Origin of the sequence: Bradyrhizobium stylosanthis (assembly GCF_001641335.1) — a bacterium.
GTDB lineage: Bacteria > Pseudomonadota > Alphaproteobacteria > Rhizobiales > Xanthobacteraceae > Bradyrhizobium > Bradyrhizobium stylosanthis.
On the sequence record NZ_LVEM01000005.1, the window covers coordinates 1 to 57,162 of the forward strand.

Consider the following 57,162-nt stretch of genomic DNA (forward strand, 5'->3'; position numbering starts at 1 on the left):
CAGTCGATCCGCGTCAACGTGGATACGCTGGAGCACCTGATGACCATGGTCTCCGAGCTGGTGCTGACCCGCAACCAGCTGCTGGAGATCAGCAGGCGCAACGAGGACACCGAGTTCAAGGTGCCGCTGCAGCGCCTCTCCAACGTCACCGCCGAGCTGCAGGAAGGCGTCATGAAGACGCGCATGCAGCCGATCGGCAATGCCTGGCAGAAGCTGCCCCGCATCGTCCGCGATCTCTCCAGCGAACTCGGCAAGCAGATCGAGCTGGAGATGCACGGCGCCGACACCGAGCTCGACCGCCAGGTGCTCGACCTGATCAAGGATCCGCTCACCCACATGGTGCGCAACTCCGCCGACCATGGCCTCGAGACCCCCGCCGAGCGCGTTGCGTCCGGCAAGGGCGAGCAGGGCACCATTCGCCTCTCCGCCTATCACGAGGGCGGCCACATCATCATCTGCATCGCCGACAACGGCCGCGGCCTCAACACCGAGAAGATCAAGGCCAAGGCGATCTCGTCCGGTCTCGTCACCGAGGCCGAGCTCGAGAAGATGAGCGAAGCCCAGATCCACAAGTTCATCTTCGCGCCGGGCTTCTCCACTGCTGCCGCCATCACCTCGGTCTCGGGCCGCGGTGTCGGCATGGACGTGGTGCGCACCAATATCGACCAGATCGGCGGCACCATCGACATCAAGTCGGTGGCCGGTGAAGGCTCTTCCGTCACCATCAAGATCCCGCTGACGCTCGCCATCGTCTCGGCGCTGATCGTTGAGGCCGCCGGTGATCGTTTTGCGATCCCGCAGCTCTCGGTGGTCGAGCTGGTCCGTGCCCGCGCCAACTCAGAGCACCGCATCGAGCGCATCAAGGACACCGCGGTTCTTCGTCTGCGCAACAAGCTGCTGCCGCTGATCCACCTGAAGAAGCTGCTCAAGATCGACGACGGCGCGGCCTCAGATCCCGAGAACGGCTTCATCGTGGTGACGCAGGTCGGCAGCCAGACCTTCGGCATCGTCGTCGACGGCGTCTTCCACACCGAAGAAATCGTGGTGAAGCCGATGTCGACGAAGCTGCGTCACATCGACATGTTCTCCGGCAACACCATTCTGGGCGATGGCGCGGTGATCATGATCATCGACCCCAACGGCATTGCCAAGGCGCTCGGCGCCGCCGGCTCCTCGGCCCACGACATGGGCGACGAGAACGGCGCCCACCACATCGGCTCGGGCGAGCAGACCACCTCGCTGCTGGTGTTCCGCGCCGGCTCGTCGCAGCCCAAGGCGGTCCCGCTCGGGCTCGTCACGCGCCTCGAAGAGCTGCCCGCCGACAAGATCGAGTTCTCCAACGGCCGCTACATGGTGCAGTACCGCGAGCAGCTGATGCCGCTGGTGGCCATGGAGAGCGTCACCATCGCCAGCCAGGGCGCCCAGCCGATCCTGGTGTTCGCCGATGACGGCCGCTCCATGGGCCTCGTCGTCGACGAGATCATCGACATCGTCGAGGAACGCCTCAACATCGAGGTCGGCGGTTCGTCCTCCGGCATCCTGGGCTCGGCCGTGATCAAGGGCCAAGCCACCGAAGTGATCGACGTCGGCCACTTCCTGCCGATGGCGTTCGCCGACTGGTTCACCCGCAAGGAGATGAAGCCGTCGATGCACTCGCAGTCGGTCCTGCTGGTGGACGACAGCGCCTTCTTCCGCAACATGCTGGCCCCGGTGCTGAAGGCGGCGGGCTACCGCGTCCGCACCGCGCCGACCGCGCAGGAGGGCCTGGCGGCGCTGCGCGCGCAGAGCTTCGACGTGATCCTGACCGACATCGAGATGCCGGACATGAACGGGTTCGAGTTCGCCGAGACCATCCGCTCCGACAACAACCTCGCCGCGACGCCGATCATCGGCCTCTCGGCGCTGGTGTCGCCGGCGGCGATCGAGCGCGGCCGGCAGGCCGGCTTCCACGATTATGTCGCCAAGTTCGACCGTCCCGGTCTGATCGCGGCGCTGAAGGAGCAGACCGCGGGCGCCGCCGGCGCCTCCGAGCTGAGCCGGGCAGCGGCGTAAGCAGGACAGGGATCAGGAGACACTGAGATGAGCACCAAGACCCAATCCGCCGAAGGCGCCATGGTCGAGTACGTCACCGCGATGATCGGCGGCCAGCTGTTCGGCCTGCCGATCTCCCGCGTCCAGGACGTGTTCATGCCCGAGCGCGTCACCCGCGTTCCCCTGTCCTCGCGCGAGATCGCGGGCGTGTTGAACCTGCGCGGCCGCATCGTCACCGTGGTCGACATGCGCGCCCGTCTCGGCCTGCCCAAGGCCGAGGACGGCAAGGTACCGATGGCGGTCGGTGTCGATCTGCGCGGTGAATCCTATGGCCTGCTGATCGACCAGATCGGCGAGGTGCTGCGCCTGCCCGAGGCCGGCATGGAAGAGAACCCCGTCAACCTCGATCCCCGCATGGCCAAGCTCGCCGGCGGTGTCCACCGTCTCGACGGCCAGCTCATGGTCGTGCTCGACGTCGACCGCGTGCTCGAGCTGAAGACCGAAGTGCAGATGGCTGCGTGAGCCAACGAAACATCGAAGCCGGAGAACCGAAATGAAAACGTGTTTGGTGGTCGATGATTCCAGCGTCGTGCGCAAGATCGCACGCCGGATCCTGGAAGGACTTGAATTCCAAGTCACCGAAGCCGAGGACGGCTCGAAGGCGCTCGAGATCTGCCAGCGGCAGCTGCCCGACGCGGTGCTGCTCGACTGGAACATGCCGGTCATGGACGGCTTCGAGTTCATGGGCCACATGCGCCGCCTGCCCGGTGGCGACCAGCCCAAGGTGGTGTTCTGCACCACCGAGAACAATGTGGCTCATATCGCTCAGGCGCTCAGCGGCGGCGCCAACGAGTACATCATGAAGCCCTTCGACAAAGACATCATCGCCGACAAGTTCGCTGAAGTTGGTTTGATCCCGGTCGGACAAGCCATGGTCTGAGTGTATCTGGCCCGAGTGCTTGGGCCAGAGTGTTCCAGTACAGCTTCGAAGAGGCCATCCGTGACCCCGACCGAGTACGAGTACCTGCGCAAATTCCTGAAGGACAATTCCGGTCTCGACCTGTCCGCAGACAAGCAATATCTGATCGAAAGCCGCCTGCTGCCGCTCGCCCGCAAGGCCGGGCTCTCGGGCATCACCGACCTCGTGCAGAAGCTGCAGGCCGGCTCGCGCCAGCTGATCGTCGACGTGGTCGAAGCCATGACCACGAACGAGACCTTCTTCTTCCGCGACAAGGTCCCGTTCGATCATTTCCGCGACCACATCATGCCCGAGGTCATCAAGGCGCGCGCCGCGAGGCGCAGCGTGCGGATCTGGTGCGCCGCCGGCTCGACCGGGCAGGAGCCCTATTCGCTGGCGATGTGCCTGAAGGAGATGGGCGCGGCCCTCACCGGCTGGCGCGTCGAGATCATCGCGACCGACCTGTCGCAGGAGGTGCTGGAGAAGGCCAAGTCCGGCATCTACAGCCAGTTCGAGGTGCAGCGCGGCCTGCCGATCCAGATGCTGGTGAAATACTTCAAGCAGACCGGCGAGACCTGGCAGATCAATCCCGAATTGCGGGCGATGATCCAGCACAGGCAGCTCAACCTGCTGCACGATTTCGCCCAGCTCGGCACCTTCGACGTCATCTTCTGCCGCAACGTGCTGATCTATTTCGACCAGGACACCAAGATCAACATCTTCAACCGCCTGGCGCGCCAGATCGAGCCCGACGGCTTCCTGGTGCTCGGCGCGGCGGAAACCGTGGTCGGACTGACCGATACGTTCAGGCCGATCCCGGATCGGCGCGGTCTCTACAAGCCGAACGATCCGCGCGCAGCCGCAGCCAAGCCGCCGGTCGGCGCTGTGCCGCCGCGCATGGCCGTGATGGCAGGGCGATAAGATGGCCGAGGATGGAAAAGGTGCGGAGCGCGTGACGTTCAGTCGCGGCTATGATGTCTGCATCATGGCCATCGACGGGACCTGGCGCCGCGACTGCAAGCTCAACGCCATCTCCGACACCGATGCCATCCTCACGGTCGAAGGCTCGATCCAGGGCTTGAATCTGAAGGAATTCTTCCTGCTGCTGTCGTCCACCGGCCTTGCCTACCGCCGCTGCGAACTGGTGCGCGTCAACGGCGCCGAAATGGACATCCAGTTCCTGCGCGGCAAGAACAGGAAGAAGCGCGGCGCGGCCGGCGGGCACGACGCGGCGGCCTGATCGGCGCGGCGCTTGGTGCGTCTTTCCGCGTTGCTTTACATTTGCTGAAACATCGGAATGAATTTGCCGCAGCGGCTTTACGGGGCCTAAGCGCGCGCCGTGCAACCATTGCCCGTCTCAATCGCAGGATACGGCAATGCCCAGAAGTTCCCTCTCCCCCGTCACCTCGAACCTGCCCGACGTCGCCGAGCGGCGCGCGCTCCAGCTCCTGGTCGTCGACGACGACGCCACGCAGCGCAGCCTGATCACCGTCGCCGCCAAGCAGGCCGGCCATGAGGTCACCGTGGCCCCGTCGGTGGCGGAGGCGATCGAGAAGCTCCGTGCCGCGCGCTTCGACTGCGTGACGCTGGATCTCGTGCTGGAAGACGGCGACGGCATCGACGTGCTGCGCGAGATGGCCGAGGCCAAATTCGCCGGTGCGGTGATCGTCATCAGCGGCATGGACGGCAAGCGCCGCAGTGCCGCCCGCAGCTTCGCCCGTTCGGTCGGGATCGGGCTCCAGAGCCTGCCCAAGCCGCTCGACCTCGCGGCCCTGCGCATCAGCCTCGCCAACCTCGGCAAGACCGCGATGGGCCTGCCGGCGATTCACACCTGGGGTGGTGTGGCGAGCGACGCAATCGTGGAGCGGCACCGCGCCTAGGCCGCGGAGCAGCCATGCCGGGCGCCGCGGCGGACAAGCCGCGTGCGGCGGCTATGCGGGACCCGCTTCCGACAGCTGCTGCAGCGCGTGGTCGAGCTCCGCCCGGCAGGCGTTGAGGGCGGCGCTTGCCGTGGCAAAGCGGGGCGTTACGTCGTCGAGCACGAAGATCTCGCTGGAACCCGCGGTAGCGCTATCGTCCTCCGGCTCGATGTCGTCCGTGGTCATGGCCGCGTCGATCAGACGCATACTGAGGTCGATGCGCGCGATCAGAGAGCGAAGTTCGGCTGTGATCAACTGACGGCTGTCGGCGTCAGCCATCGCAGCGAGCGGGGGTGTGCCTGCGTAATTTAGCATGGATATTCTCCGTCTCCCGCAATTAGGCACCTCGCCGCTACTTGTGCGTTAAGTCCATGTCCCGTACAAATACGGGTGGGCCGAATCCGCGCCGAACGCCATAACGGGAGGCGCGGACGCGAGTCCTTCATGCCAACTGGATGTGGCACATGGCCGAACAAAGCTCTCGCGGTGAAATCTTCGTGGTCGACGACGACCCTGCCGTTCGCGACACCTTGTCGATGGTGTTGAAGGCGGCGGGCTATGAGGTGATCTGTTTTGCGGACGGCGCAGCGCTGCTCTCCGTCGCGCGAAACCGCACGCCGGCTGCGATCCTGCTCGATGTGCACATTCCCGGAAAGTCGGGTCTCGACATTCTGAGGGAGCTGCACGGCGAGGATTATCCTGCGCCGATCTTCATGATCTCCGGCCAGGGCGACATCGCGATGGCGGTCAGCGCCATCAAGAACGGCGCGCTCGATTTCATCGAGAAGCCGTTCCGCGGCAGCGAGATCGTCGGCCGCCTCGACGAGGCGATCGGCGCCTATGCACGCAGGCAGGCAGAGAACGCGTCGCCGAAATTCAGCTCGCTGCATTTCCCCGGCCGCGAGCCGCTGACGCGCAGGGAGCGCGAGGTGCTCGAGCAGTTCGCCTCCGGCGCGTCCAACAAGGAAGCCGGCCGCACCCTCGGCATCAGCCCGCGCACCATCGAGGATCACCGCGCCAACATCATGAAGAAGCTCGGCGCCCGCAATGCCGCCGACCTGATCCGCATCGTGATGACCGCCGCCCAGCGCGCGTCGTAGGGCTGGTTCTCTCTCGTGCCCCGGACGCGGTGCATCATGAAATGATTCGCCGCTGAGCCGGGGCCCATCTCTCCGACTTCACGGCTCAAAGTTCTGGGTCCCGGCTCTGCACAGCAGCGCCATAGCGCGTCGAAGACGCGCGTGAATGCGCTTACGGCGCTGCAGTGCGTCCGGGACAAGAGAGCGCGCCTCACGCGCTCAGCGCCTTGCGGATGATCCGCGCCAGATCCGATTTGCGATAGGGCTTTGCCAGCAGCAGCACGCCGGAATCCAGCCGGCCGTGATGGATGATCGCGTTCTCGGTATAGCCTGAGGTGTAGACCACCCTGAGATCGGGGCGCGTCTTCAACAGCTCGTCGGCGAGCTGCCGCCCGTTCATCTTGCCGGGCATGATGACGTCGGTGAACAGCAGGTCGAACGGCTTTCCGGCGGCGACGATCGCCAGCGCCTCGGCGGCGTTCGCGGCCTGCAAGGTGACGTAGCCGAGCGAATGCAGCTGCGCCAGCACGTAGTCGCGCACCAGCCGGTCGTCCTCGACCACCAGAATGGTCTCGTGTCCGCCCTCGATCGTCGCGGGCGTCACGCCGTCGCCGACCGCGGTCGGCGTCTTGCCGGGCGGCAGATACATCTTGATCGTGGTGCCGTGGCCTTCCTCGCTGTAGATCTTGATGTGTCCGGCGGACTGCTTGATGAAGCCGTAGACCATCGAAAGCCCGAGCCCGGTGCCCTTGCCCGGCCCCTTCGAGGTGAAGAAGGGATCGAACACCCGCGCCAGCATGTTCGCCGGAATGCCGCTGCCGGTGTCGCTCACGGCGATCAGCACGTAGTGGCCGGGCCGGACGTCGTTGACGCTGGCATAGACCTCGTCGAGATAGGCGGCACCCGTCTCCAGGATCAGCTTGCCGCCGCCGGGCATGGCGTCGCGGGCGTTGAGCGCGAGGTTGAGGAGCGCCGTGGTGAGCTGGTTGGGATCGACGATCGCGACGCAGTTCTCGTCCTCGAACACCGATTCGATCAGGATCTGCTCGCCCAGCGTCGGCCGCAGCAGCTTTGCCGTATCGACGATCAGCGAGTTGATGTCGATCTCGCGCGGCTGTAGCGGCTGCTTGCGCGCAAACGCGAGCAAGTGCTGGGTCAGCTCGGCGCCGCGGCCGGCCGCCTCGTCGATCATCCGGGTGATCGCCGCGAGCTCGGGCTCCTTGGCGACCGCGTCGGCGAGGATCTCGATCGTCCCGGTGATCACGGTGAGGATGTTGTTGAAGTCGTGCGCCACGCCGCCGGTGAGCTGGCCGACCGCCTCCATCTTCTCGGCATGGCGGATGCGCTCTTCGGACGCGATCTTGTCGGTGAGGTCGCGGTAGAAGACGTTGAACAGGACGCCCTCGCGGCGCCTCAGCGCCGTGACGCTCAGCTCGGCCTTGAACTCCTTGCCGTCGCGCCGGCAGCACATCAGCTCGCGGCGGCGATTGAGCGTCTGTCCCTCCCTGGATTCGAGGAAGCGCGCGAGGCCGGCCGCGACCCTCTCGCGCTCGCCGGGGGAGACGATGAGGTCGATCGAGCTCCGGCCCAGCACCTCATCGCGGCGCCAGCCGAACAGCTCTTCGGCGCGCGAGCTCCAGTTCAGGATGATGCTGCGCTCGTCGGTCTGGATGAAGGCGTCGAGCGCGGTCTCGACGATGTTGCGGGCCAGCTGCTCGCTGTCGCGCAGGGATTCCTCGGCGAGCCTTGCCTCGGTCATGTCGCGACCGACGAAGAAGTAGCGCTTGGCCTGATCGGACCAGTTGCCGAGCCAGGACAGCCAGACCTCGCGCCCGTCCTTGTGGATGCACCGCGTGTCCGAGAGCTTCGGCTGCTCGCCGCGCCGGAGCGCGCGCATGTCCTCGCGGGATTGCTCGAGATGCGAGGGATGGATGAAATCGACGCCGCTGCGACCGATCATCTCGTCGGGCCGGTAGCCGAGAATGGCTTCGCAGCTCGGGCTGATCTGCACGATATGACCCCGCGAGTTCATGATCATGATCAGATCCTGCGAGGCGTCGAAGAGCTGGCGCCGCTCCTCGAGCTGCTGCTGCAGCGCCCGCTCGGTCCGTCGCGCGTCGGTGAGGCGGCGCGCCGAGCCGGAGGCGCCGATGATCTCGCCCGACGCCCCCCTGATCGGCGAAAGGCTCACCGAGATCTCGACCGGCGTGCCGTCCTTGCGCAGCCGGACGGTTTCGAAATGCTCGATCCGCTCGCCCCCTGCAATGCGCCGGAGATAGTCCTTGCCCTCTTCGCTGCGATCGGGCGGCAGCAGGATCGAGGTGGGCTGTCCCATCGCCTCATCGGCCGAGTAGCCATAGAGGCGCTCGGCCGCTGCATTCCAGCCGATGACGATGCCGTCGAGCGTCTGCATGACGATCGAATCGTCGGAGGATTCCACCGCCGCGCTGAACAGGCGCTCGCGGACGGCGAGTTGGTCGCGCGCGGCCTCGGTGCGACGCCGTTCCTCGACCTCGTGCTCGAGCGCCGACGTCTTCGCCTTGGTCTCCTCGACCATGCGGGCAAAGGCGCGCGCCAGCATTCCGGTCTCGCCCGACGCCTCTATCGGAATCTCCGCGGGCTTGCCACGCCCGATCGCCTCGACCGCCGCGGTGAGCCGCACGATCGGCCGGGTCAGGGACTGAGCCAGCAGCACGGCGAGCACGGCCGCGACCATGACCGCGATCAGGCCGATCGTGAGGGTGGTTTTCTCGATGATGACGGCCGGCGCCATGAAGACGGCATTGGGCACGACGCGGATGATGCCGATCCACTGGCCTTCGGCGAGGATCGCGGGTGCGATCGCCGTCCCGCTCGGCTTGCCGTCGCCGCCCGGCACGACCTGGGTGGCTCCCAGGGTCGAGCCCGTGACATTGGCGAAATAGGGGAAGTCGTCCTGCCAGCGCGTCGGCGTGCCCAGTTGCAGGCCATATTCGCGGGTGCGGTCCGGATGCACGAGATAATCGCCGTTACGGCCGACGACGTAGACCTGCTCGCCGGACCGGCTCGTGATCCGGATGCGGTCGAACACCTGGCGCATGTCGATGTTGACGACGACGATGCCGAACAGCCGGTGATCGGACCCGAACAGCGGTGCCGCGACGCGCAACGTCGGAACATAGGGCATCTGGATCGTGCCATCGTCGACGTTCAGGTCGACCGGAGACACATAGACCTGATCTTCCGAGAGCTTGATCGTGTCCAGGAAGAAGGCGCGCTCGTCCTTGTTCTGCAGGGCATTGTCGGGGACGATACGGACCGTCCCCGTCGGGCCGGACCGGTCGACGCGCAGATATTCGCGGCCGTCGGCGTCGATGATGCGAAATTTTGCGTAGGTCGCGTTGGCCCCGACAACGGCCACGAGCTGCGTCAGCAACCGGTCGCGCCAGCTCTTTTCGGAAAGATGGTCGACCGGATCGACGCCGTCGTTGAAATGCGCGTCGATCACGCCGCGCACGGCGGCACGGGAGCGGAACGTCGCGATCACGGCGTGCGCGCCGTTGGTCTGGGTTTCGAGCTGGGACGCCAGCAGCTTTGATTGGGTCTCGATGCGGTCGAGCACGCGCGGCAGGAAGGCCTGTTCCAGGCTGTAATGGCTCAGCCACCCGACGGCAGCGACCGCAATCGCGACCAGCAGGATCATTGCGATGGCGAGCCGGGTTGCCAGCGTCATGTCGGCCCTGGCGCCGCGTCGCGAGCGGTCCCGAATGTTCTGCTACGCTGCAACATGGATCCTGTCATCGCCCGCCCGAACCGGCATCGGATTGCGGCACTGATGACGCCACCTTCAGGCAGCCGTCGACGGCCGCGAGCAGCGCGTCCGGACGGAACGGCTTCTGAAGGCTCGCCACCGCGCCGAGCTTGGTCGCCATTTTCAGGAAATCCGGTTCCGCATAGGCGTCCGGCGTGGCCGAGCGGCCGGAAATGACGATGATGGGAATGGCCGGGGACAGCGCCCGGATGTGGCGCATTGTCTCCAGCCCGTCCATGCCGGGCATGAATATGTCGAGGAACAGCAGGTCGAACCGGCCAGCCTCGAACAGCGCAAGTCCCTTGCGGCCATCGCCGGCGACGGTGACGTGATGGCCGGCCCTCTCCAGGAGCAGCCGGATCGTGATCTGTACGGCCGGGTCGTCATCCACAATCAGGATGTTGGCCACGTCAAAAATCCTCCGGGGCGGATGGGATGATCCAGCGACCCCAAATCAAAGCAATAAATGCGAAATTGTTGCGCGGATTCCGTCCGGCCCGCAAGCACTTCGCGTTTGCCGGGATCGCCTTTCGCAGCGAGCCGAGGGGGCGAAGGGCTACGCCCTGTACGCACGCTTACGTGCATATGGCGGAAGGTTCCGAACGCCGTAACCCATTTCAGCGACAGGAGATATTCTTCTCGCCGTAGTTGTACGGAACCAGGCCTTCACCATGGATTAAAGGCCGTGGACTACAATCTGCGATAGTTCCCTTATCGGTATTCGCGTATTTCATTTTCGCATTCTGGCATTCGACGAAGCCGGCCGAAAGCGGCCATCAGCACGAGAACCTCCCCCATGTTCAAATCGATCGCGAACACCGGAATTCGCACCCGGCTGCTCGGCGGCTTTGCCTTGATCTGTCTTCTGCTTGCGGCGACCGTGATCTACACCGTCGCCGCCGTCTCCGACATTTCGTCGCGGATCAGGGCGGTCGTGGACCAGCGGGCGCCGGTCGCGATCGCGAGCACGGAACTCGTCGGCAATCTCTATTCCACGCTGTCGACATTGCGCGGCTATCTGCTGACGGGCGATGCGCAGGGCAAGCGCGATCGGGCCGCCGTCTGGGCCGAGCTCGATCGGACGGCCGCCGCCGTCGACCGCATGGCGGAGGGCTTTTCCAGCGCACAGAACAAGACCAATTGGAGCGAGGCCAGGGCGCTGATCGCCGAATTCCGCCAGGCCCAGGACAAGGCCGAACTCGCCGCCTTCACCCCGTCGGCCTATCCGGCGAGCGAGCTGCTGGCGAAGGAGGCCGCGCCGCTGATCGCGACCATGTTCGCCGAGATCACCGCGATGATCGACGAGGAGGAGACGCTGGAGGCGACGCCGCAGCGCAAGCGCCTGCTCAAGACCTTCGCCGACGTGCGCGGCAATCTTGCCGCCGCGGGATCGCAATTGCGCCTGTATGTGGCCTCGGGCGAAGCCGCCGATCGTGACAAGTTCGAAAAGCCGCTGGCGACCTTCAGGGCCGCGCTTGCATCGGTCGGCACCCAGGCGGATCTGCTCACCGAACGGCAGGCGAACGCCTACCGGGCCATTGCCAAGGCGAATGAGGCCTTCACCCCGCTGCCGCAGAAGATCTTCGCGATCCGCCAGACGCCGCAATGGAACGCGCCGGTCTTCATCCTGTCCACCGAGGCTGCGCCGCGCGCTTCTCGCATCCTCGATCTGCTCGACGGCCGCAAGGACGCCGATGGCAAGCGCTCCGGCGGTCTCAAGAGCGATGAGCAGTCGAAGCTCGCCGACGACGCCCGCAGCGTCGCCGATGCGGTCGAGAGATTGCTGCTGCTGCAATGGATCCTGCTCGCCGCGGGGCTCGCGCTCGGGACGGTGATTGCGATCCTGGTTGCGCGCTCCATCACGCGGCCGATCGTGGAGCTGGTGGGCGATTCCGCGCGCCTGTCCGGCGGCGACCCCAGTGTCGAATTCAGGACGGCCGAGCGCGGCGACGAGATCGGCGTGGTCTCGCAGGCGGTCGCCAAATTCCGCGACAACGTGATCGCCCAGCAACAGGCGGCGGCATCTCTGGCGCGCGAGGCTGAGGCGCGCGAGGCGGCCAATCGCAACATGGAGGACGCGGTCGAGGACTTTCGCGGGACCTCGCGCGACCTGCTCGCGCTGGTCGGCGAGAATGCAGGCACCATGCGGCACACCGCGGAGAGTCTCGGCGGCATCGCCAACCATGCGACCAGCCAGGCAGCGTCCGCAGCGACCGCTTCCGAGCAGACCGCGGTCAACGTCCAGACCGTCGCCGCGGCGGCCGAAGAGCTCGCGAGTTCCATCGTCGAGATCGGCCGGCAGATCGAGCTGTCCAACAAGACCGTGCGCTCCGCGGGCGAGGTGACCGCGCGCTCGGAGAGCGAGATCGAGGGGCTCGCGCACGCCGCGCAAAGCATCAGCTCGGTGGTCGATTTGATCCAGGCCATCGCGGCCCAGACCAACCTGCTGGCGCTCAACGCCACCATCGAGGCCGCGCGCGCCGGCGAGGCCGGTCGCGGCTTTGCCGTGGTCGCGTCCGAGGTCAAGGCGCTGGCCGACCAGACCCGCAATGCGACGCAGGACATCGCCCAGCACGTTGCCGCGATCCAGAACTCGACCGGCAGCGCGGTCGCCTCCGTCAAGGAGGTCGCAACCGCCATGCGCCGGATCGACGAGGTGACCGCGGCGATCGCCAGCGCCGTGGAGGAGCAGGGCGCGGCGACGCGAGAGATATCGCAGAACGTCCAGATGGCGGCGTCGGGGACGCAGACGCTGGCAACCAGCATCGGCACCGTCTCCGGAGCCATCGCCGAAACCAACCGCTCGGCCGACGACGTGCTGGGGGCCGCGAACCACGTTTCGGGCGCGGCCGAGCGCCTCGCCACCGAGGTCCAGGCCTTCTTCGTCAGGCTGCGCACCGGTCCGGCGGACGGCCGCACCGCCGCCTGATCAATCCGCCAGATATTCGGGGTGATTGCTCCGGATCTTGTCGAGTTCGCTGAGCGTGCCCGAGAGATGGGTGCGCAGATGCTGCTGCACGGCATCGGCGTCTCCGGCCTCGATCGCGCGCGTGATCAGCTTGTGATGGCGCACGATGTTCTGGGCCTTGCCGGGTGAGGGCAGATGCAGCCGCCGCAGCCGGTCGATATGTCCGCTGCGGCTGCGCACCAGCGCCCAAAGGTCCTCCTTGCCGGCGGCCGTATAGAGCTGCGCATGAAAATCGTTGTCGGCGGCCATGAAGGCCTCGAAGTCGCCGGCCTTCGCGAATTGCTGCTGGAGCGCGATGGCGTGGTCGAGGCGGATGACCAGGGCGTCGTCATGCTGTTCGGCCAGCAGGCGGACGATCTCCAGCTCCAGCGCCTGGCGCAGGAAATGCGCCTGCTGGGCGCGGCCGATGTCGATCCGGCTGACCACGGTCGCGTGCTGCGGAAACACGTCGACCAGGCCCTCTTCCTCGAGCCGCATCAGGGCATCGCGCACCGGCGTCGAGCTGACGCCGAACTGGGCGGCGAGCTCGGCGCGCGACAGCGGTGCGCCGGGCGGCAGCTCCAGGGCGATGATCGCATTGCGCAGCCGCTCGAACACCTGCGGCGCGGCCTGACGGGCGCGGTCGAGCCGGGCGCCGGGGCGTGCGGCCGCGCGCTGCGTGGGGTGAGCTGCTTCCATGTCGGATCCCGCTTGCCTTTGATGCACTAATATATTAGTGCATCAGCAGGGTCAACGCAGCTCGACGCTGGCCGGAGGAAACACACAACAATGATCAAGCATCTTCGCAGCAAGCTTGCGGCGGCCGCCCTGTTGGCCGCAACCGTCCTCGCAGCGCCCGCGGCGCATGCGCAGCAGAAATCCGAGATCGCGCTGTCGCGCCAGCCCGGCATTTTCTACATGCCGAGCCACATCATGGAGAAGCTGAAGCTGATCGAGAAGCACGCGGCTTCCCTCGGCGTAGCGGGCGTGACCGCCAAATGGATCACCTTCTCCGGCGGCGGCGCGCAGACCGATGCGCTGCTCGCGGGCGGCGTCGACATCCTCAACACCGGCACCGGCAATCTTCTCCTGCTGTGGGATCGCACCCGCGGCGGCGTGAAGGGCATCGTGGCCACCTCGGCCCAGCCGATGACGCTGATCAGCCGCGACGCCAACATCAAGTCAATCAAGGATTTCGGCCCCTCCGACAAGATCGCGGTGCCGACCGTGAAGGTCTCGACACAGGCGATCGTGCTGCAGATCGCAGCCGCCGAAGCCTTCGGCGCCGACCAATGGTCCAAGCTCGATGCCAACACCGTGCAGCTCGGCCATCCCGACGCCTATGCGGCGCTGTCCAATCCCAAGCACGAAGTGCACACCCATTTCTCGATTCCGCCCTTCACTTTCCTGGAGCTGAAGAACGTGCCGGGCGCGCATGTCGTGCTGAATTCGCCTGATGTGATGGGCGGCCCGCTCAGCCAGGCGCAGTTCTTCACCACGACCAAATTCGCCGACGCCAATCCGAAGATCGTCCAGGCCGTACGCGATGCCACCAAGGAAGCGCAGGACCTGATCCGCAGCGACACCAAACAGGCCGTCGAGATCTACAAGGAGATCACCGGCGACAAGACCTCGGTGGAGGAACTGCTCGATCTCCTGAAAGAACCCGGCATGATGGAGTGGAATCTCCAGCCGCAGGGCACGATGAAGTTCGCCGCGCATCTGTTCAAGACCGGCACGCTGAAGAACCAACCGAAGGCCTGGACGGACTATTATCTCCCCCTCGCGCACGATCTGAAGGGCAACTGATGGCGCTGCTCGACGTCAATGGGGTGACGCTGCGCTACAAGACCTCCAGCGCCGTCGTCACCGCCACGGAAAGGGTCAGCTTCACCGTCGACAAGTCCGATCGCTTCGTGCTGCTCGGGCCGTCCGGCTGCGGCAAGTCGACCCTGCTCAAGGCCGTCGGCGGCTACATGACCCCGAGCGAGGGTCGCATGACCATCAACGATCGCGAGATTCATGGTCCCGGCGCCGACCGCATGATGATCTTCCAGGAGTTCGACCAGCTCCTGCCCTGGAAGAGCGTGCTGGCCAATGTGATGTTCCCGCTGCTGACGGCGCGCAAACTCTCGCGCAAGGACGCCGAGGCGAAGGCGCGGGCCTATATCGAGAAGGTCGGGCTCACCCGCGTGGTCGATGCCTATCCGCACACGCTCTCCGGTGGCATGAAGCAGCGCGTCGCGATCGCGCGCGGCATGGCGATGGAGCCGGATATCCTCTTGATGGACGAGCCTTTCGCAGCGCTCGACGCGCTGACACGGCGCACCTGTCAGGACGAGCTGCTCCAGCTCTGGAGCGAGACCAAGTTCACCGTGCTGTTCGTGACCCATTCGATCGCGGAAGCGATCCGGATCGGCAACCGCATCCTGTTGCTGTCGCCGCATCCCGGCCGGGTCAAGGCCGAGGTGGTCGATGTCGACAAGGCCTCGAACGAAGACGGCAGCGCCGGCCGGCTGGAGAAGGAGATCCACGATCTCCTGTTCGCCGGCGAAGCCACCGCGCATTGAACGGGTCATCGCATATGAAGTGCATACTTTGGGCACCAGTAGCCTCCACGACGTCATGGCCGGGCTCGTCCCGGCCATCCACGCCTTGCAACGCAGTACAAAGAACGTGGATGCCCGGGACAAGCCCGGGCATGACGCCCTCTTGTGAATATTCAAACGCGATTACCCTGGCGCATTGAAGGAGCGTCCGATGGCCGAAGCGAGAATTCTGCTGCGTGACGCACCGGTCGCCGCCGGCGGCGCCGGCGAGGTCGAGCGCAAGCTGACCGTGCTCGAACTGTTGTGGAACGACGGCTTCGTGCGCAAGACCGTCATCATCCTGTTCCTGGCGGCGGTCTGGGAAGCCTACGGCGTCTATCTCGACAATCCCCTGCTGTTTCCGACCCTGCACGATACGATCGCGACGCTGTACGATCGGGTCAAGGACGGCACGATTCCGATGCGAGCCTGGACCTCGCTGAAAGTCCTGTTCATGGGCTATTCGGCCGGCATCGTGCTGGCCGCGATCTTCACGATCCTCGCCATCTCGACCCGGATCGGCACCGATTTCCTCGAGACGGTCACGGCGATGTTCAACCCGCTGCCGGCGATCGCGCTCTTGCCGCTCGCGCTGATCTGGTTCGGGCTCGGCAATGGCAGCCTCGTCTTCGTGCTGATCCATTCGGTGCTGTGGCCGGTCGCGCTCAACACCCATTCCGGCTTCAAGAGCGTGTCCAACACGCTGCGCATGGTCGGCCGCAATTATGGCCTGCGCGGGCTGCCCTACGTGGCGAAAATTCTCATTCCTGCGGCGTTCGGCTCGATCCTCACCGGCCTCAAGATCGGCTGGGCGTTCGCCTGGCGCACCCTGATCGCGGCCGAGCTGGTGTTCGGCGTGTCCTCGGGGCAGGGCGGGCTCGGCTGGTTCATCTTCGAGAACCGCAACCTCCTCGACATACCTGCGGTCTTCGCAGGCCTCTTGACGGTGATCATCATCGGGCTCTTTGTCGAGAACCTGATCTTCCGCGCCATCGAGCGGAACACCGTGCAGAAATGGGGCACCCAATCATGACCAAGAAGAAAATCACGCCCGACCAGCTTCGCAGCGCGCGCTGGTTCGCGCCCGACGATCTCCGCTCGTTCGGCCACCGCTCCCGCACCATGCAGATGGGCTATGCGCCCGAGGAGTGGAAGGACCGTCCGATCATCGCGATCCTCAACACCTGGTCGGACGCGCAGCCCTGCCACATGCACTTCAAGTCGCGCGTCGACGACGTCAAGCGCGGCATCCTGATGGCCGGCGGCCTGCCGATCGAGCTGCCGGCACTGTCGCTCTCGGAATCGCTGCTCAAGCCGACCACCATGCTCTATCGCAATCTGCTGGCGATGGACGCCGAGGAGCTGCTGCGCAGCCATCCCGTCGATGGCGTCGTGCTGATGGGCGGCTGCGACAAGACCACGCCGGCGCTGCTCTTGGGCGCGACCTCGATGAACATCCCGGCGATCTATCTGCCGGCCGGTCCCATGCTGCGCGGCAACTGGAAGGGCAAGACGCTCGGCTCCGGTTCGGACGGCTGGAAATACTGGGACGAGCGCCGCGCCGGCAAGATCTCGGACAAGGACTGGCTCGACATCGAGGCCGGCATCGCCCGCAGCTACGGCACCTGCATGACCATGGGCACAGCCTCGACCATGACCGCGATTGCCGAAGCGATCGGCATGACGCTGCCCGGCGCCTCCTCGATTCCGGCTGCCGATGCCAACCACATCCGCATGGCCAGTGAATGCGGACGCCGCATCGTCGAGATGGTGTGGGAAGACCTGACGCCGAAGGTGATCCAGACCCGCAAGGCGTTCGAGAACGCAATTGCCGTGGCGATGGCGATGGGCTGCTCGACCAATGCGATCATCCACCTGATCGCGCAGGCCCGCCGCGCCGGCCAGGACATCGGGCTCGACGATTTCGAGATCGCGAGCCGCAAGGTGCCCGTGATCGCCAATGTCCGCCCGAGCGGCGATGCGTACCTCATGGAGGACTTCTTCTACGCCGGCGGCCTGCCGGCGCTGATGGGCGAGATCAAGCAGCACCTGCATCTCGACTGCATCACCGTCACCGGACAGACGGTGGGTGAGAACATCGATGGCGCCGAGGTGCACAATGCCGATGTTATCCGCTCGGTCGACAATCCCATCTACAAGGAAGGTGCGCTCGCCGTGCTCAAGGGCAATCTCGCGCCCGACGGCTGCGTCATCAAGCCCAGTGCCTGCGCGCCGCGCTTCCTCAAGCACACCGGGCCGGCGCTGGTGTTCGACGATTATCCCGCAATGAAGAAGGCGGTCGACGATCCCAACCTCGACGTCACCGAGGACCACATCCTCATCCTGCGCAATGCCGGGCCGCAGGGCGGGCCGGGCATGCCGGAATGGGGCATGTTGCCGATCCCGACCAAGCTTGTGAAGCAGGGCGTGCGCGACATGGTGCGCATCTCGGATGCGCGCATGAGCGGCACCAGCTATGGCGCCTGCATCCTGCACGTCTCGCCGGAATCCTACATCGGCGGTCCGCTGGCGCTGGTGCAGAACGGCGACCGCATCACGCTCGACGTTGCCGCCCGCACCATCAATCTCGATGTGCCCGAAGCCGAGCTCGCAAAGCGCCGCGCCGCCTGGAAGCAGCCCGAACGCCGCTTCGAGCGCGGCTATGGCTGGATGTTCACCAAGCACATCAAGCAGGCCAATGACGGCTGCGACTTCGACTTCCTCGAGACCGATTTCGGCGCGCCGATCGGCGAGCCGTCGATTTATTAACACCGTCGTTCCGGGGCGATGCGAAGCATCGAACCCGGAACCTCGAGATTCTCAGGTGCGCAATTGCGCACCGTAGTTCGCTTCGCGCCCCGGAATGACGACCAGAGAGAAAGCGCAAATGACAAAACTTTCCGAAGCCACCCGCAACAAGCTCAAATCCGTCTCCACCGCCACCGTCGCCACCGCTTTGTTCAAGCGCGGCCTGCGCATCCAGATGATCCAGGATGTGCACCCCTTGAATCCGAACCAGCCGACCATGGTCGGCGAGGCCTTCACACTGCGCTACATGCCGGCGCGCGAGGACCTCAACACCATCGACGTTTTCAAGGACCGTTCCCATCCACAGCGCAAGGCGGTCGAGGATTGCCCGCCCGGAGCTGTGCTGGTGATGGACAGCCGCAAGGACGCGCGCGCGGCCTCGGCCGGCGCGATCCTGGTGACGCGGCTGATGAAGCGCGGCGTCGCCGGCGTCGTGACAGATGGCGGCTTTCGCGATTCTGCCGAGATCGCTCAGCTCGACATCCCCGCCTTCCACCATCGTCCGAGCGCGCCGACCAATCTGACGCTGCACCAGGCCATCGAGATCAACGTGCCGATCGGCTGCGGCGATGCGCCGGTGTTTCCCGGCGACGTCATTCTGGGTGACCGCGACGGCGTCATCGTCATCCCAGCGCATCTCGCCGACGATATCGCCAACGAAGCCTTCGAGATGACCGCCTTCGAGGACTTCGTCACCGAAGAGGTCGGCAAGGGCCGCGGCATCTTCGGCCTCTATCCCGCCACCGATCCGCAGACGCTGACCGATTTCGCGGCCTGGCGGCAAAAGAGAGGCCGCTAGGCCAAAGCCAAGCCACATCAAGAAACAGGCCGGCGCATCAAGCGCCGGCCTTTTATCAAGCAGGGAGGACTTTCATGAATTTCACGCGACGCAACCTCATGGCCGGCGCCGGCGCGGCGGCGGCTTCGGCACTTCTCGCCCGCGCCGCCGGCGCGCAGTCGTTCGCCTTCACACCGAACCAGCGCTACCCGGACCCGGCCGTCCAGATCCTCGATCCGAGCTTCGCAAAATATCGCCTCTATTCCTCGACGGTCGAGCAGGTTGCGACCGGCATGCGCTGGGCCGAAGGTCCGGTCTATTTCCCCGAGGGCGGATATCTGCTGGTCTCCGACATTCCCAACAACCGGATCATGAAGTTCGACGAGAAGACCGGGCAGACCAGCGTGTTCCGCGCCAACGCCAATTACGCCAACGGCAATGCCAGGGATCGCCAGGGCCGCCTCGTGACCTGCGAGCACTCCGTCACCCGCCGCATCACCCGCACCGAGAAGGACGGCAAGATCACCGTGCTCGCCGACAAGTTCGAGGGCAAGCGGCTGAACGCGCCGAACGACATCGTGGTCAAGTCGGACGACAGCATCTGGTTCACCGATCCCCTGTTCGGCATCAACGGCGAGTGGGAAGGCAAGAAGGAGAAGGCGGAGCAGGCCACCACGAACGTCTATCGCATCGCCAAGGACGGCAAGATCAGCGCGGTCCTTACCGACCTCGTCAATCCGAACGGCCTTGCCTTCTCGCCGGACGAGAAGAAGCTCTACATCGTCGAGTGGAAGGGCACGCCGAACCGCAGCATCTGGAGCTACAATGTCGGCGACGACGGCAGCCTCAGCGGCAAGACCAAGCTGATCGACGCCGCCGACCAGGGCTCGCTCGATGGTTTCCGTGTCGATCGCGACGGCAATCTCTGGTGCGGCTGGGGCTCCAACGGCGCGCTCCAGGGCGAGGCCACCGACATCGGCGGCCGCAAGGTGTTCCAGCTCAAGGGCAAGTCGGAAGACCTCGACGGCGTCATGGTCTTCAACCCCGAAGGTAAGGCTCTCGCCTTCATCAAGCTGCCCGAGCGCTGCGCCAATCTCTGCTTCGGCGGCCCCAAGAACAACCGCCTCTACATGGCGAGCAGCCATTCGGTCTATGCGCTCTATGTCGAGGCGCACGGGGCGGTGTGAGCCTGATTGCTGGGTGGTAGCTAGCACAGGGTCGTCCCGGCCTAGTGCGCAATTGCGCACGGGGGCCGGGACCCATAACCCCAGGGAGCAGTTTGACGAAGACCAGTAGTCAAAGGGTCTTCGTCGGTACTGCTTCCGTCTCCCACCGATAGATCAGGCGGTATGGGTCCCGGCCCCCGTGCGCAATTGCGCACTAGGCCGGGACGACAACTGCCGTAGGGTGGGCAAAGCGAAGCGTGCCCACCTCGTCGTCATGATTGAGAGATGGTGGGCACGGCGCTACGCGCCTTTGCCCACCCTACAAGGCTGCGGGTGTGGCTACACCCCGGCCTCCGCCATCCCCGCCGCCCACAGCGCGAACGCATAGACGATCGCGACTTCGTCCAGCCGATCAAAGCGCCCCGAGGCGCCGCCATGGCCGGCGCCCATGTTGGTGCGGAGCAGGACGGGGCCGCCGCCGCTCATGGTGGCGCGCAGGCGCGCGATCCATTTGGCGGGCTCCCAATAGGTGACGCGCGGATCGGTCAATCCCCCCATTGCCAAAATCGCCGGATAGTCCTTCGCCGCGACATTGTCGTAGGGCGAGTAGGACAGGATGGTGCGAAAATCCTTTTCGCTCTCGATCGGGTTGCCCCATTCGGGCCATTCCGGCGGCGTCAGCGGCAGGGTGTCGTCGAGCATGGTGTTGAGCACGTCGACGAACGGCACCTCCGCGACGATGCCCGCGAACAATTCGCCGGCGCGGTTGGCCACCGCGCCCATCAGCATGCCGCCGGCCGAGCCGCCGTGGCCGACGATGCGTTTCGCGCTGGTGTATTTCGCAGCGATCAGCGCGCGGGCGCTGGCGGCGAAATCGTCGAACGAGTTGGTCTTTTTCTCGCGCTTGCCGTCGAGATACCAGCCCCAGCCCTTGTCGGCGCCGCCGCGGATATGCGCGATGGCGTAGACGAAGCCGCGGTCGACCAGCGACAGGCGGTTGGCGTTGAACGAGGCCGGCATCGCCATGCCGTAGGAGCCGTAGCCGTAGAGCAGCAGCGGCGCCGCGCCGTCGAGCTTCAGCCCGCGGCGGTGGAGGATCGACACGGGCACCTCGGCGCCGTCCTGCGCCTTCGCCATGATGCGCGTGGTGACGTAGTCGGCCGCGTTGTGGCCCGAGGGAATCTCCTGGCGCTTGCGCAAGGTGCGCGTGCGCCTGGCCATGTCGTAGTCATAGACCTCCGACGGCGTCGTCATCGACGAATAGGCGAAGCGCAGAGTAGTCGTCTCGAATTCGTAGGAGCCCATCGTGTCCAGCGAGTAGGCGGCCTCGTCGAAGGCGATGGCGTGCTCCTCGCTGGTCTTGAGATCGCGGATCACGATCGACGGCAGCGCATTGGCGCGCTCCAGCCGCACCAGATGGCCGGCATAGAGATCGAGGTCGATGATGTAGATGCCGGGGCGATACGGGATCAGGTCGCGCCAGTTCTTGCGCTCGGGCGATGACAGCGGCGCGGTGACGATCTTGAAGTCGATGGCGTCGTCGGCATTGGTGAGGATGAACAGCTCGTCGCCGCGATCGGCGAGCGAATATTGCACGCCTTCTTCGCGCGCCGCGACCAGGCGCGGCGGCGCCTCGGGATGGGCGAGATCGATCAGCCGCTGCTCGCTTGTCTCGTGGTCGCCGCCCGCGATCACGCAGAAGCGGCCGCTGGTGCTCTCGTGCAGATGGGTGAACCAGCCCGCATCCTGCTCCTCATAGACCAGCGTGTCGTCGGCCTGTTTGGTGCCGAGCTTGTGGCGCCACACCTGCATCGGCCGGTGGTTGTCGTCGAGCTTCACATAGAAGAAGCTCTTGCAGTCCGCGGCCCAGACCACGCCGCCGTCAGTCTCCTCGACCAGATCGTCGAGATCCGTCCCCGTCGCCCAGTCGCGCACGCGGATGGAGAAATATTCCGAGCCCTTGGTGTCCGCGCTCCAGGCCTCCAGCTTGTGATCGTAGGAGTGCCGGCTGCCGCCGAACTTGAAATATTTGTGGTCCTTGGCGAGCGCATCGCCGTCGAGCACGATCTGCTCGTTGCCGCCGTCGCGCGGCATACGGCCGAACAGTTCGTGCTGTCCGCCCTCGCGGAACCTGCGGAAATAGGCGAAGGGGCCGTCCGGCGACGGCACGCTGGAATCGTCCTCCTTGATCCGCCCGCGCATCTCGCGCACCAGCGTCTTCTGCAAGCCTGAGGTATGGCCGAGCAGGCTCTCGGTGTAGACGTTCTCCTCGTCCAGATATTTGCGGATGTCAGGGTCGAGCACCGCGGGGTCGCGCAGCACCTCCTGCCATTTCTCGTCCTTCAGCCAGGCATAGTCGTCGGTCACGGCGATGCCGTGCCGCGTGAAGGAATGCGGCCGGCGCGGGGCGACGGGGGGCTTCGAAGGCGTCTTGGCTTGGGTCACTCGGTCCTCGTTCGTCAGCGCATCGTCTTGTCTTAACCTCGCCCCGCTTGCGGGGGGAGAGGTCGCCGCGAAGCGGCGGGTGAGGGGGTACAGGTCCCTCGATCATCTCGCGTGGGGAGAGAGGCCCCTCACCCCAACCCTCTCAGGGCGAGCGTAGCTCGTCCCGGCCCCGTAAGAACGGGGAGAGGGAGAAGAAGGGCCGCCGCCTTGTTCGCGCGTTCCCTTATATCGTCCCGTTTCCACGAATTGCCAGCGTGGCAGTTCCCAGGGCTGCGCCAAGTCGCCGGGTTGTTGAACCGCCCCTTGTATGCTTTAGGGGCAATACCCCCGCCGCCGGTCCAGCACGATGCTGTTCAATTCCTACCCGTTCATCCTGCTGTTCCTGCCGGCCGCACTCGCTGGCTATTTCTGGCTTGGGCGGCGCAGCAATCTGACGCCGGTGATCTGGCTGGCGCTGGCCTCGCTGACCTTTTACGCGATCGGCAACTGGCAGTTCGTGGCCCTGCTGCTGCTCTCGATCGCCTTCAACTATGGCGTCGGTCATCTCCTGATCGTGGCTAAGCTCGGCCCGTCGCAGCGCAAGGCCGCGCTCATTCTCGGTGTCGCCGGCGATCTCCTCGTGCTCGGCATCTTCAAATATGCCGGCTTTGCCACCGAGAACGTCAACGCGCTCTTCGGCACGCATCTCGCGGTTCACATCCTGCTGCCGGTCGGCATCTCCTTCTACACGTTCACGCAGATCGCGTTCCTGGTGGATGCGTATCGCGGCCAGGTCGCGGCCTATGCGCTGCCGCACTACGCGCTGTTCGTGACCTACTTTCCGCATCTGATCGCGGGGCCGATCCTCCACCACAAGGACATGATCCCGCAATTCGAGCAGGAGGAGGCGAAGCATCCGCATGCGCATCTGATCCTGTGCGGGATCGTGATCTTCGCGATCGGCCTGTTCAAGAAGACCTGCCTCGCCGACGGCATCCAGCCCCTGGTCGCGCTCGCCTTCGAGGCGCGATCGCCGAGCTTCGACCAGGCCTGGCTCGGTGCGCTCGCCTACACGTTCCAGCTCTATTTCGACTTCTCCGGCTATTCCGACATGGCGATCGGCATATCGCTGATGTTCGGCATCTTCCTGCCCGTCAACTTCAATTCGCCCTACAAGGCGACCAGCATTGTCGAGTTCTGGCGCCGCTGGCACATGACCTTGTCGCAGTTCCTGCGCGACTATCTTTACATCCCGCTCGGCGGCAACAGGCGCGGCCGCGTGCTGCGCTATGTCAATCTGATGCTCACGATGCTGCTCGGCGGGCTCTGGCACGGCGCGGCCTGGACCTTCGTCGTGTGGGGCGCGCTGCACGGCGCCTATCTCTGCGTCAACCATGCCTTCAACGCGCTGATGCCGAACGTTCCTCCGCTGCTGGCGCGCCCGGGCCGCGTGATCGGAGCCGTGCTGACGTTCCTCGCGGTCGTCATCGCCTGGGTGTTCTTCCGCGCCGAGAGCGTCACCTGGGCGCTGCGGGTGCTCCACGCCATGGCGGATCCCGCGACGATCGTGTTCGGCCGCGAGGAGATCGCAGCGCTGGTGCAGGTCGCGATCTATGCCGCGCTGGTGTGGTTGGCGCCGAACACGCAGCAGATCATGGGCTACGATCACGCGAGCCGCCGTGTCGGCGAGAGCTTGCCGGCAGGGCGCATGCGGCCGCTGGTGCTCTCCGCGGCCTCGCTGGTGCTCGCCTTCGGCATTCTGGGCATCCAGAGCCACAGCGAATTCATCTATTTCCGGTTCTGATGCGCGGATCATTCACCAGCCTGAAGCGTCTTCTCCTCGCCAGCTTGGTGTGCCTGCTGGGCGCGGCAGTGCTCACCTACGCCGTCGATCCCCTGCAACTGTTTCGTCCTTCGCCGCAGGCGTTCTATTCCGACGACACGCGGGTGCAGAATGCCGGGCTGATCCGCAGCCAGTCGTTCGACACCGCCTTCATGGGCACCTCCCTCGCGATCCATTTCCGCCAGAGCGACATCGACCGCGCGCTCGGCGTCCAGTCGCTGAAGCTGGCGATGACCGGCTCCAATTCGCGCCAGCAGGCCTTCGTGCTGGATCAGGCGATCGGCCGCGGCGCAAAGCGCGTGATCTGGGCGATGGACGATTTCATCTTTGTCGATGCCGCCGACATCGAGGCCGATCCCTATCTGTCCGTCGATCTCTATCGCGGGACGGCGAGGGGGATCGCGTCCTACCTGTTCAGCGCGGCGATGGCGAAGGAATCCCTGTTTTCATTGCTGCGGTCCGTTCCGCCGCTGCAGCAGCCGCTGGCGCGCGCGGCGCCCTATCTTCCCGTCAAGTTCGCGCTGGATGACGTCGACGACATCTACGCGCTGCCGCGCGATTTCGACATTGCGCGCGACTACAATGCGAGCAGGACGCTCGCCGCCTTCGCCTATATCACGAGCCCGGTGCGCAGCCGTTTCCTCGGCGAAGGCTATGGCTATGAGGCCATGGTCCGGCATTTCGAGCAGGATGCCGTCGGCCTGATCACGCGCCATCCGGACGTGAGCTTCGACATCTACTTCCCGCCCTACTCGATCCTGCAATTCGTCGCGATGCGCGATGCTTCGCCGCAGACGCTGAAGATCGTGACGGACCTCACCGCGCATATCGCCGAGCGCCTGACCAAGCTTCCCAACGTCCGCCTGCATGATTTCCGCGCGATCAAGTCGGTGACGCACGACCTGAACAATTACAGCGACGTCATCCACCATTCGCCGCTGATCGATGCAAAGGTGCTGGGATGGCTGGCGAGCGGAGAATATCGCGTCGATCCGAAGACGCCGACCGCGTCGCTGGATGAGCTGAAGGCGCAGGTCGAGGCGTATCGGGTGCCGCAACCGTAACCAAACATTCCGATGTCGTCCAGGCGAAGGCCGGGACCCATAACCCCAGGGAGGAGTTTGGCGGAGACTCGCAGTGAAGGAATCTGAGCGCGGTACGGCGACCGCGCCCTAACGACAGATCACGCGGTATGGGTCCCGGCCTTCGCCGGGACGACAGTGATTTACGCCGCCACTTCCTCGCCGAGATACGACACCGCGGCTTCCAGCCCGCCCTTGCCGTGCGGGATCTTCAGCGCGTTGAGGGCGATCTCGACCACGCCCAGCGTGCCGAGCAGCATCGGCGCATTGACATGGCCCATATGGGCGATGCGGAAGGCCTGGCCGGAGAGATCGCCGATGCCGGTGCCGAGCACGACGCCGCACTTGTCCTTGCAATAGCGCTGCAGCACCGCGGGGTCGTGGCCGTTGCTCATGGTCACCGTGGTCACGGTGTTGGAGCGCTCGCTGGCCTCGGCGACGTTGAAGCCGAGCACCTGGCCTTCGGACCACATCGCAACCGCGCGCCGCGCGGCTTCGCCGAGCAGGCTGTGGCGGCGGAAGGCGTTCTCCAGCCCCTCCTCGTGCAGGAGGTCGATCGCCTTGCGCAGCGCGAACAGCAGATGCACCGGCGCGGTGCCGGCATATTTGCGATAGTTCTCGGTGCCCTCGCGCTCGCTCCAGCTCCAATAGGGCGTCGACATGTTCGCCTTCTTGTGCACTTCGAGCGCGCGCGCATTGGCGGCGACGAAGCCGAGGCCGGGCGGCGTCATCAGGCCCTTCTGCGAGCCGGACATCGCAACGTCCACGCCCCATTTGTCCATCTCGAACGGCATGCAGCCGAGCGAGGCGACAGTGTCGACCATGTAGAGCGCGGGATGGCCGCTGGCCTTGATCGCCTTGCCGATCGCCTCGATGTCGTTCTGCACGCCTGAAGCCGTGTCGACTTGGACGACGACGACGGCCTTGATCTTGTGCTCGGTGTCGCGGCGCAGGCGTTCCTCGACCTCGTGCGGCCGCACCGCGCGGCGCCAGTCGCCCTTGAGCACCTCGACCTCGGCGCCCATCAGCGCCGCTGCATTGCCCCAGCCGATCGCGAAGCGTCCGCTCTCCAGCACCAGCACCTTGTCGCCGCGCGACAAGACGTTGCTCAAAGCGGCTTCCCAGGCGCCGTGACCGTTGGCGATGTAGATGTAGGACTTGCCCTTGGTGGCGAACAATTTCGAGATGTCACCGAGCAGGCTCTCGGTCAGATCGAGCATCTCCTTGGAGTAGATGTCGATCGCCGGACGATGCATCGCCCGCAGCACTTCGTCGGGCATCGTGGTGGGCCCGGGGATGGCCAGAAATTCCCGGCCCGCGCGAACGGTCATTGCTATTGGTCCTTGTTGCTGGTGGACAGGCGGTGGGTCGCTGAATCACACTTTTAAATGGCGCCGGAGCCTTAGAAAAGCACCCAAAACGCAGGTCTGGGTTATCGTTTGGTCTCGCGGCAGCCGGCGGCCTCCGCCTCCTCGACCGAGCAGAACCAGCGGGTGCCCTTGCTGATCTTCATCTTGATCTGGGTGTACCAGCGGCTGGTCGGCTGGTGATAGATGCATTCGCCGGCGCTGTTCACGTTGCCCTTGATGGTGCAGTCCGGCGATGGCGCGACCGGGCCCGAGGCCGAGGCGAGCAGCACGGCATGCGCGCCCTCCGGCGGCTTGGTGGCGCCCAATATCGCCGTCTTCTTGTTGCGCACGCGCCAGTCCCACGGTGCGATGAAGGCACCCTGCCACATCCCGGCCTTGGCCTCACGCGCGGCAACCTCGTCGGGTTCGTAATCCTTGGAGACGCGGGTGTAGGCAAGTGCCCAGCCGTTGCGCACCAGCCATTTCTGGATGTCCTCGCCGCCGACCTCGCAGCGCGCCACGGTGCGGCCGCGGCGGTCGATCGCGCGGGTATGGCAGACCCAGGTCTTGCCCTCGGCATATTTCGCGAGCTCGTCGCGGGCCGCGACGCCGCAGGTCCAGCGCTCGGTCTTGGTGTTGAGGCAGAGCTGGTCGACTGCCGGAGCGTCGATGCCGCCGAGCCGGATCCGCGTGTTGCCGATCACGACGGCGTCGCCGGCGCGGATCTTTGCCGTGCCGGTGATGTCGGCGGCCTCAGCCAGTGACGGCAGGGTGAGAATGGACAGCGCAATCAGGAATTTTCGCAACATGCCGGTCCGGGTGCTCGGGAAAATCTCGATAAGCCGCGCAATTGTGGTCGGCTTTTGTCTTTCCGGCCAGCTTATGCCTAACGATTGAGCTTTCAACTTCCTGTCATCTCGCGACGGTCTCTCCGCTCGTGTCCCGGACGCGGTGCGGCGTGGAGCGCCGCTCCGCAGAGCCGGGACCCAGTCCCGTAGGGTGGGTTAGCCCAGCAGATGCGCGAAGCGCATCTGCTCGGCGTAACCCACCAACGCCTCTTGCCGCGGATGCAGAAGTGGTGGGTTACGCCTTCGGCTAACCCACCCTACGACATCTACCCCCGCGCCATCGCGCGTTTCGCTACCGCCAGTCCCATCAGCACGAAGGCCGACGTCACCTCGGGGCCGCCGACCAGGATCCGCGTCGGGGTCTTCATCTTGTTCCACTCATAGGCACGGAACGGGCCGCGGCGGCCGCCTTCGCCAAGCCCGGCGACGATCACGTTCAGCGCCGGCGCGCAGGCGCGCGGGTCGGCGCCGAGATGGCCGAGCGCGATCAGCGCCAGCGCCGCGTCGAACACGTTCATCTCCGCGGCCATCAGCTCGCCCTTGACGTAGGACAGCACGCGATGGCGGATGAAATCGAAATCGCCGTTGGGATCGATCAGAGCCTGCGCCGCCAGCGGCAGCGCCAGGAACGCCGCATAGCAGCGGCCGAAATAGGCGCTGTAGAGTTCCGGCAGATAATAGATGTGCGAGCGCGGATTGGCGAAGGCACCGCTCGCTGCCAACCGCTTCTGGAAGCCGATGATCCGGTGCACGGTCGCGAGCCGCGCCGGTGTTTCCAATATTTTCCAGCGCGTCAGATTGCGAAAACTCACCTCGAGAATGTCGAGATTGAGTGTCGGGTCGAGATCGTTGCCATAGGGCCGTTCGCCCCTGAGATTGTCGATCCAGGTGGCGACGCCGCCCTCGTAGTCGATGTTGTCGTTGAGCGGCACGGTGACGCGCGGCTCGTTGATGCCGGCGCGCACCTGATAGCCGCTGTAGAAGTCGAGCAGCGGCTGGTCGATGATCGGATCGGTGCAGCCGGCCTGCGTCGCCGCGGAGATCGAGCACGCCGTGGTGTCGCAGTCAGGCACATAGACGCCGAAGCCGAGATCCTGCTTGATCTGTGCGAAGTAGCGCGAGAAGCGCGGATGCGGCGCCGGCGCGAGCGCCGTGATGACGTTGAAGCGTGCCCCGTCGATGCCTTCGACCTCTTCGCGGCTGATATTGACGCAGAAATCGACCATGTCGGCGATGGCGCGCTCGGCTCCGGTCTTGTCTGCTGCGGAGGCGAGCCCGGTCTCGACATAGCTCAGCAGCGCCTCGATGAAGAACGCATCGTAATAGGCCGAGCGGTGGCGGATCTGCACCGGCTCCCACATCGGCTCGGCAATGCCTTTCCAGGGCGGATTGACCACGGCGCGCGCGGGCGAGCGCGCGATGAAGACGCGCGCAAGGTTGAACAGCAGCGATGAATTCTTGTAGCCGCGCGCGTTCAGCCCGGTCAGCGCCATGATCAGCTCGCGGCCGCGGAAATCGGGATCGCCGATCAGGTTGAAGGCGGCATAGGTCGGCAGGAAGCCGTTCTTGCGATACGAGCCGAGCAGGTGCTGGGCGCAGTCGCGGATCACGCCGTCGATCTGCGCCTGCGGCGGCGCGGAGCCGGTGAACATTGCCGGCGGCGGCTTCGGATGGTCGAGCGCGATGCTGTCGACGAGCTCGGCGACGGGCTGGCCGACCGCGGCCCAGTCCGGCTCGCTCTCGTCGCGGGCCCGCACCAGTGCCTCGCGCAGCCGGGCGAGCTTCGCATCGTCGCGCAGCTCGGGCAGCCCGGCCCGGCGGAGCAGGATCCGCAATGCGGGATTGCCGAGCGCGGTCTTGTAGAACTTGGCCAGATGCGGATCGCCACTGGCGCTGGCCGCCAGCACGGGATCGCAGACCTCATAAAGAGAGGGGCCGTCCTTGCGCGCCGTCAGCGCCCGGCAGGCGGCGCCGGCAAAATAATGAAAGCTCATGAAATACCTGGTCGCGGGGCCCTGCCCAGGGAGCCGGCCGGCGCAGTCCCATCCGCGCCACCCCCAAGCAAGTCTTTGAAAAAGCTACCCGGATTCGCGGGAAATACAAATGTGATGATGGTCACAGAAATGGGCGGCCCAGGCGCCGCATATTGGGCACCGGAAGGCTACGGGGAATGCAAAAAAAGCGCGAGGTTGGCCTGGAGAATTAACTAATACATTCAGTAGCTTAGTTCAAATTTTGGGCAATCTATTGCCCGGGAGCCTATATCCGGTTAAGGGTTTGTTTGGTGCGGCGCCGCAAATTGCGCGCAATTCGGGGGCACTTCCCCGGCCAATCCCTCAAACCTAAAGACGCTATCGCGCTACTCAAACAGTGTGCGCGCGCTTGGCTGGTCTTTGGCACTGACAGGAATGAAGCGAGATGAATGTAAGGCAGCTCGACATTTCCCGGCGCACAATCGCGGTGGCGGCAGCCCTCATCGGTACGGTGTCCCTCGTGATCGGCGCCCATGCTGCTCTCAACATGCGCGCGCTCGATGCCGCCAAGGCCGTGACGACCGACCAGGTCACCGGCTCGATCGGCCAGACCTCGCGCCTCGCCCTTGTTATCGGCAATGGCCATTATCCCGACGCCAGCGCGCCGCTGACGCAGTCGATCAACGACGCCCGCGCGCTGTCCTCGAGCCTGCGCAAGAACGGCTTTGACGTCGACATGGTGGAAGACGCGACCAAGGACGACATGGTCCGCGCGGTCAACCGCCTGAAGTCCCGGATCAAGCGCGACACCGTCGTCATGCTGTTCTTCGGCGGCTTCGGCGTGCAGGCCGGCCGCGAAAGCTACATGCTGCCGGTCGATGCCGCGATCTGGAAGGAAAGCGACGTCCGCCGCCAGGGCGTGTCCATCGAGGGCGTTCTCGAGATGATGAAGGAGCAGGGCGCCAAGGCCAAGCTCGTCGTCGTCGATGCGTCCCGCCGTAATCCCTACGAGCGCCGCTTCCGCTCCTACAGCCACGGTCTCGCGCCGATCAGCGCGCCCGACAATGCGCTGATCCTCTCCTCAGCCTCGCCCGGCAAGGTCGTCGACGACGGCAAGGGCGAGCACAGCGTGCTGATCGGCGAGCTGCTCGGCAACCTCAATGCGCAGGGCAGCGCCGAGAGCGTCTTCAACAAGACCCGCGTCGCGATTTCGCGCGCCTCCGAAGGCGACCAGGTCCCGACCGTGTCGTCCTCGCTGCTTGAAGACGTCCATTTCGGCGAAGCCGGCGGCTAGGTTTTTGCAGGCTTTGTAGGGTGGATTAGCCCGCGGCTGCGCGAAGCGCAGTCCGCCGGCGTAATCCACCGCTTCCCTCTCAGCGCGGAAAGCAAAGAGGTGGATTACGCCTTCGGCTAATCCACCCTACGAAGTGTGCGCTTGGCGCACCACTGCCCCCACATCGTCATTGCGAGCGCAGCGAAGCAATCCAGAATCTTTCCGCGGAAAGACTCTGGATTGCTTCGTCGCAAGGGCTCCTCGCAATGACGGCGTTGAGAGACCTTCGCTCGCAATGACGATTGCGGCTGCTACTTCGCCGCTTCCGCGGTCGCCATCGCCGGGCGCACGGGATCGCCTTCGCGCAGCAGCGCGCCGGCGCGGGCGACGACGACGTCGCCCTCGTTGAGGCCGTCACGGACCTCGATATTGCCGCCCGACATCAATCCGACCTCGACGCGCTTGGTCTCGACGCGGTTGCGGCGGATCACCTGCACCACGGTGCCGGCGGAGGAATATTGCACGGCGGTGAGCGGCACCGCGACGTTGCAGCTCTGGCCGGTCTTGATCAGCGCGCGTCCGCTCGCGTTCAGCAGCAGCCGCTTCTGCGAGGAGATGCCGATATAGACCATGCCCTGCTGGATGTTGGGCTCGACGGTCGGCCCGATCCGGCGAACCTTGCCGTCGAGATCGCCGGCGCCGGCGATACGCACGGTCGCCTGCTGGCCCACCGCGAGCTTGCGGATATCGGTGGTCGCGACCAGGCCCACGAGATCGTATTCGCTGCGCGCCACGATCGTGAACAGCGCCTCACCCTTGGCCGAGGCGAAATTGCCGATCTGCGCCGTGGACGTCGCGATCACGCCCGCCACGGGCGCCGTGACCTGAAGCGTGCCGCCTTCGGGCAGCGCGAGACGCGCCAGCACCTGGCCGGCCGTGATGGTGTCGCCGGCTTCCCCCAGCACTTCCGTCACCTTGAGGCCCGGACGTTCGGGCCGCACCGAGGTTTCCTCGCGCGCGATGATGGTGCCGGTGGCCTCGACGATGTCGGAGAAGCAGGATTTCGCGACCTTCAGCACCGTGACCGCGGGCCCCTTGGGCGCGTCGTCATCGGCGGCGCGCGCGAGCGGGGCGGACAGCATCAGCAGCCCGGTGAATGCAACGAGATGTCTGGAAAAGGAACGCGCAGGCAATGGACGCATCGGTCATTCCGGTTGGGGCCTTGACGGCCTCATCGATAGCAGAAGCGGCAGCAGTGGGCCATGGTCCGTCCGGACGAGAAATACCGCAGCGCCGGGCGGCGCGATGCCGCCCGTTGAATTAGTCTTTGGAAAGGCGGGAAGGTTCGCAGGTGCTCGGCACCTAACGAACTCGTCATGCCCGGGCCTGTCCCGGGCATCCACGTTCTTGGCGCCGTGCAAAGGTCGTGGATGGCCGGGACAAGCCCGGCCATGACGCGTGGAGGCGGCTGGGGAAGCGCCTCCTTACGGCAAGTTCACAAACTCCACCCAGTTCGGCTTCTTGCCGGTCGGATAGGATTTCAGCTTGGTGAGCGCGCCGCTCGATGGGTCGATCGCATAGACCGTCATGCCGTCGGAGAGCTCGCCGACCGCGGCGAGGTAGCGGCTGCTGGGATCGATGTTGAAGCCGCGCGGCTGCTTCTCGGTCGGCACGCTGCCGATCGTGGTCAGCTTGCCGCTGCTCGTATCGACCTTGTAGGCGGTGAGCGTGTTGGTGGTGCGCTCGGAGGCATAGAGGAAGCGGCCATCGGGCGTGATGTGGATGTCGGCGGCCCAGGGCTTGCCGGTGAAGCCTTCAGGCAATGCCGTGGTGCGCTGGATCTCGTCCCATGCGCCGCCCTTGGCTTCATAATTGAACGCGGCGACATCGCCGTTCAGCTCGTGGATCATGTAGACGAACTTGCCGTTGGGGTGGAACACGAAGTGCCGCGGTCCCGATTTCTCCGGCAGCTTGTACGCCTGCGGATCGTTCGGCGTGAGCGCGCCGGTGGTGGGCTCGAACGAAAAGCTCAGCACCTGGTCCGAGCCGAGATTGGTAGCGAACACGAAACGGTTGTCGGGCGAGGGCAGGAAGGCGTGCGCATTGAGCCCGGTCGGGATCACCTGCGTCGGTGCGGCCACCACGCCGTTCGCGCCAAGCGGATTGACCGCGACCTTGTTACCGCCATAGGAGGCGCTGAACAGCACCTTGCCGCCCCGATCGGTGGCGATGTTGGCCATGCTGTCGGCGAGCGGCCCGTTGCCGATGTGGCTGAGCTGGCCGGTCTTGGGGTCGATGGCGAAGCTCACCGCCTGGAACGGTTGCGAGCGCACGCCGGCAATCAGCACGCGGTGGTCGGGCGTGATCGCGAGCGGCGTCGAGGAGCCCGGCTTGTCCACGCCCGGGAAGGCGGCGGTCTGCACCGGTGTCATCTCGCCGTTCTCGGCCAGCTTGAACACGCTGATGTCGTTGCTGTCGGCGTTGCCGACATAGGCGAAGGTTTCGGCCATGCCGGCACGGGCTCCAAGGGTGAGAGCGAGAAAGGTGAGAGCAGTTGCGATCGCAGCGCGGGACGCTCCGGCTGCAAAGCGGTGGATCGGACTCGTCATGGGCGTTCTCCTCGGGGCCAATGCGGCGTTGTCGTTTTGCCGGAGAGGATAGCGGGCGGCACGTTGCCGCACCAAATTCCAGTTGAGATCGATCAATGCCGAAATTGCATCGGTTGCTGCGCGGGCGGCTAGTGCACGGCCGCCGTCAGATTGCGCGAGGGCAGATGCGGGCCGGCCGGGCGGTCCGGCGGCCCGAGCACGGTCCACACCGCGACTGCGACCAGCGCGCAGGTCAGAATGGTCCAGGCGACCAGCCGTTTTCGCATCAGGCCAAACCCCGTCCGTCGAATCCGTGCGGCGACGCACGCGGGTCATCGTGCACTGCAACCCGCGACCAACCTATGAACTCGTTCACAGGCGAAAACAGGGCAATGCAAACGAACCAATGCCGCGCGCCGGCATTGACCCGGCATGCCACGTGAAAATGATCTCGAAGGTAAGCCCGACATGGGCGGCAAGCATGGCGGTCAGGCCGGCCAGCCCAAGCCGCCGCCGCGCCCGCACGAAGGCCCGCGCGATGAGGATGTCGTGGCAAAGCGCCACACCGGTCAAACCGATCGCGCACCACCGCCGACCAAACCCAAATAGCGCCTCGTCTGCGCCGCGCTTCACATCGGGAACGGGCGCCTCATTCTGCCGTTACCTGATCCCGCGGGCGAAGGACACCAAAACGGAGGGTGGCACGTGTTTTGGATTTATTGGGACACAGCCTGGTCGATCATCATCAGCGGCATCATGTTCGCCACCATCGTCACGCATCCCGACTCCGAGTTCGTCGAGATCCAGGCGGCGAAGCAGGTGAAATAAGCCGGTTCAAGCCTTCGCCTTGAGTCCATAGGGTGGGTTAGCCGCCCACGCCCTCGCGCGTTCGACCGCAACCGGTGCAAGGCGTAACCCACCACGCTCCCGCGAACCTCTTGCGCACATGCCCGGCGGGCACGGCCCGCGCGAAGCGCGCGCCTTTGCCCGCCCCTCAGGTCACTGCACCATTGCCGCCGCGATCTTCTCCGCCGTCATCAGCACCGGGAAGTTGGTGTTGGCGCATGGCACCACCGGGAAGATCGAGGCGTCGACGACGCGCAAGCCCTGGATGCCCTTGACGCGGCCCTGGTTGTCCACCACCGCCATGGGATCGTCGGCCCGGCCCATGCGGCACGAGCAGGAGGCGTGCCACACGCCGATGGTCGCCTTGCGCACGAAGGCTTCCAGCGCCTCGTCGTCGTTCATCACCTGGTCGAAGGTAAACCCTTCGACCACGAAATTGTCGATCAGATAGTGACGCAGCGCCGCCGGCCCATCCATCAGCGTCGCGGCGACCTTGGTCAAAATCCTGTTCTTGGTGTTGACCACGCCGATCTTGCGGACCTTGTCGGTATAGGCGGCCGGGAACGGCTTGTCCGTCACCTTCTTCACGATGTCGCTCATCTGGATGGCCGCCATCTTGCGGAAGCCGTCCATCAGGCGCTCGAGATCGCGCCGGTCCGACAAGAGGTTGAACTCGACGATCGGCTCGGCCGTGGGGTCGCGCGCGGCAAGCTTGACCTGTCCGGTCTCCGAATAGGTCTTGTTGACGAAGGTCAGCAGCGAGCCGATCTGCTCTCCGACCGCATGCCAGGCGGACTTGCTGAGCAGGACGACGAACATGTCGCCCTTCGGCACGCCCGCGAGCCCGGACGAATAACGCAGGCCGAGCTGCATGTGGCGCCTGGTGTGCTCGTTCATGCGCGCGCCGCGGCGGACGAAGGACGACAGTGAGATCGAGGGATGATCCATCAGACGCTGGCCGACGCCCGGCAAGCCCATCAGCACGGGAATGCCCATATCCTTGAGATGGCCGACCGGGCCGATGCCGGCGCGCAGCAGATGCGCCGGCGAATGGATCGCGCCTGAGGAGAGAATGATCTCGCGCCCGCGGAATTCCTGTTCGCGCCCGTCGACCAGGGCCTTGACGCCGACGCATTGGGTGCCTTCGAACAGCAGCTCCCGCACCTGCGTGCCGGTGGAGATCGTCAGGTTCGCGCGCTTGCGCGTGTCGCGGTCGAGATAGCCCATCGCGGCCGAGACGCGCTGCTCCGACTGGTTGGAATGCGTCACCGGGAAATAGCCGTCGATGAACTCGCCGTTCTGGTCCGGCACGAATTGATGGCCGGCCTCGTGGAAGGCATCGGCAAACGCCTGCGAATGGCGCGTCCAGTGCTCCCTGGGAATTCTGCGGACCGGAATGCGGCCGTCCTTGCCGTGATAAGGCCCGTCGAAATCGAGGTCGCGCTCGACCTTCTTGAAGAAGGGCAGCACGTCGTTCCACGTCCATCCCTCGGCGCCGCGCGCGTCCCACTCGTCGTAGTCGGTCGGCGCGCCGCGATTGGCCATCTGGCCGTTGATCGACGATCCCCCGCCGAGCACGCGCGCCTGCTCGTATTTGCGCAAGGGCGGACGCGCTTCGTTCGGATTGTTGTGGCTGACGACCTGCGTCGTGACCTTGAGCTCGGTCCAGTGGAAGCGCGGATCGAAATAGGCCGTGCCCGGATAGCTGTCCCTGATCTCGGCGGGCTCGTTGCCGGGTGGCGTGTCCTGGCCGGCTTCGCACAGCAGGATCTTGTTGGCGCTCTTCGCGGAGAGCCGGTGGGCCAGCACGGACCCGGCCGAGCCGCCGCCCACGATGATGTAGTCGTACACGATTGCGCTTCCTCTTGTTCTTGCCGGAGGAAGGTAGCGTGCTTCTATTTCCAGGTCACCTCACCGCTTTCGCAATGCCCGCCTGCGCACGGCGTTCGCCTGCGCGGGAGGGGGCAATCGACGGCCATTGCAATCGTCGCCCTGCCCGAAGACCAGCCCCTATTGCAGGACTTTCGGCATCACCACGACGACATCGATCTGCTTGCCCAATACCCGCGATGCGAGCGCGGCGATCAGAGGCGAGTAGCCGTCCTCGATGTCGGAGGCGACATCCTCGTTCCGGGCGAAGGCGTAGAGCATCGTGCCCTCGATCTCGTCGAAGCGGATGCCTGCGAAGACGCGATCGAAGGTCTCGGCACCGACGATGCCTGCCGTCAGCGCCTGTATGGCGTGGTCCTGGATGCGTGTGAGCTTCATCATGCCGATGAGATATGGGACCTCCGCACGATTGCAAGGCGCGGAGGAAAAAGTCTCAGGCCGCTTCCGCCTGCTTCGACAGCAGTTGCTTCAGCTTCGCCGCCGGCACGGCCGGGCTGAACAGCCAGCCCTGCATCTGGCTGCATCCGAGCTGGCGCAGCACCTCGCGCTGGGCCTCGGTCTCGACGCCTTCCGCCGTCGTCGCCATGTGGCGGGCGGCGGCCATGTGGACCACGGCCTGCACGATCGGCGAGGAATCCTCGGACTGGCCGATGTCGCTGATGAAGCTGCGGTCGATCTTGATCTTGTCGAACGGGAAGCGGTGCAGATAGCTCAGCGAGGAATAGCCGGTGCCGAAATCGTCGAGCGCGATGCGCACGCCGAGCTCGCGCAGCTGCTGCAGGATCGTCAGCGCCTCCTCGTCGTCGCGGATCAGGACGGTCTCGGTGACCTCGAGCTCGAGCCGGCCGGGCACGAGGCCCGATTCCGCAAGCGCGGCGGCGACCTTCAGCGCCAGCGACCGCGACCGGAATTGCACCGGCGAGACGTTGACGGCCACATGGATGTTGCCGGGCCAGCTCGCGGCCTCGTGGCAGGCCTGCTTCAGCACCCATTCCCCGATCTCGCCGATCAGGCCGGTGTCTTCCGCGACCGGGATGAAATCCGCCGGCGAGACCATGCCGCGCTCGGGATGGCGCCAGCGCAGCAGCGCCTCGCAGCCGGTGACGACGTCGGCGGCGAGGTCGACCAGCGGCTGGTAGTGCACCTCGAATTCGCCGCGGGCGAGCGCCTGCCGCAGATCAAGCTCGAGCTGGCGGCGCTGCCGCGCCTTGGCATCGTATTCGGGCGCGAAGATGCGGAAGGTGCCGCGGCCCTCGGACTTGGCGGCATACATCGCGAGATCGGCGCGCTTGAGCAGGTCGTCGAGGTTGTCGCCATGGTCCGGCGCGATCGCGATGCCGATGCTGGCGTCGGTCAGGACCTCCTGGCCCATGCAGTCCACGGGCGCGCGCAGCGCATTGAGGATCGTGTCCGCCAGCGCCGTCAACGCGGCCTGGTCGCTCGTGCCGGCTTTCACGATGGCGAATTCGTCGCCGCCGAGCCGCGCCACAAGATCGTTGCCGCTGACGCAGGCGCGCAGACGGTTCGCGACCTGGCGCAGCAGCTCGTCGCCGACCTCGTGTCCCAGCGAATCGTTGACGCCCTTGAACTCGTCGACGTCGATATAGAGGATCGCAAACGGCTTGCCCTGCGCGAGCTCGGCGACCCGGCGCTCCAGATGGCCGCGCATCAGCACGCGGTTGGGCAAATCGGTCAGCGCGTCGTAATGCGCCATGTGCGCGATACGTTCGTCGGCGCGGATGCGCTCGGTGACGTCGTCATGGGTGGCGAGCCAGCCGCCGGCGGCACCGGGCTGGTTCTTGATCTCGATCAGGCGGCCGTCGGCGGTTTCGACGATCGCGCTCTGGGTAAGGCCGACACTGCTCAGGATGCCGTCGCAATAGGAATCGACGTCGCCCTCGAACGAGCCGGTGTCGTGGCGGTGCTGGATCACATCGCGGAAATAGGCGCCGGGCTTCACGACTCCCGCGGAGAGGCCATACATCTCGACGTAGCGGCGATTGCAGACGATGAGCCGCTCGTCCTGATCGAACATCAGGAGGCCCTGCGTCATCGTGTTCATCGCGGTGTCGAGCCGCTGCTTCTCGACCGAGAGGCGGTGCGTCATCTGGCGGAAGATCAGGAACAGCGTCAGCACCAGGAGGCCGATCGACGTCACGGCGACGGTGACGAAGAATTTCGTTTGCGTGCGCCAGGTCGCGAGCGTGGCGTCCAGCGACTTGGTCGCGACCACGACCAGCGGCTCTCCGGTCAGCATGCGCGAGGCGATGATGCGGTCCTTGCCGTCGATCGGGCTTGCGATCTGCGTCGTGACGAAGGTGCGCTGGAACACGGCCATCTGCTCGGGCGAGCCGGTCCGGAAATTCTGCCCGATCATCGCCGTGACATGCGGAAAGCGCGCCAGGAGCTGGCCGTTCTGGTGGTGCATCGCGATCGAGGATTCCTCGCCGAGCCCGCTCGAGGCGAAGAAGGATTCGAGTTGGGCCGGCGCGATCGCGCGCGAGACGACGCCGAGGAATTCGCCGCGCGGGCCGGAGACGCGCCGCGCGAACACGATGGCAAAGCCGTCACCGAACCGGCCGGGCACGACCTCGACCTCTTCCTGCGAAGCCGGATCGTTCTTGAGGCGGTTGAAATAGCCGCGGTCGGCGACCGAGATGTCGGCGACCGGCCAGCGCCGCGACGAATTGATCAGGGTGCCGTTGGCATCGAACACGTTGGCGCCGGCAACGTCGGACCAGCCGCTGGCCTTGTTGCGCAGCACCTCGTGCATGGCGAGCGTGCCCATCTCGCTGCGGAACACATCCGCGGAGGCGATGCCGTGGCCTTCGAGTTCCGCGATGATGCTCTTCTGCAGCACCGCGAAATCCTCGAACTCGCGGTCGAAATGGCGGGCGAGCAGCCGCACCGAATTTTCCAGGCTGTCGCGGCCGCTCTCGATCGCGTTCTGGCGGAAGCGGTCGACGGTGAGTCCGGTGCCGATGGCGGTCGCGGCCATCAGCACGAAGCCGCCGACGATCAGCCATGTCAGCGGCGCGCCGCGCCAGCGGCGCAGCAGCGCGCGCATCCGCGCGGTCCATCGGATCGATGTGCCCATCCAGCCCTCCCGTGGGATGCAAGATGCATCAAAACCGACAAGACCCCGTTACCACGAAGGGTTAGGAAAATATGAATCGGAACGGAATCAGTGGGTTGGTTCCGACGGGCGGAACGCGCCGAGACCGCAGGGTGGGTTAGCCCCGGGCTGCGCGAAGCGCAGTCCCTTGGCGTAACTCACCTCTTCAATCTCCGCGGCGGCAGAAATGGTGGGTAGCGCCAGTCCCGTAGGCCGGTGTTACGAGGTGGCACTCATCGCTTGATCTCCCAGTTCAACGCCTGCGCGTTGCTCTTGGCGAACATCTTGGGCACGTCGAACTTGCCGGTCTGGAGGTCATAGCGGCATTTCCAATCCGCCAATCCCTTCACCGCGACGTTCTTCGGATGCTTGTCCATCTCGCCGGAGAGTGAGATCAGCAGATAGCGGTTGTTGGGCCAGTCGACGCCGAGCCAGCGATAGCCATCTTCGGTGCCCTTCATCAGGTTGGCCGAGATGTGATAGTCGAGCTTCATGCTCCTGGTGTCGGGCCGGCTGTGGAAGTAGTCCCAGGCGAGATCGCTGAGCGACTTCTTCGTCGCGTTCACGAAGGCGCCGTTCTCGACATGATAGAGGAACAGGTCCTGCTCGCCCGAGCCGGTCTTCTGCATGCGCACCAGCCATTGCGAGTCGCTGGTGAAGCGGAAGCCGGCGCCGTAGCCCTGCTCGGGCTTCAGCTCCGTCATCTGGTCGCCGCGGCGCGCCCAGACCTGCCATTTGACGTCCCAGTCGCCGCCGTCCTTCATGTACTGCTCGAGCTTGGTGGCACCGTCGGGCGAGGTGAAGGCGAAGTCGGCATCGTCGGTGAGGACGAACCCCGGCGGCGGGCCGGAGGCCGCAAGCGCGGGCGTGGCGAGGAGTGTCAGGGCGAGCGCCAGCCATGGCGCGGTGCGAAAAGATGCGGTCATGGAAAATCCCTAAAATATAGCCGCGCGGCGGCCTCGCTCATTGGACGCCGAGGGGGCTGCGCGGGTTCATCCGGCACGCATGGCAACGATGGGCGATCATCCCTTCGGCCGACTTGCTGCCGTAACCAAATCGGCGCACTTTGCCGCCATCGGCTGATTTGCCAGCAAGGGTTCGACCTCAGATGATGACCGCAACCAAGGCCCTCATTGCGTTCTGCCTGCTCGCGGTGGTCGGCACCGTCCTTGTGATCGGTCCCACCGAGCTGCGCCGCCTGTTGCCGGGCGGAGCGGGCACCGAGATCGCCGTCGCCGCCAAGCCTGAAGCCAAGCCCGACGCCAACGCCATGGCGGCCGCGAAGCCCGAGGTGAAGCCTGAGACCAAAGCCGAAACGAAGCCGGAGCCGAAGCCTGCGGATCCGAAGCTCGCCGCGACCCAGCCCGAGCCCGCAGCGCCGAAGCCGGCGGAGCCGCTGGCCGAGACCCAGAAGCAGGTCACGGCCGCGCTCGCCGATCTGGCGCCGGTCAAGCCGGCGCCGGCGGTGGTGGATGCCGGTCCCAAGTTTGACGTCGCCCGCATCGACGATCACGGCGAGGCGGCGGTGATCGCGGGCCGGGCCGTGCCGGGGGCAAAGGTCGAGCTGCTGCGCGACGGTCAGCCGCTCGACACGGTCGTGGCCGACGCCTCGGGCCAGTTCGTCATGACGCCGCCGCAGCTTCCCGCCGGCAGCTATGAGCTGACGCTGCGCGCCAAGGCGCCCGACGGCACCGTGCTGCAGTCCAGCCGCACCATGCCGGTGACCATCGCCGCCGCGGCGCCGCCGCCCCCGCGCCCCGCGCCGGTCGCGAGGCAGGAGGCGAAGCCCGCCGAGAACGACAAATCGGATGTCGTGGCGTCCCTGCCTGCGCCACGGCTGGCTTCGGCGCCCGACAGGCCCGCGGCCCGGTCAAAGCCAAGAGCAATGGCGCGGGTGCCTGCGTCCACGACCGTCGCATCGGCCTCGCCGGCCGACGCGCTCAGCGCAGCGCCGGCCGAGGGGGGCAGCAGCCGCGTGATCTCCCGCGGCGACAGCCTGTGGGCGCTCAGCCGGCTCGCCTATGGCGACGGCGCCCGCTACGCGGTGATCTTCAACGCGAACCGTGGCAAGATCCACAATCCGAACCTGATCTATCCCGGCCAGACATTCGTGTTGCCGCAAAAGGCGCAATGACACCGCTTCGGCGCCGCCGGTTTACGTCCGCGACGCTTTGACCTGTCCGATTCCGGAACCTTTGGTTCCTCTGCGCGTCATCGTAAGTGCGACGCATTGCGCGCTTCGTGCGGGAGGAGGGCCATCAAGTGGCCAGATCGGCGGTCATGTCGGGACGCATGGGACTGGCGCTCGCCGGCGCAACTCTCCTGATTGCGACAGTGTTGCTGCCCGACAGGGCCGAGGCGCAGTTCGGACTGCGCGGCGGTCCGCTCGGCGTTGCCCGTTTCGCCGTCGGCCACGTGATCGGCATGTCGCGTTTGCGCCATTCCCGCATGGCGGTGCGCGGCGGCCGCTACCGCTCCGCCGCCTTGCGATCGCAGGATCCGCGCGGCGCCGAACGCGGGCAGGCTTATAACCCCTACGTCATCCGTGCGGCTCTCTCGGCGCAGGCTGCGCTCGCGGGCTGGCGCGGCGGCCGCGCCCCGCAGGGCTGGTGGCGTCACCCCGACGGCAGCTATGGCTGGGCCGGCCCGGTGTTCTGGCCGTTCGCGCATGACGATCTCGCCAATGCAATCATCTTCGCCGATACCACCGGCATCTCGCTGTACGGCTATGGCGACATCTATGCCGCGCTGTTCTCGCCCTATGCCGCGACCGAGCTCGCCGCCTACACCGCGCCGCAAGGCAGGCGCGCGCGCAAGATCCCGTCGGCGCAGAACATCTGCGATGTCAGCGATCCCGCCGGTTTCCCTGCGGATCTCATTGCCGCCACCGTGCAGCCCAACGAATTGCAGCGCGCCGCGCTCGACGAGGTCGTGAGCACTTGGCAGGAGGCTCGCGACAGCATCCGCGCGACCTGCCCGTCAGAGGTGCCTGCGACCGCAGCGGAGCGCCTCGGCCTGATGCGCGAGCGCCTCGCGGTGATGATCAGGGCGATGGACAATTTCGCGCCGCCGCTCGCGAAATTCGAGGGTCTCCTCGACGACCGCCAGAAGGTAAAGCTCGACGGGCTGGCCAAGGATCGCCGCGCTGCGCTCGCCGCGGGCCAGAAAAAGGATGCGCAGGCAGCATCGGCCTGCAACGCCGACAGCGATCCCCGCTATGACGAGAAGCTGCAGCGTCAGTACGAGCAGCTCGTGCAGCAGCAATGGCCCGTTGCCGACATGGCCACGACGCTCCGCCTCGACGAGACCGCGCGCGCCCGCCTCGATGTGCTCCAGGACACGACGCTCCGCACCATGCAGACGCTGAGCGCTTGCCCGGCCAAGCCCGCCGAGACGCCGCAGGCCCGCCTCACCGACGTGAAGGCGCGGTTGCAGACGATGCTCCAGGAGGTGAACGGCGTTGCCGATGCGCTCGACGATTTCGAGGCGGATTTGAGCGACGAGCAGAAGGCCGGCTTCGAGGCGATCGGGCCGAAGCGGGGCGCGTGACGCCGCCTTCCCTGGACGTCGTCAACCGATCTCCCGCCTGACCTTGGCCGCGGCGTCGCACATCGCCTTCAGCTTTCCGAATGCGGTGGCGCGGGGCATGTATTTCATGCCGCAATCCGGTGCGGGGACCAGACGATCCGGCGAGACATATTTCAGGCCGTTGCGAATGCGGTCGGCGACGGTGTCGACGCTCTCGATCGCGGGATCCGCAAGATCGAGCACGCCGAGCATGATCTTCTTGGACGACAGATCCCTGAGCACGCCGAGGTCGAGCTTCGGCTGCGCCGCCTCGATCGAGATCTGGTCGGCGATGGTGTCGTCGAGCTCGGCGAGAAAGGAATAGCCGGCCGGCTTGTTCGAGCCCGGCACGACGGCCGCATAGCCGAAGCAGAGATGCACGACCGTCGGCACCGTGATGCCCTGCAGCGCGCGGTTGATCGCCTTGACGGCATAGCGCTTGGCGAGGTCCGGATTGTTGCGCACCCAGGGCTCGTCGAGCTGGATCACGTCGGCGCCGGCCTTTTGCAGGTCGAGTGCCTCGGCATTGACGGCCTCGGCGAGCGCCATCGCGAGCTCCTCCTCGTCCTTGTAGAACTCGTTCTTGGCCTGCTGGCTCATGGTGAACGGGCCGGGAAGGGTGATCTTCGCCGCACGCTCCGTGTTCTTGCGCAGGAACTGCATGTCGTGCAGCTCGACCGGGCCTTTGCGCCGCACGGGCCCGACGACGCGTGGCACCGGCGTCTGCGTGTTGCCGGTGCGCGCCACGATCATCGCGGGATTGTCGCCGTCGATGCCGTCGAGCGCGGTGGCGAAGCGATTGGAATAGCTCTCACGGCGGATCTCGCCGTCGGTCACGATGTCGATGCCAGCGCGCTCCATGTCGCGGATCGCGACGATGGTGGCATCGTCCTGGGCTTCTTCCAGATGCTCCGCCGGCAGCCGCCACATGTCGTGCAGGCGGGTGCGCGGCACCACTTTCGACAGCATGGCGCGGTTCACCAGCCATTCCGGCTGCGGATAGCTGCCGACCACGGTGGTCGGCAGGATGTGGGTCGGCATGGGCATGGGGTTCTCCTTCTTGTTCTTGTTGAGCGCGCTTGTTCAGGCGGCGCGCGTTGCCGCGGCTGATGCCTCGTCCTTGACGGGATTGCGCAGGATGCCGATGCCGGAGATCTCGACTTCGACGATGTCGCCGCCCTTCATCCACAGCGGCGGGGTGCGATAGGCGCCGACGCCGCCGGTCGTGCCGGTGACGATCACGTCGCCGGGCACGAGCTCGGTGAAGGTCGAGCAATAGGCGATCAGGGCCTGGACGTCGAAAACGAGGTCGGAGATCGGCGCCTTCTGCACCTCGACGCCGTTGAGCCGGGTGATCAGCGTCTGCTTGGTGACGTCGGTCAGCTCGTCGGTGGTGACCATCCAGGGTCCGAAGCCGCCGGTGCCGGCAAAATTCTTGCCCGGCGCGAATTGCGAGGTGTGCCGCTGCCAGTCGCGGATGCTGCCGTCATTGTAGCAGGCGTAGCCGGCGACATGGCCGAGCGCAGCTTCGCGCGAGATGCGACGGCCGGCCTTGCCGATGATGACGGCCATCTCGCCTTCGAAATCGAAGCGCTCCGACTCCAGCGGCCGAATCATCGGCTGGCCATGACCGACCTGGCTGTTGGCGAAGCGGGTGAAGATCATCGGATGCGCCGGCGTCGGATGGCCGCTCTCGGCCAGATGCGTGGCGTAGTTGACGCCGATGCAGAAGATCTTGTCGGGATCGGGCACGGTGGGCAGCAGCGCGACGGCCGCAAGCGCATGGTCGGGCGTCTCGCCTGCGAGTTTCTTCAGCTCGTCCAGCGATCCCTTCGCCAGCAACGCCTTCAGCGTCGGATAGGCCTTCAGGCGCCTGCCGGCATCGATGACACCCTTGTCGGTGACGATGCCGTAGCTCGCCGTGCCCGCGATGGTGAAGCTTGCGACTTTCATGGGTCAAACACTCTCTTCGATGGAGGAAACATAGTCGTCGATCGGAAGCGCGATATCGCCGTTGCGGATCGGAACGCAGGCCGGCGGGAAGTCCTGGCGGAAGCGGGCGCCGGCCGCGTCCGCGCTGTCGAGAAAGCGTTCGAGATGAGCCATCGCGCCGGTCGGCAAATCGTGCAGCACCATCAGCGTCCAGGGCTGCCGGCCGCACTGATCGAGCGCGCGCTCGGTCCAGCCGTCCGGGTCGTCCCAGTCGCGCGGAATCGAATTCCACAGCACGCAGCTGTGTTTCTTGCCGGTGAGGTAGTCGACGACGGATGGCTTGAGCAGTCGCTTGTCGAGATTGCCGCCGCCGCCGAACGGCCGGAACCAGCGCTGGGGATGCGCGAGATCGCCGATCGCGTCCTGTGTGCGGCCGATCTCGCGCTCGGCGGTGTCGCGCCCGGACTGCGCGCCAAGCGGAATGCTGTGCGTAAAGGTGTGATTGCCGATCCAGTGCCCCTCGCCATGGGCGCGCGCCGCAAGTCGGCGCCGTTCGGGATCGACAAGCTTCTCGCCGATGACGAAGAAGGTGGTCTTGATCCCGCGCGTGGCCAGGATGTCGAGCACGCGCGGCGTCACGTCGGGGTCGGGGCCGTTATCGAATGTCAGCGTCAGATCGTACACGTGCCTAACCTCACGTCGCCGGCTGCATCGCGCCGGCTGCGACGTCGTCGTTGGCCTGGCCGGCGCGGGTGCCGGTCTGCCAGATCGCCGCCTTGCCCTCGATCCAGCGGATCACGGCGTTGAAGCCGATGGCGAGGAACAGCACGAGCAGCACGCCCGCAAACACGTGCGCGCTGTCGAGGATCGTGCGGTAGCGCGAGATCAGATAGCCGATGCCGGCCGAGGAGATCAGCATCTCCGAGACGACGACGCCGACGATCACCAACGCGCCGCCGACACGCAGGCCGGACAGCACCGTCGGGATCGCTGCGGGAATGATAACGCGGACCAGCCGCTGGCTCAGTGTCGCGCCCATGCTGCGGGCCGCGAGCAGGAGCTGCGGGTCGATGGTCTGGATGCCGGCGGCGGTCGCCAGCATCGTCGGCAGGAAGCCGTAGATCGAGGCAAACGCGATCTTGGACTCCGAGCCGATGCCGAGCCATACGGTGAAAACGGGATAGAGGATCACCAGCGGCACCGCATAGAGGCTCGACACCATCGGCATGATCAGGACGCGCGGGCGCGGCAGGCTGCCGACCACGGCGCCAAGCAGGATGCCGCCGCCGCAGGCGAACGCCATCGAGACCACGACCTCGTAAAGCGTGACCGCGAGCGCGTGACCATATTCGCCGGCGTCGGTCCATCCGGCAATCAGTGTGGACGAGAGCGAGGGCAGGAACAGCTCGGGAATGAGCCCGGCACGCGGCAGCAGCTCCCACAACGCGATCAGGCCGATCACGATCAGATATCGCAACGTCTTTGCACTTATTCTGGCACTGATCCTGGCACTCATCGTCGTCTCACGCCGATTTGCGGATATGCCGCCAGATGCGGTCGCGCAGGCTTCCGAATGCATCGCCGCTGAGCATCTCGTAGGTCCGGGGCCGCGGCAGCTGGACCTGAAGATGGTCTACGATGCGGCCGGGCCGCGCCGACATCACGATCACCTCGTCGGCGAGATAGACGGCTTCGGTGAGGCTGTGCGTGACGAAGACGACCGTCTTGCCGGTCGCCGCCCAGATCCGCAACAGCTCGTCGCCCATGGTCATGCGCGTCTGCTCGTCGAGCGCTGCGAACGGCTCGTCCATGAGCAGCACCGGCGGATCCTGCACCAGCCCGCGCGCGATCGAGACCCGCTGCTTCATGCCGCCCGAGAGTTCGTGCGGATGGCGCTTGCCGAAACCTTCGAGCCCGACCAGCTTGAGCGCATCCTGCGCCTTGGCGCGGCGCTCGGCCTTGGGGACTCCCCGCAGCGCCAGCGGAAACTCGACATTGTCCTCGGCCGTCAGCCACGGAAACAGGCTCGCCTCCTGGAACACCACGCCGACCCTGTCGGGGTCGGGTTGCAGGATCGGCGCGCCGTTGATGGTGATGGTGCCCGCGGTCTGCTGGCGCAGGCCCGCCATCATCATCAGAAGAGTGGACTTGCCGCAGCCGCTGGGACCGACCAGCACCACGAAACGGCCGGGCTTGATCTCGAGCGAGACGTCCTCCAGCGCGACGACGTCCTGCGACCGGGTCCTGAAGACCTGGCCGACATTTTTCACCTCGATTGCGCCGGCGCGCGCCGCCGGCTTGAGCGGGGTCACGTTCGCCAATGGCTGCATCGCGTTTCCACCCATCTGACAAGTTCGTTGAAGGTCATGGCGATCGCGGCGACCATGACGACGCCGGCGAGAAGCTGCTTCATCTGGAAGTTTTCGCCCCAGGTCGCGATCTGGTGGCCGATGCCGTCGCGCGAGGCGTACATCTCGGCAAGGATCACGCCGGTGAGGTTGAAGATCATGGAGATCCGCAAGGCCTCCAGCAGCACCGGCAGCATGCTCGGCAAGTAAACCCGGAACGCCGTCTGCCACGGCGTGGCACCATAGGAGCGCGCTACCGTGAGATGCTCGACCTTGACCGATTCCACCGCCGTCGTGGTCGACATGATCACGATGAAGATGGTCGAGAAGAAGCCGAAGCCGACCTTCTGGGCAAAGCCGACGCCGAACACCAGGATGAACATCGGCAGGAAGATCGATTTCGGGATGCTGAAGGCGAAGAACAGCAGCGGCTTGGCGACGTCGGCGAAGTAGCGGTTCTCCGCGACCAGGAAACCGATCAGCGCGCCGACGGGTACGGCCAGCGCGAACGCCGCCAGCACCTCGGTCGCGGTGACCATCAGGTCCTTCTGCACCGCGGCGCGCTGCAGAAGATCGCCGAGCGTGACGAAGGTGTCGGATGCGGACGGCAGCAGGCGCGGATTGACGATGCCGGTGCGCGACAGCAGCTCCCACAGCGCCAGGATCGCGACGATGATCGCGATCCGCGCGAGGTTGATGGCAAGCGTGCCCTGCATCGCCGTTACTTGGTCGGGACCGGCTTGAACTTGGTCGAGATCACGTCCTCGGACGGTACGATGTCCTTGAGCCCGCCAAGCTTGGCGAGATCGAGCGAGAGCTGCACGGCCGCATTCACGTTCGCCGCGCCCATGTCGCCGCTGGTCTCGAGCTTCATGATCGTGTTGTCGTATTCGAGGCCGGCGATTTCCGGCGGCATCTCGTACAGTTCCGCGATCAGCTTGACGGTGACGTCGCGGTTGGCGCGCATGAACGCAACCGCGCCATAGAGCGCGTTCACCGCCTTCTGCACCAGCTGGGGCTTCGTCTCGGCGAGCTTGTCGAGCACGATCCACCCAGCGGTGAGATTCGGCGGCACCGCGGTCGAATAGTCGAGGATGGTCTTGGCCTCGCCGGATTTCGAGATCTGGAAGCTCAGCGGCGAATAGACCACGGCGGCCTCGACATTGCCGGCGAGCAGGTTCGGCACCAGGCCGCCGCCGCCGACGGGGACGCGCGTGAAGTCGATCTTCTTGTCCTGGATGGTCCACAGCGCAAGCAGGTCCGAGCCGGAGCCGGCCGCGGTGATCGCCACCTTCTTGCCGTTGAGGTCCTTGACGTCGAGCGTCGATTTGGCCGGCACCATCAACTGCCAGCCGAAATTGCCCATCGCGGCGTTGGCGACGATGCGCGACATGACGCCCTTCTTGCGCCCGGCGGAGACCAGCGAGGGTGGATCGAGGATGATGTCGGCCGCGCCTGCAGCCATGCCCTCGAAGGTTTCGGCGCCGCTGCGGTAGATGGTCAGCTCGGCCTGGATGCCTTCCTTCTCGAACAGTTTCTGGCGCACCGCCGTCTCGGCGATCGTCGTCGGCCAATAGGTTTTCGTGGGCAGGCCGACCCGAATGGTCTCGGCGGCGCTCGCCGGGCCGGCGAGAAGTGCGGCGGCGACGAGCGATAGCAACGCGTGACGGCGATTGATCTTCATTATTTTCCTCCCGGGGTCGTTTTTTTGTGTGCCCGATTTCTTGGGGATCGTCAGGTCGTGCGGCTCACCTCCGCGATGCGCGAGGCGGCGAGCTCGACGAACTCCTTGGTGATGCCGAAATGCTGCGACAGTGCGCGAACCGCCGCGTCTGCATCGCGCTTCGTCACGGCCGCGACGATCGCCTCGTGCTCGGCCTCGACGTCGCGCGGCTTGCCGCCGACCTCGCGGCGGATCGACAGACGGCGATATCTTTCGCTTTGCTCGTGCAGCACGTCGCGGAAGCCGAGCAGCCATGGCGAGCCGCAGGCATTGACCAGCGCACGATGGAAGATGCGGTGACGGATCACCCATTCCTCGTAATGCACCGTGGGATCATCGGGATAGCGATAGGGAACGGCTTTCAGATCCGCCCACGCCGACTTCACCAAGGCGAGCCAGGACTCGTCGCCCTGCTCGATCGAGCGGCGCAGTGCGAGCCCCTCGATGTCGATCCGGGTCTGGGTCACGTCGGCCAGATCGGCGAGCGACACCGGGCTGACGCGGAAGCCGCGCTGGTCGGAGGCCTGAACGAGACCGTCGGCAACGAGGCGCGACAGCGCCTCGCGCACCGCGGCAAGGCTGACTGAGAACTGCTTGGCGAGGCCGGCGATATGCAGCTTCTGGCCCGGCAGCAGCCGCGTCGCCAGAATGTCGGCGCGCAGCCGCTCGTGCAGCGCCGATGTCAGGCTGCGCGGGCCATCCGATAGGTTTCCGGACATGTCGAACTGAAGCGGACCCATGCGGCGATGATTGCAAGGCGTCGCCGCGCGGTCAACAGAAAATCGAAAATCGATTTTTTCTAGCGTATGGGTTGAGCGTTTGCAGCCGTTGCACGCGCGCCGTCATCACCCGCAGGCCCAGTCGAACTTCATGTCCCTGAAGTCGAGCTGCGCATTGCCGCCACCGAAATTGTAGCCGCCGAAATATTCCTCGAACTCGACGTAGAACGGGCTCATCTCCGGCTCGGCCTGGGACGGCCGCATGGTGCCGCCGAGATGGTTGGGGGCGTGGTCCTTGGCCCAGTCGTGCATGCGGTAATTATCGGCGTTCGGCACGCCGCCGACGAAATAGAAATAGGACTGGTAGCCGGTCGGCGGGTTCTTGCGGACGTGCTCGTCCTGCGGGCCCTTGCCGGCGTTGGGATCGCTCGCGCGCGGCGACATCGCAATCGCGCGGGTCTCGCCGAGATCGGTGCGCGGCGGCGTCGCGAACATCTTCCTCGCGTAAGGCGCGGCGGCCTCAAAGAAGGCGCTGGCGCTTCCGACGTCGAGCCAGCGCGGCTGCTCCGCCGTCGCCAGCGCAAGCGGCACCGGCGGCGTCGCCAATGGGCCTTCGTATTCGGCCCTGGTCAGCAGCAGTGCGGCATATTCGTAGTCGAGAATGTCGCTCATGCGCGACAGACGCGGATGCGATGGCCGCGCCATTACGGCTTCGCGGATTTCAGGATCGTCGGGCGCGCCGCCGTCATTGTGATCGGGCGCCGTGGCGAAGAACGACACAGCGACGATGTCCGCGCCATGCACGCGATAGTCCTCCGGCAGCAGCAGCGTGAAGCCGTGCATCAGAGGAAAACCGGTGACGGGATCGAGCGGCCATTGCTCGCTGCTGATGCCCGGCGGCAGCCCGTAGACCCAGCCCTGGTCGCGCGCGCGGTCGACGGGGCGGTCCAGCATCTGCAGATCATACGCACGCGAAGGCAAGGCAAGCGCCACAGTCCGTCTCCCACGAATCCGCCTCGCCGTTGAGGCGATGGTTAGTCGCGGGGAGCAGAGATGTGGTTCGTCGGAGGCTGAGAGAGGGTGCCACGCCGCCGGTGTTTTGCCCGACGCGTCAAACCGATTGGGCGCACGCGAGAGGCGCGCGCAAGTCCTTGATTCCACAGCACCGGTCTACTGTGCATGGGGTTGTTTTCGAAGTTTGTGCTGGAGGCTACCCGCGTCGCCGCGCCGCCGCGGCAGCATCCACCACGTTCTCCACTTCCTCGCGCCAGTTCAGGATCTCCATCGCCAGCACCGGGTGATTGAAGCCCTTGAGCTGGAGATCGTCGAGGGCGCGGGCTTCGACCCAGGGCTCGACGATGCCGTAGACGCGGCGGCTGGCCACGATCTGGTTGGGCTTGGCCTCGCTGCAGAGGCGGGAGGCGAGGTTGGTGACGCTGCCGATCGCGGCGTATTCCAGCCGCTGCTCGAAGCCGACCTGGCCGAGCGTGGCATAGCCGACCGCGATGCCGATGCCGAAGCCGAGGCTGTGCCCGCGGTTGCGCCAGCGCTCGGTCAGCGGGCCGATGGTGTCGCGCATCTCCACCGCCATCCGCACGGCGCGCTGGGTGTGATCCTCGAACTGGATCGGCGCGTTGAACAGGATCATCACGCCGTCGCCGGCATATTTGTCGAGCGTGCCTTCGTATTTGAAGATCAGCTTGCCGAGCGCGGCGTGATATTCGCGCAGCACGTTCATCGCCTCTTCCGGCTCGGTCGCTTCCGTGAACGCGGTGAAGCCGCGCAGGTCGCAGAACACCACGGTGACCTCGCGACGCTGGCTGGTGAGCAGCCCCTCGGGGCTGTCGGAGGAGGCGATCAGCTGCGCCACCTGCGGCGCCAGGAAACGCTCGAGCTTGCGGATGCGCTCGATCTCGCCGAGCTGCGTCTTGACGCGCTCCTCCAGCGACTTGTTCCAGTCCTTGAGCTGCTCGGTCTGCACGCGCAGCTTGTCGGCCTGGGCGCGCACGGTCTCGTTCGCGGTCTCCAGCGCGTGGCTCTTGTGATCGACCTCGGTGAACAGCCGCGCATTGCGCATCGCCAGCACGGCCTGGTTGGCGAAGGTGCGCATCAGGCCGATGAGGCTGCCGGCGAACTCGCCACCGGCGCGGCGCAGCACCACCAGCGAGCCGAGCGTGCCCTGCTGGTCCACCAGCGGCACCACCAGCACCGAGTGGAAGCCGGCCTCGACCGCGGCGTCGCGCAGCGGCTGCCCGGGTGCATGTTCGAGATCGGCGATCGCGATCGGCTCGCCGCTGCTGGCGGCATCGCTCAGGATGTTCTCGCCTTCCTCGATGGTGATATGGGCGCCCTCGACGGACCCGTCGATGCCGTTGGAGTCCACGAGGTTGAAGCGGCGCGTCTCGGCGTCATAGCCGTAGATCAGCACGGCGTCGGCATGGGTGATCTCGATCGCGCGCGCCGCGATCGTCGGCAGCACGGCGTTGAGATCGAGCGAGGACGAGACCGCGCGGCCGACCTCTTCCAGCACCTTGAGTTCGTGGTTCGACTGCGCGAGATCGCGGGTGCGCTCCTCGACCTTGGTTTCCAGGTTCGAATAGGTCTCCTGCAGCTGCGTGGCCATGCGGTTGAACTGGCCGGCAAGGTCCTCCAGCTCGTCGGAGGTGTGCACGTCGATGCGGTGGCTGAAATCGCCCTCGCCGAGCTTGTGCGCGCCGTCGCGCAGCGCCGTGATCGGAATGATCATGCGGCGCGCGAGCAGCGTGCCGGCGAGGATTGCGACCATCAGGCCCATGCCGATCAAGAGCGCGATGCGCACCAGCTGGTCGCGGATCGGCATCAGGGCCTGCGTGGTCGGCTGCTCGAACAACACGCTCCAGCCGAGCTTGGGCACGGTGCTCGCCGCGCTCATCACGGCGTGGCCGTTGAAGTCGGTGCCGGACGTCTCGGATTCGCGCCCGGGCGCGATCGCGGCCGCGACCTGCGGCAGCTTCGACAGGTCCTTGCCGACGTCAGGCCCCTTCGACGACGTCGCCAGCACCCGGCCGCGCGGATCGACCACATAGGCGAACGCCGCCTTGCCGACTTGCGCGTCGGACAGGAAGTCGGAGAGGAAGCCGAGATCGATCTCGGCGACCGTGACGCCGGCGTTGAAACCGGAATGCGCCACCGAGATCGACATCAACGGCGTGCGGTCGGAGAACCAGGCCGGCGCATAGCTGACGCCGCGCGCGACCGTGTCGGTGAAGCGCATGTCGCGGGACAGGTCGGCATTTCCGCCGGTCGTGGTCGACTGGCGCGAGACGCGCAGCACCTCGCGGCCGTCGCCGTTGAGCTGGAACAGCTGGTTGACGACCGAGACCTGGTGCAGCAGCGAGGCATAGTCGGCGCGGCGCTTCTCGAGCGTGTCCTGGCTCGCCCGCGTCACCCAGCTGATCTGGCGCTCGAGCTCGGAGATCGACTGTTCGATCCGCCGGGCGGCGCCTTGCGCCTTGTCCTCCAGCCCGTCCGTCAGCTGGGTCTTGGTGGCGCGATAGGAGATCCAGGTCTCCATCGCACCGTTGACGGCGAGCACGAACACGACGAGGCCGACGAGGGAGACGACATATTTGGCGAACAGGCCCTCGCGCAGAAACCGTGTCTTGTCGTTCGCCCCTGCCATCCGGATCCTCTCGCGCCGCCACCAAGGCCGGCGCTTTGGGCCGCACGGGCCCCGGCCGCCCTTTTATCACAATTTGGGACAGCGGACCCGAGGACCGCCGGTGTGGTTACCTGTTGTGGACGCCGGGACAGGCGGCGGGGTGGTGAATTGTCGCAGCCTCATCCGTTCGGAGGAAGCAGCGGGCGGGTCGGCCGATGTAAGGGGATTGGCGTGAAATCCAGCCCGGTCCGCCCATCATCGATTGAAGAGCTGCCGCAGCACGTCGTTCATCGGCTGGCTATCCTGCTGCGCCACCGGCGAGTCCTCCTGGGCGGGGGGCGCCGGCGAAGCCTGCGGCGCCGGGGTCGAGGAGGGTGCCGGCAGGCTTCGGCTGCGGCCGGTGCCCGTCGCGGTGCCGGCTCCGGTTCCGGCGCCGCTGGACAGCCCCTGCTGGATCAGATTGCCGATCGCCTCGCCGAGCGGGCCGCCGAGCAGATTGTTCTGCCCCGGTTGCTGGGCTTGCGGGTTGGCGCCACCGGCCGCGTTGCCGCCCGGTGCGGCAGTGCCGCCAAGCCCCAGGCTTCCCAGGATATTGCCGAGCCCGGCGCCGTCGGGGCCGAACAGGCCCTTGCCCATCTCGCGCAGCTTGGCATAGGCGGCGTCGGGATTGTCCAGCATGCCGGCCATGTCGGGGTAGATCTTCGGCTGCGACCAGCTGCCCTGGATCATCACGGGGATGCCGAAGCCGACCGGCTCGTTCGTGCGGCCCTGGCCTTCGGTCGTCATCACGAGCTTGGGCTCGACGCGAAAGCCCATCATCTTGGTGTCGAGCGCGATGGTGCCGGCGCCGGTGACGCGCACCAACGGTCCGATCAAATTGAGATCGGTCGTCACGGCCTGACCCTTGTCGATGCGGAACGAGGCCGAGAGCTGCGACAGATCCGTGCTCTGCTCCTGGCTGGCGTTCTGGCTATCCTGCCAGCCGGACAGCGTGCCGGTCGTCAGCGAGCGGATCATCTGCGCGACATTGATGCCGCGGATCGCGCCGTCCTGGAAATTGACGAACGCCGTGCCCTGCATGTTCGCCATCAGCGCGCGCTGGCTGGTGCCGGCGCTGCGCAAGGCGAGCTTGGCCTGCAGCTTGCCGTCGATCCGGTCGAATTCGGCAAGGCCCTGCAGCAGCGGCAGCGCGCGCACGCCGACGAGGTCCGAATGCATGGCGAAGCTCGGTGCGCCGGTGGTCGCGTCCAGGATCACTTCTCCGGAGACCTGGCCGCCATAGGCGCCGAGATTGGCGGTGCCGGCCTTCAGCACACCGCCCGCAAGCTTGGCATCGAGCGCAAGCGGCGCGAGGCGGGCATCGCCGATCACCGCCTCGTTCGCGGAGACCCGCACCTGCGCGTCGACATAGTTCAGCCCGGACACGTCGATCGGCGCATTGCTCCAGGGCTGTCCCGGCGCGCCGTCAGGCGTTTTCGCCAGCGGGATTGCGAGGCGCTGGAAATCCAGATCGACCTTGACCAGGGGCTTGCTGGCGATGTCGACCGAGGCCCAGCCGTTGAAGGCGCCGTCGCCGAGCCTGCCGCTCACGCCGTTGATCATCAGGACGTCGCCGTTCAGCCGCATCTCGGCATGACCGTTGAGCTGGGACTTCAGCACGTCGGGCATGTCGATGGCGAAATCCACCGGAATGGTCGGCCGTTCGGCCGGCGGTGCCGGCGTAGTCGCCTTGATGTCGAACTTGGTCGGGTGATCGCCGACGCGCGCGGTGCCGGTGATGTTGACCTTGCGGTCGCCGCCAACGACGGCATCGGCATTGATGGCGCTGATGCGGCCCTCGACGCGGTCACGCAGCCGCGCGAATGCGACCTCGCCGTCGATGACCTTGACGCGGTCGATGGTCGCACCGGCCGTGTCGAGCGTAACAGGCTTCGACGTGCCGCCGGCGTTCGGCAGGCGCTCGCGCAGCAGCGGCTGGTAGAGCACGGGATGGGTGACGATGAGCTCGCTGACCTTGGGGCTGCCCGACCACACGCTGGAGAGCGACATGTCGGCCTGCACGCTGTCGACGGTCAGGCGTGTGATGCCGCTGCGGTCCTTGGGGTCCTGGAGCGTGAGGTCGTTCAGCGTGACGTTCAGCGTCGGCCAGAGGCTGATCTTCGTGGTGCCGTCGATCGACAGGCGATAGCCGGTGGCGCTCTCGACCCGCGCGGCAATGGTCGAGGTCAGGAAGCCCGAGGGGATGCCGACCACGAGCAGAATCGCGATCACGATGATGACAGCGGCGACCGCGGCGCCGGCGAATTTCACAGCTCTCATGTCGACTTTCCAACGACGGACGAACGGCGCCGAAACCGGCCGCTCACCCGTCTCTTGCGCGTGAGTTTATCCCCGGACGGGAAGCGGCTCCAAGCGGTCAAAAATAGTCAGGGGGTGCTGCAAAGTTATGTGACTTATGACACACTTCCCCGGCGCGGTTTTACGCGATCCTGATCTTGATGGTTCCAAGCGATTTGCCGGTGAAATTGACGAGCGAATTCACAAGGACGTTGAAATGAGCAAACAGGCCGAATTTGCGGTCATCCTGAAGATGAACCCGATGTTCGCCGATCTCGGCGCGGACGAGCTCCAGCGGCTGTCCAATCTCTGCCACACCCAGCATCTGGCGAACGGCGAGGTGCTGTTCCAGAAGGGCGATGCCGGGGACGCGCTGTTCGGCGTGCGCCGCGGCCAGGTCCGCATCGAGACCGGCGCCTCCGACGGCAGCCGGCTGACGCTGAATTTCATGGGTCCCGGCGACCTGTTCGGCGAGGTTGCGGTGCTGGACGGCCAGGACCGCACCGCGGATGCGACGGCGGGTGAGGCCAGCGAATTGTTCGTGCTGCGGCGCGAGGACTTCCTCGGCTTCCTCGAACGCGAGCCGAAGGTCGCGATCAAGATCATCTCGCTGCTGTGCCAGCGCATCCGCTGGCAGAGCGAGCGCATGGAAGAGTCCATGCTGCAGCCGCTGCCGGTGCGCCTCGCGCGGCGGCTCTGCGCGCTCGCCGCGGATTTCGGCTCCGAGGTGCATATCTCGCAGGAGCAGCTCGGCGTCTTCGTGGGTGCCGCCCGCGAGAGCGTCAACCGCCAGCTCCAGGCCTGGCGCAAGGAAGCGATCCTGGATCTGCAGCGCGGCCGGATCCTGCTGCGGAACATGACCAAGCTGACCGCGATCGCTCGGAACGAGTAGGCTCGTCCAGGCTGCTTTGCATGTAATGCAACGTCAGTCATTCAGATCACGGATAAGGGGCGGCTGATGGCCGCCCCTTCGCGCGAATCCTATTCCGCCGCAGGGTGCACCATGTTCTTCGAGACGGGCGGGGCGTCCGCATCAGAAGCCCCGTGATGACCGTCCGTCTCCGCGTCCTCGCTGTGCACGATCAGGCGCTTGCCGAAGCGCCAGATCAGGGCGCCGAGATCATCCATCACCATGAACATCGCGGGCACGAACACCAGCGACAGGATGGTCGAGAAGATCAGGCCGCCGATCACCGCGAGTGCCATCGGCGAGCGGAACTCGCCGCCGGCACCGACCGCGAGCGCGCTCGGCATCATGCCGGCGGCCATCGCGATCGTGGTCATCACGATCGGGCGGGCGCGCTTCATGCCGGCGTCGATCATGGCTTCGTCGCGCGGCTTGCCGGCGTGAATGGATTCGATCGCGAATTCCACCAGCATGATCGCGTTCTTGGTGACGATGCCCATCAGCATCAGGATGCCGATCCACACCGGCGTGGTGAGTTGCTTGCCGGTGACGAGCAGGGCGGCGATCGCGCCGCCGATCGAGAGCGGCAGCGAGAACAGGATGGTGATCGGCTGCAGGAAGGTGCCGAACAGCAGCACCAGCACGGCATAGACCATCATCAGGCCCGCCGTGATCGCGGTGGCGAAGCCGTCGG

At 65.8% G+C, this 57,162-nt stretch carries 49 protein-coding genes (1 of these 49 only partly in view); 21 read left to right on the top strand and 28 right to left on the bottom strand.

Going from position 1 to position 57,162, the window contains the following annotated elements:
• The 6 genes from A7X65_RS31360 to A7X65_RS31385 all read left to right on the top strand — a co-directional run.
• Window positions 1-2,052 (top strand): hybrid sensor histidine kinase/response regulator (locus A7X65_RS31360; protein WP_063692649.1); only part of this gene is annotated, 2,052 nt, incomplete at its 5' end.
• 27 nt (window positions 2,053-2,079) lie between these two features.
• Window positions 2,080-2,553 carry a chemotaxis protein CheW gene (locus A7X65_RS31365; RefSeq protein WP_063692651.1) on the top strand — a complete coding sequence of 158 codons (474 nt, stop codon included), beginning with the start codon at window positions 2,080-2,082 and terminating at the stop codon, window positions 2,551-2,553.
• A gap of 31 nt (window positions 2,554-2,584) precedes the next feature.
• Window positions 2,585-2,971, top strand: coding sequence for a response regulator (locus A7X65_RS31370; RefSeq protein ID WP_028143851.1), 387 nt, complete (start codon window positions 2,585-2,587; stop codon window positions 2,969-2,971).
• 60 nt (window positions 2,972-3,031) lie between these two features.
• Window positions 3,032-3,910, top strand: a complete 879-nt coding sequence (locus A7X65_RS31375; RefSeq protein WP_063692653.1) for a CheR family methyltransferase — start codon at window positions 3,032-3,034, stop codon at window positions 3,908-3,910.
• A gap of 1 nt (window position 3,911) precedes the next feature.
• On the top strand, window positions 3,912-4,229 hold the full coding sequence (locus tag A7X65_RS31380) for a hypothetical protein (protein ID WP_011083221.1): 318 nt from the start codon (window positions 3,912-3,914) through the stop codon (window positions 4,227-4,229).
• 136 nt (window positions 4,230-4,365) lie between these two features.
• Window positions 4,366-4,869 carry a response regulator gene (locus tag A7X65_RS31385; RefSeq protein WP_063692655.1) on the top strand — a complete coding sequence of 168 codons (504 nt, stop codon included), beginning with the start codon at window positions 4,366-4,368 and terminating at the stop codon, window positions 4,867-4,869.
• Window positions 4,870-4,920: 51 nt separating this feature from the next.
• Here the strand turns inward: A7X65_RS31385 and A7X65_RS31390 are convergent, their stop codons facing one another.
• Entirely contained in the window at window positions 4,921-5,223 is a 303-nt protein-coding gene (locus A7X65_RS31390) for a hypothetical protein (RefSeq protein WP_063692657.1), read from the bottom strand.
• Window positions 5,224-5,372: 149 nt separating this feature from the next.
• On the opposite strand from A7X65_RS31390, the gene A7X65_RS31395 reads away from it, so the two are divergent.
• Window positions 5,373-6,008: a response regulator transcription factor gene (locus A7X65_RS31395; protein ID WP_063692659.1), complete on the top strand. Its 636-nt coding sequence runs from the start codon at window positions 5,373-5,375 to the stop codon at window positions 6,006-6,008.
• A 190-nt stretch (window positions 6,009-6,198) separates the two neighbouring features.
• On the opposite strand, the gene A7X65_RS31400 is transcribed toward A7X65_RS31395, so the two are convergent.
• Window positions 6,199-9,699, bottom strand: a complete 3,501-nt coding sequence (locus A7X65_RS31400; RefSeq protein WP_063692661.1) for a PAS domain S-box protein — start codon at window positions 9,697-9,699, stop codon at window positions 6,199-6,201.
• A 64-nt stretch (window positions 9,700-9,763) separates the two neighbouring features.
• Window positions 9,764-10,186, bottom strand: coding sequence for a response regulator (locus A7X65_RS31405; protein ID WP_063692663.1), 423 nt, complete (start codon window positions 10,184-10,186; stop codon window positions 9,764-9,766).
• Window positions 10,187-10,573: 387 nt separating this feature from the next.
• Between A7X65_RS31405 and A7X65_RS31410 the strand changes: the two genes are divergently transcribed.
• A complete protein-coding gene (locus A7X65_RS31410; protein WP_063692665.1) occupies window positions 10,574-12,706 on the top strand; it encodes a HAMP domain-containing methyl-accepting chemotaxis protein in 2,133 nt (710 codons plus the stop codon).
• On the opposite strand, the gene A7X65_RS31415 is transcribed toward A7X65_RS31410, so the two are convergent.
• Entirely contained in the window at window positions 12,707-13,423 is a 717-nt protein-coding gene (locus A7X65_RS31415) for a GntR family transcriptional regulator (protein WP_063692667.1), read from the bottom strand. It abuts the gene before it with no gap.
• Between the two features lie 90 nt (window positions 13,424-13,513).
• Here A7X65_RS31415 and A7X65_RS31420 point away from each other — a divergent pair, with 90 nt between their 5' ends.
• The 6 genes from A7X65_RS31420 to A7X65_RS31445 all read left to right on the top strand — a co-directional run bounded on the left by A7X65_RS31420 (window position 13,514) and on the right by A7X65_RS31445 (window position 20,085).
• The gene (locus A7X65_RS31420) at window positions 13,514-14,533 is read left to right on the top strand and encodes an ABC transporter substrate-binding protein (RefSeq protein ID WP_063692669.1); all 1,020 of its coding nucleotides are present in this window, start codon (window positions 13,514-13,516) and stop codon (window positions 14,531-14,533) included.
• Window positions 14,533-15,294 carry an ABC transporter ATP-binding protein gene (locus A7X65_RS31425; RefSeq protein WP_063692671.1) on the top strand — a complete coding sequence of 254 codons (762 nt, stop codon included), beginning with the start codon at window positions 14,533-14,535 and terminating at the stop codon, window positions 15,292-15,294. The genes A7X65_RS31420 and A7X65_RS31425 overlap by 1 nt, the downstream gene beginning before the upstream one ends.
• Window positions 15,295-15,484: 190 nt before the next feature.
• Window positions 15,485-16,345 (top strand): ABC transporter permease, encoded by an 861-nt coding sequence (locus tag A7X65_RS31430; protein WP_063693820.1) that lies wholly within the window; start codon window positions 15,485-15,487, stop codon window positions 16,343-16,345.
• Window positions 16,342-18,081 (top strand): L-arabinonate dehydratase, encoded by a 1,740-nt coding sequence (gene araD, locus A7X65_RS31435; RefSeq protein WP_063692672.1) that lies wholly within the window; start codon window positions 16,342-16,344, stop codon window positions 18,079-18,081. Before A7X65_RS31430 ends, araD begins: the two co-directional genes overlap by 4 nt.
• 118 nt (window positions 18,082-18,199) lie before the next feature.
• Entirely contained in the window at window positions 18,200-18,919 is a 720-nt protein-coding gene (locus tag A7X65_RS31440; protein WP_063692674.1) for a ribonuclease activity regulator RraA, read from the top strand.
• Between the two features lie 74 nt (window positions 18,920-18,993).
• The gene (locus tag A7X65_RS31445) at window positions 18,994-20,085 is read left to right on the top strand and encodes an SMP-30/gluconolactonase/LRE family protein (protein WP_063692676.1); all 1,092 of its coding nucleotides are present in this window, start codon (window positions 18,994-18,996) and stop codon (window positions 20,083-20,085) included.
• Window positions 20,086-20,403: 318 nt separating this feature from the next.
• Here A7X65_RS31445 and A7X65_RS31450 read toward each other — a convergent pair whose 3' ends face one another.
• On the bottom strand, window positions 20,404-22,509 hold the full coding sequence (locus A7X65_RS31450) for a S9 family peptidase (protein WP_063692678.1): 2,106 nt from the start codon (window positions 22,507-22,509) through the stop codon (window positions 20,404-20,406).
• 346 nt (window positions 22,510-22,855) lie between these two features.
• Here A7X65_RS31450 and A7X65_RS31455 point away from each other — a divergent pair, with 346 nt between their 5' ends.
• Entirely contained in the window at window positions 22,856-24,292 is a 1,437-nt protein-coding gene (locus A7X65_RS31455) for an MBOAT family O-acyltransferase (protein ID WP_063692679.1), read from the top strand.
• A complete protein-coding gene (locus tag A7X65_RS31460; RefSeq protein WP_063692681.1) occupies window positions 24,292-25,395 on the top strand; it encodes a hypothetical protein in 1,104 nt (367 codons plus the stop codon). The genes A7X65_RS31455 and A7X65_RS31460 overlap by 1 nt, the downstream gene beginning before the upstream one ends.
• Before the next feature lie 161 nt (window positions 25,396-25,556).
• Here A7X65_RS31460 and A7X65_RS31465 read toward each other — a convergent pair whose 3' ends face one another.
• From A7X65_RS31465 to A7X65_RS31475, 3 genes are all read right to left on the bottom strand, one after another.
• Window positions 25,557-26,744, bottom strand: a complete 1,188-nt coding sequence (locus A7X65_RS31465; RefSeq protein WP_063692683.1) for a pyridoxal-phosphate-dependent aminotransferase family protein — start codon at window positions 26,742-26,744, stop codon at window positions 25,557-25,559.
• A gap of 101 nt (window positions 26,745-26,845) precedes the next feature.
• Window positions 26,846-27,571, bottom strand: a complete 726-nt coding sequence (locus A7X65_RS31470; protein ID WP_063692685.1) for a thermonuclease family protein — start codon at window positions 27,569-27,571, stop codon at window positions 26,846-26,848.
• 305 nt (window positions 27,572-27,876) lie between these two features.
• Window positions 27,877-29,604, bottom strand: a complete 1,728-nt coding sequence (locus tag A7X65_RS31475; RefSeq protein ID WP_063692686.1) for a hypothetical protein — start codon at window positions 29,602-29,604, stop codon at window positions 27,877-27,879.
• A 424-nt stretch (window positions 29,605-30,028) separates the two neighbouring features.
• Between A7X65_RS31475 and A7X65_RS31480 the strand changes: the two genes are divergently transcribed.
• Complete coding sequence (locus tag A7X65_RS31480; protein ID WP_063692688.1) at window positions 30,029-30,877, top strand: caspase family protein; 849 nt, start codon at window positions 30,029-30,031, stop codon at window positions 30,875-30,877.
• Window positions 30,878-31,167: 290 nt separating this feature from the next.
• Here the strand turns inward: A7X65_RS31480 and A7X65_RS31485 are convergent, their stop codons facing one another.
• The 4 genes from A7X65_RS31485 to A7X65_RS42895 all read right to left on the bottom strand — a co-directional run bounded on the left by A7X65_RS31485 (window position 31,168) and on the right by A7X65_RS42895 (window position 34,077).
• On the bottom strand, window positions 31,168-32,058 hold the full coding sequence (locus tag A7X65_RS31485) for an efflux RND transporter periplasmic adaptor subunit (protein ID WP_063692690.1): 891 nt from the start codon (window positions 32,056-32,058) through the stop codon (window positions 31,168-31,170).
• 282 nt (window positions 32,059-32,340) lie between these two features.
• A complete protein-coding gene (locus tag A7X65_RS31490) occupies window positions 32,341-33,465 on the bottom strand; it encodes a lactonase family protein (RefSeq protein WP_063692692.1) in 1,125 nt (374 codons plus the stop codon).
• Between the two features lie 128 nt (window positions 33,466-33,593).
• Window positions 33,594-33,731: a hypothetical protein gene (locus tag A7X65_RS43055; protein ID WP_156528289.1), complete on the bottom strand. Its 138-nt coding sequence runs from the start codon at window positions 33,729-33,731 to the stop codon at window positions 33,594-33,596.
• Window positions 33,732-33,816: 85 nt separating this feature from the next.
• Window positions 33,817-34,077: a hypothetical protein gene (locus tag A7X65_RS42895; RefSeq protein WP_063692694.1), complete on the bottom strand. Its 261-nt coding sequence runs from the start codon at window positions 34,075-34,077 to the stop codon at window positions 33,817-33,819.
• A 72-nt stretch (window positions 34,078-34,149) separates the two neighbouring features.
• Between A7X65_RS42895 and A7X65_RS43660 the strand changes: the two genes are divergently transcribed.
• Window positions 34,150-34,272 carry a hypothetical protein gene (locus A7X65_RS43660; protein ID WP_283806187.1) on the top strand — a complete coding sequence of 41 codons (123 nt, stop codon included), beginning with the start codon at window positions 34,150-34,152 and terminating at the stop codon, window positions 34,270-34,272.
• Between the two features lie 171 nt (window positions 34,273-34,443).
• On the opposite strand, the gene A7X65_RS31500 is transcribed toward A7X65_RS43660, so the two are convergent.
• The 4 genes from A7X65_RS31500 to A7X65_RS31515 form a co-directional block, all read right to left on the bottom strand.
• Window positions 34,444-36,141, bottom strand: a complete 1,698-nt coding sequence (locus A7X65_RS31500) for a GMC family oxidoreductase (protein WP_063692696.1) — start codon at window positions 36,139-36,141, stop codon at window positions 34,444-34,446.
• Between the two features lie 159 nt (window positions 36,142-36,300).
• Entirely contained in the window at window positions 36,301-36,561 is a 261-nt protein-coding gene (locus A7X65_RS31505; RefSeq protein ID WP_063692698.1) for a hypothetical protein, read from the bottom strand.
• A 52-nt stretch (window positions 36,562-36,613) separates the two neighbouring features.
• Window positions 36,614-39,277 (bottom strand): bifunctional diguanylate cyclase/phosphodiesterase, encoded by a 2,664-nt coding sequence (locus A7X65_RS31510; protein ID WP_063692700.1) that lies wholly within the window; start codon window positions 39,275-39,277, stop codon window positions 36,614-36,616.
• Between the two features lie 251 nt (window positions 39,278-39,528).
• Window positions 39,529-40,221 carry a hypothetical protein gene (locus tag A7X65_RS31515; protein ID WP_063692702.1) on the bottom strand — a complete coding sequence of 231 codons (693 nt, stop codon included), beginning with the start codon at window positions 40,219-40,221 and terminating at the stop codon, window positions 39,529-39,531.
• A gap of 182 nt (window positions 40,222-40,403) precedes the next feature.
• Here A7X65_RS31515 and A7X65_RS31520 point away from each other — a divergent pair, with 182 nt between their 5' ends.
• Entirely contained in the window at window positions 40,404-41,429 is a 1,026-nt protein-coding gene (locus A7X65_RS31520; protein WP_063692704.1) for a LysM peptidoglycan-binding domain-containing protein, read from the top strand.
• A gap of 146 nt (window positions 41,430-41,575) precedes the next feature.
• Window positions 41,576-42,844 carry a Spy/CpxP family protein refolding chaperone gene (locus tag A7X65_RS31525; protein ID WP_063692705.1) on the top strand — a complete coding sequence of 423 codons (1,269 nt, stop codon included), beginning with the start codon at window positions 41,576-41,578 and terminating at the stop codon, window positions 42,842-42,844.
• 21 nt (window positions 42,845-42,865) lie between these two features.
• On the opposite strand, the gene A7X65_RS31530 is transcribed toward A7X65_RS31525, so the two are convergent.
• The 11 genes from A7X65_RS31530 to A7X65_RS31580 all read right to left on the bottom strand — a co-directional run bounded on the left by A7X65_RS31530 (window position 42,866) and on the right by A7X65_RS31580 (window position 55,543).
• Complete coding sequence (locus A7X65_RS31530) at window positions 42,866-43,909, bottom strand: uroporphyrinogen decarboxylase family protein (protein ID WP_208608633.1); 1,044 nt, start codon at window positions 43,907-43,909, stop codon at window positions 42,866-42,868.
• 36 nt (window positions 43,910-43,945) lie between these two features.
• Entirely contained in the window at window positions 43,946-44,815 is an 870-nt protein-coding gene (locus A7X65_RS31535) for a fumarylacetoacetate hydrolase family protein (protein WP_063692706.1), read from the bottom strand.
• Between the two features lie 3 nt (window positions 44,816-44,818).
• Complete coding sequence (locus tag A7X65_RS31540; protein WP_063692707.1) at window positions 44,819-45,478, bottom strand: polysaccharide deacetylase family protein; 660 nt, start codon at window positions 45,476-45,478, stop codon at window positions 44,819-44,821.
• A gap of 10 nt (window positions 45,479-45,488) precedes the next feature.
• On the bottom strand, window positions 45,489-46,310 hold the full coding sequence (locus A7X65_RS31545; RefSeq protein WP_063692708.1) for an ABC transporter permease: 822 nt from the start codon (window positions 46,308-46,310) through the stop codon (window positions 45,489-45,491).
• A 7-nt stretch (window positions 46,311-46,317) separates the two neighbouring features.
• On the bottom strand, window positions 46,318-47,124 hold the full coding sequence (locus A7X65_RS31550) for an ABC transporter ATP-binding protein (RefSeq protein WP_063692709.1): 807 nt from the start codon (window positions 47,122-47,124) through the stop codon (window positions 46,318-46,320).
• A complete protein-coding gene (locus A7X65_RS31555; protein ID WP_063692710.1) occupies window positions 47,103-47,858 on the bottom strand; it encodes an ABC transporter permease in 756 nt (251 codons plus the stop codon). The genes A7X65_RS31550 and A7X65_RS31555 overlap by 22 nt, the downstream gene beginning before the upstream one ends.
• Window positions 47,859-47,863: 5 nt before the next feature.
• On the bottom strand, window positions 47,864-48,826 hold the full coding sequence (locus A7X65_RS31560; protein ID WP_063692712.1) for an ABC transporter substrate-binding protein: 963 nt from the start codon (window positions 48,824-48,826) through the stop codon (window positions 47,864-47,866).
• A gap of 50 nt (window positions 48,827-48,876) precedes the next feature.
• The gene (locus A7X65_RS31565; RefSeq protein ID WP_063692713.1) at window positions 48,877-49,605 is read right to left on the bottom strand and encodes a GntR family transcriptional regulator; all 729 of its coding nucleotides are present in this window, start codon (window positions 49,603-49,605) and stop codon (window positions 48,877-48,879) included.
• 105 nt (window positions 49,606-49,710) lie between these two features.
• Window positions 49,711-50,538, bottom strand: coding sequence for a hypothetical protein (locus A7X65_RS31570; protein ID WP_245323994.1), 828 nt, complete (start codon window positions 50,536-50,538; stop codon window positions 49,711-49,713).
• A gap of 256 nt (window positions 50,539-50,794) precedes the next feature.
• Complete coding sequence (locus tag A7X65_RS31575) at window positions 50,795-53,245, bottom strand: adenylate/guanylate cyclase domain-containing protein (protein WP_063692717.1); 2,451 nt, start codon at window positions 53,243-53,245, stop codon at window positions 50,795-50,797.
• A 234-nt stretch (window positions 53,246-53,479) separates the two neighbouring features.
• Entirely contained in the window at window positions 53,480-55,543 is a 2,064-nt protein-coding gene (locus tag A7X65_RS31580) for an AsmA family protein (RefSeq protein ID WP_063692718.1), read from the bottom strand.
• A 235-nt stretch (window positions 55,544-55,778) separates the two neighbouring features.
• On the opposite strand from A7X65_RS31580, the gene A7X65_RS31585 reads away from it, so the two are divergent.
• Complete coding sequence (locus A7X65_RS31585) at window positions 55,779-56,453, top strand: Crp/Fnr family transcriptional regulator (protein ID WP_063692720.1); 675 nt, start codon at window positions 55,779-55,781, stop codon at window positions 56,451-56,453.
• A gap of 89 nt (window positions 56,454-56,542) precedes the next feature.
• Here the strand turns inward: A7X65_RS31585 and A7X65_RS31590 are convergent, their stop codons facing one another.
• A protein-coding gene (locus A7X65_RS31590) for an efflux RND transporter permease subunit (protein WP_063692721.1) crosses the window boundary here: on the bottom strand, window positions 56,543-57,162 show its end. The gene runs 2,530 nt beyond the window's last position; the window shows 620 of its 3,150 coding nt (coding positions 2,531-3,150); its start codon lies off the right edge, out of view; the stop codon is at window positions 56,543-56,545.

What these genes read in the sequence shown, in the direction of transcription:
- A7X65_RS31400 (WP_063692661.1), bottom strand. Translation starts at nt 9,699, where the DNA reads ATGACGCTGGCAACCCGGCTCGCCATCGCAATGATCCTGCTGGTCGCG.
- A7X65_RS31485 (WP_063692690.1), bottom strand. Translation starts at nt 32,058, where the DNA reads ATGCGTCCATTGCCTGCGCGTTCCTTTTCCAGACATCTCGTTGCATTC.
- A7X65_RS31570 (WP_245323994.1), bottom strand. Translation starts at nt 50,538, where the DNA reads ATGCTGGACCGCCCCGTCGACCGCGCGCGCGACCAGGGCTGGGTCTAC.
- A7X65_RS31565 (WP_063692713.1), bottom strand. Translation starts at nt 49,605, where the DNA reads ATGGGTCCGCTTCAGTTCGACATGTCCGGAAACCTATCGGATGGCCCG.
- A7X65_RS31365 (WP_063692651.1), top strand. Translation starts at nt 2,080, where the DNA reads ATGAGCACCAAGACCCAATCCGCCGAAGGCGCCATGGTCGAGTACGTC.
- A7X65_RS31395 (WP_063692659.1), top strand. Translation starts at nt 5,373, where the DNA reads ATGGCCGAACAAAGCTCTCGCGGTGAAATCTTCGTGGTCGACGACGAC.
- A7X65_RS31560 (WP_063692712.1), bottom strand. Translation starts at nt 48,826, where the DNA reads ATGAAGATCAATCGCCGTCACGCGTTGCTATCGCTCGTCGCCGCCGCA.
- A7X65_RS31380 (WP_011083221.1), top strand. Translation starts at nt 3,912, where the DNA reads ATGGCCGAGGATGGAAAAGGTGCGGAGCGCGTGACGTTCAGTCGCGGC.
- A7X65_RS31530 (WP_208608633.1), bottom strand. Translation starts at nt 43,909, where the DNA reads ATGCCCATGCCGACCCACATCCTGCCGACCACCGTGGTCGGCAGCTAT.
- araD (WP_063692672.1), top strand. Translation starts at nt 16,342, where the DNA reads ATGACCAAGAAGAAAATCACGCCCGACCAGCTTCGCAGCGCGCGCTGG.
- A7X65_RS31575 (WP_063692717.1), bottom strand. Translation starts at nt 53,245, where the DNA reads ATGGCAGGGGCGAACGACAAGACACGGTTTCTGCGCGAGGGCCTGTTC.
- A7X65_RS31385 (WP_063692655.1), top strand. Translation starts at nt 4,366, where the DNA reads ATGCCCAGAAGTTCCCTCTCCCCCGTCACCTCGAACCTGCCCGACGTC.
- A7X65_RS31390 (WP_063692657.1), bottom strand. Translation starts at nt 5,223, where the DNA reads ATGCTAAATTACGCAGGCACACCCCCGCTCGCTGCGATGGCTGACGCC.
- A7X65_RS31460 (WP_063692681.1), top strand. Translation starts at nt 24,292, where the DNA reads ATGCGCGGATCATTCACCAGCCTGAAGCGTCTTCTCCTCGCCAGCTTG.
- A7X65_RS43055 (WP_156528289.1), bottom strand. Translation starts at nt 33,731, where the DNA reads ATGCGAAAACGGCTGGTCGCCTGGACCATTCTGACCTGCGCGCTGGTC.
- A7X65_RS31370 (WP_028143851.1), top strand. Translation starts at nt 2,585, where the DNA reads ATGAAAACGTGTTTGGTGGTCGATGATTCCAGCGTCGTGCGCAAGATC.
- A7X65_RS31445 (WP_063692676.1), top strand. Translation starts at nt 18,994, where the DNA reads ATGAATTTCACGCGACGCAACCTCATGGCCGGCGCCGGCGCGGCGGCG.
- A7X65_RS31520 (WP_063692704.1), top strand. Translation starts at nt 40,404, where the DNA reads ATGATGACCGCAACCAAGGCCCTCATTGCGTTCTGCCTGCTCGCGGTG.
- A7X65_RS31430 (WP_063693820.1), top strand. Translation starts at nt 15,485, where the DNA reads ATGGCCGAAGCGAGAATTCTGCTGCGTGACGCACCGGTCGCCGCCGGC.
- A7X65_RS31470 (WP_063692685.1), bottom strand. Translation starts at nt 27,571, where the DNA reads ATGTTGCGAAAATTCCTGATTGCGCTGTCCATTCTCACCCTGCCGTCA.
- A7X65_RS31585 (WP_063692720.1), top strand. Translation starts at nt 55,779, where the DNA reads ATGAGCAAACAGGCCGAATTTGCGGTCATCCTGAAGATGAACCCGATG.
- A7X65_RS31580 (WP_063692718.1), bottom strand. Translation starts at nt 55,543, where the DNA reads ATGAGAGCTGTGAAATTCGCCGGCGCCGCGGTCGCCGCTGTCATCATC.
- A7X65_RS31535 (WP_063692706.1), bottom strand. Translation starts at nt 44,815, where the DNA reads ATGAAAGTCGCAAGCTTCACCATCGCGGGCACGGCGAGCTACGGCATC.
- A7X65_RS31510 (WP_063692700.1), bottom strand. Translation starts at nt 39,277, where the DNA reads ATGGGCACATCGATCCGATGGACCGCGCGGATGCGCGCGCTGCTGCGC.
- A7X65_RS31545 (WP_063692708.1), bottom strand. Translation starts at nt 46,310, where the DNA reads ATGAGTGCCAGGATCAGTGCCAGAATAAGTGCAAAGACGTTGCGATAT.
- A7X65_RS31480 (WP_063692688.1), top strand. Translation starts at nt 30,029, where the DNA reads ATGAATGTAAGGCAGCTCGACATTTCCCGGCGCACAATCGCGGTGGCG.
- A7X65_RS31465 (WP_063692683.1), bottom strand. Translation starts at nt 26,744, where the DNA reads ATGACCGTTCGCGCGGGCCGGGAATTTCTGGCCATCCCCGGGCCCACC.
- A7X65_RS31475 (WP_063692686.1), bottom strand. Translation starts at nt 29,604, where the DNA reads ATGAGCTTTCATTATTTTGCCGGCGCCGCCTGCCGGGCGCTGACGGCG.
- A7X65_RS31415 (WP_063692667.1), bottom strand. Translation starts at nt 13,423, where the DNA reads ATGGAAGCAGCTCACCCCACGCAGCGCGCGGCCGCACGCCCCGGCGCC.
- A7X65_RS31410 (WP_063692665.1), top strand. Translation starts at nt 10,574, where the DNA reads ATGTTCAAATCGATCGCGAACACCGGAATTCGCACCCGGCTGCTCGGC.
- A7X65_RS31440 (WP_063692674.1), top strand. Translation starts at nt 18,200, where the DNA reads ATGACAAAACTTTCCGAAGCCACCCGCAACAAGCTCAAATCCGTCTCC.
- A7X65_RS31490 (WP_063692692.1), bottom strand. Translation starts at nt 33,465, where the DNA reads ATGACGAGTCCGATCCACCGCTTTGCAGCCGGAGCGTCCCGCGCTGCG.
- A7X65_RS31525 (WP_063692705.1), top strand. Translation starts at nt 41,576, where the DNA reads ATGTCGGGACGCATGGGACTGGCGCTCGCCGGCGCAACTCTCCTGATT.
- A7X65_RS31505 (WP_063692698.1), bottom strand. Translation starts at nt 36,561, where the DNA reads ATGATGAAGCTCACACGCATCCAGGACCACGCCATACAGGCGCTGACG.
- A7X65_RS31425 (WP_063692671.1), top strand. Translation starts at nt 14,533, where the DNA reads ATGGCGCTGCTCGACGTCAATGGGGTGACGCTGCGCTACAAGACCTCC.
- A7X65_RS31515 (WP_063692702.1), bottom strand. Translation starts at nt 40,221, where the DNA reads ATGACCGCATCTTTTCGCACCGCGCCATGGCTGGCGCTCGCCCTGACA.
- A7X65_RS31420 (WP_063692669.1), top strand. Translation starts at nt 13,514, where the DNA reads ATGATCAAGCATCTTCGCAGCAAGCTTGCGGCGGCCGCCCTGTTGGCC.
- A7X65_RS31550 (WP_063692709.1), bottom strand. Translation starts at nt 47,124, where the DNA reads ATGCAGCCATTGGCGAACGTGACCCCGCTCAAGCCGGCGGCGCGCGCC.
- A7X65_RS31455 (WP_063692679.1), top strand. Translation starts at nt 22,856, where the DNA reads ATGCTGTTCAATTCCTACCCGTTCATCCTGCTGTTCCTGCCGGCCGCA.
- A7X65_RS31555 (WP_063692710.1), bottom strand. Translation starts at nt 47,858, where the DNA reads ATGCAGGGCACGCTTGCCATCAACCTCGCGCGGATCGCGATCATCGTC.